Below are 57,506 nucleotides of genomic sequence, written 5' to 3' on the forward strand. Positions count from 1 at the left end.
TTCTTCAAACTCGACCCGTCGAACGTCGGAGCGACCACCGGTGCACTGATCATCGGCGGCATCGGCATCGTGCTCGTCGAGGTCGCCCACCGGTTCGGATCGGTACTACGCAACAGGCAGTACAAAACGTAAGCTGCCAGGTGTTCGGTTGCACCCCGAGAGGTAGGAGTAAGTCATGGGCTTCGCAGACAATCTGAAGGGCATCGTCGACAAGGGCAAGGACCTTGCGGCCGAGAACTCGGACAAGATCGACGATGTGGTCGAGAAGGCGGGGGACTTCATCGACAACAAGACCGGCGGCAAGTACTCCGACAAGATCGACAAGGTCCAGGAAGCAGCCAAGAAGGCAATTCCGGACAAGTAGAGCGAATCGGGCTGTCGCTGCCGTCGGTCGCGCCGTAGGGTGCGGCTGACGGCACAATCGTCGGGGTGGACGGACCGATTCTTCTTCTCGTAGTCATCTTCGCGATCGCCGTCGCCGGTTTCGCCAAGCGTCTGGACCTCCAGGTCCCGCTCGTTCTGGTCACCGTCGGGTCCATCGCGTCGTTCGTTCCCGGCGTTCCGCATGTCAGTCTCTCGCCGCAACTGATCCTCGGCGTGGTGCTTCCGCCGTTGCTGTATTCGGCCGCGCTCGATTACTCGTTCGTCACCTTCCGGCGGAACCTCGGCCAGATCCTCCGGCTCGGCCTGGTCATGGTGGTCGTGACGACGGTCGCCGTCGGCTGGTTCGCAAATCTGCTCATTCCGGAACTGACTCTCGGTGCGGCCCTGGTGCTCGGTGCTGTCGTCGCCCCACCCGACGCGGTGTCGGCCATCGCCGTCGGCCGCAAGCTCGGCCTGCCCGCGAGAATGATGGCCATCCTCACCGGCGAGAGCCTGGTGAACGACGCGGCCGCATTGACCCTGTTCACCCTGGCCGTGGCGTCGGTGACGGGTAGCCGCATCGAACTGGGTTCGCCGGTGTTGTTCTTCGCCTACGAGATCGTCGGTGGCGTGCTGGTCGGTCTGGTCCTCTCGCGCATCGTCCGGTTCGTCCGCAAGCGCATCGCCGACTCGGCCCTCGAGACCGTGCTCGGTCTCGTGCTGCCGTTCGCGGCCTATCTGGCGGCGGAGGAAATCCACGCGTCCGGCGTCCTTGCTGTTGTCACCGCCGGCTTCGTGTTGGGCCGCGTCACCGCCGACGTCTCGGTCGCCACTCGGGTCCAGGAACGCCAGGTGTGGCCGACGCTGGATCTGCTCCTCGAGGCTTTTGTGTTCGCCTACATGGGTTTACAGCTGAAGTTCGTGATCCGGGAAGTGCAGCGCGAGGGATTGCCGGTCCATCACGTTTTTGCGTACGCACTGGTGGTGTTGCTGGTGGTCATGGCCGTTCGTCCGGCCTGGATCTTCGCCAATTCCGGTCGGGACGTGTTGCTGCGCAGACTTTTTCGGCGAAAAACACCTCCCGAGACCGGTCTGACCTGGCAGCAGAACCTGGTGCTGTCCTGGGCCGGGATGCGCGGAGTGGTGACGCTTGCTGCAGCCGCCGGTGTGCCGCTGACGACGGTGGTGGGGGACGAATTCCCCGGTCGCGCAGTGATCCAGGCCGTGGCGTTCGTCGTTGCGGTCGGGACGTTGCTGTTGCAGGGCCTGACGCTGCCGCTGCTGATCCGCCGACTCGACGTCGCCGATCCACTCGAGCAGCAGCGCACCGCCAATCAGCGGCTGCTCTCGCAGGCCATCGCTCGCACTGCGGCGGAGACCTACCTCGAGCGTGCTGCGAAGGACGGTATCGCCGGAGTGGACCGTGAGCGGGTGGCCGAGGTGATCTCGCGTGTTCGCCGTTCGGTGCGGGCTCGGTTGGACGCGGAGGAGACCGAGGATCGGGAGGAGCGAATCGCTGCGGCCGGCGCGCTGTTCGATTCGTTGCGTCACAACGTGCTGGTCGCGCAACGAGCGGCCCTCATAGCGGCCCGCGACTCGGGGGAGTTGGAGGACGAAGCTCTACGGGCAGTGTTGAATGGTCTGGACGTGGAAGAGATTGCGGCCGAGGCCCGCATCCAACGACGCGCGACGTAGACGAACACAATGTAGGAGCGCAGAGACAGTGAGGTCGAGCGGGTTGGTGGCGGCCGCTGCACTGGCATTCGCTCTGTCCGCCTGCAGCACGCCGGTGGTGCCACCGGCACCGTCCGTCCAGGCCCCGACAACTGCGCCCGAGGGCTCCGAACGTGGCTCGATCGTGTCGTCCATGCAACTTGGCCAAGTCGACATCGGCGTCGCGTATCTCGGCGGAACGGCATCGAAGATCGTGTACCGCACCACCGACGGCGTCACCGGCGGCGGAACCGAGACGTCGGCAACGGTGTTCGTGCCCAAGGGTTCTGCGCCTCCCGGCGGCTGGCCGATCGTGTCGGTGGGCCACGGCACCACCGGCGTCACCGACGAGTGCGCACCCTCGCTGTATCCGAATCTGTTGGGCACCATCGGATTGGTGACGCCGTTCCTCGAGCGCGGCACCGTGGTGGTGGTGACCGATTACCAGGGCCTCGGGACACCGGGGGATCCGGCGTACCTCGACCGAGACGCAGCCGCGTACGACGTCATCGACGCGGTGCGTGCGGCCCGTAACGTGGTGCCCGACGTCGGCACCCGGTGGGGTGCAGTGGGCACTTCTCAAGGTGGACAAGCGGTCTGGGCGGCTGCCGAGCACAACGCAGACTACGGCGACGGCTTGCAGTTGGTGGGTGCCGCGGCGCTTTCGCCCACCGCCGATCTGACTCGCATTCTCGCCCCCGAGACCGAACAGACGTTGGCGCGTCAGCTGCTGTTGCCGTATCTGTTCGAGGGGCTGCACGTCGCGGATCCGAGCGCCGAGCGTTCGGACTACATCCGCGGCACGTTCGCCGACAACGTGACCGCACTGACGGCATGCAGCGATCTGCTCGGATTCTCCAAGGCGGACGCCGGAGCCGTCATCGATCCGGCCGATGCTCTCCCGGCCACCGAGCAGGCAGCGAACCGGATGACGGACTGGCTCGAATCGGTGTCGTTGCCGACGTCCCGTACCGAAGTTCCGCTGTTCGTGCTGGTCGGCGAGCGCGACGACCTGATCGATCCGCAGTGGACTCGCGCTGCCGTTGCGGTGGCCTGCGCGATGGGCGACGACGTCGAGTTCAGGTCCGAACCGCAGCAGGGCCACGCCGAGTTGGCAGCCAACGGCACCGGAGTCGACTGGCTCGTCGAACGATTTCTGAACGTACCGACGTCGAGCACGTGCGCGCGATGACGGCTGCTCTGGCGTGGCTGGCGGTGATCGTGGCGGTGATCGTCACGGTGATCGCCGTCATCAGCCTGCGTGGTCGACGCGATCTGACCACACCGGCCGAACGCGCCGTGCACTCCACCCTGCACACCGCTTCGCTGGCGGCCAAGCCGCTGCGTGACGGTCTCGACGCCCGCTCGGCATCGGTCGCGGCACCCCATCTGCGGGTGCTGACCGGGGCGGAAGCGCTCGGTATCTGCGATCCCGACGGTTCCCTGCTGGCCTGGGACGGTCCGTGGGAGGAGCTGACACCGGCCTTCGTCGAGGCGGCGAAACGAGCCGTGGACGGGCAACGCCGAGTGTTGGTTCGCCTGCCGCTCGGTTCGATCCACCCGGTGAAGGCGCTCGTGGCGCAGCCTTTGGTGGTCGACGATTCGCCGGTGGTCGGGGTGTTGGGTGCGGCCATGGTCGACGAGCCGGGGCCGGGAGTGCTCGGTGCCATCGCCGAGGTCGCACGCTACGCATGCGGGCAGATCGAGCTCGCCGAACTCGATGCGTCGAGGGCTCGGCTGGACCGCGCCGAGGTACGGGCGCTCCGGGCACAGATCAGCCCGCACTTCATCTACAACGCACTGGGAACCATCGCCTCGTTCGTCCGCACCGATCCCGATCGGGCCCGGGAACTGGTGCTCGAGTTCGCCGACTTCACCCGATACTCGTTCCGCAACGCCGGCGAATTCACCGTGCTCGCGGACGAGCTTCGCAACATCGACCGGTACCTGACGCTCGAGCGCGCTCGCTTCGGTGATTCCTTGCAGGTCTCTTTGCAGGTCGCGCCCGAGGTATTGGGCGTCGCGCTGCCGTTCCTCGCGCTGCAGCCGCTCGTCGAGAACGCCGTTCGGCACGGACTGTCCGGCAAGGCCGACGGCGGCCGCGTGACGATCATCGCCGCCGACGAGGGCACCGACGCGGTGATCAGTATCGAGGACGACGGTGTGGGAATGGACCCCGAGGTACTGCGGTCCGGCAGCCTGCACACCGAGGACGCGGCCCATGTCGGATTGGCGAACGTGGACGATCGGCTGCGGGCGGCCTTCGGAAACGACTACGGTCTCGTCGTGGACACCGCACCGGGCGCAGGCACCAAGGTGAGCATGCGCGTGCCGAAATTCAGGCCGGGTGTGCGGGCATGACGCAGGCCGGAACCACGGGCGGACGCGGACTGGTCGTGCTCGCGGTGGACGACGAGCGTCCCGCGCTGGACGAGCTCGCCTTCCTGCTACGCGAGCAGGATGCCGTCGCCGAGGTCTTCACCGCACAGGACTCGACCACCGCGCTCCGGCAGCTCAAGCAGACCTCGGGGCAGTCCGTTGTCGACGCCGTGTTCCTCGACATCAACATGCCCGGCCTCGACGGACTCGAGCTGGCCGGCATTCTGTCCGCGTTCGCTCGGCCACCCGCCGTCGTGTTCGTCACCGCCCACGACGACCGGGCGCTGGCTGCCTACGATCTGGGTGCCGTGGACTACCTGCTCAAGCCCCTGCGCGAGGATCGGCTCGCGGAGGCCGTTCGGCGGGTCCTGGTTGCCCGCCGTCGTCCGACGGAGACCGCCGACACCTCGGCCGACGAGGTCATTCCGGTCGAACTCGGCGGAACCACCACGTTGGTGCACCGCTCCACGGTCGCCTGGGTCGAGGCCGACGGCGACTACGCCAGATTGCATACCGCCACCGGTTCGCACCTGGTTCGGATACCGATCTCGGCGCTCGAAAGTCGTTGGGCAGAAGCAGGATTCCTGAGGGTGCACCGTTCCTATCTGGTCTCGCTGCGACTGGTGACGGGAATCCGCAGCGTCGGATCGGGTCTGGTGGTGTGCTTGCGCGGAAGTGGAGATCTGGCGGCCTGCGAGTTGCCGGTGAGCCGCAGGCACGCGAGGGAGCTCAAGGACAGGCTGGTCCGCGGGCCACTCCAATCGTGGTCGTCGCGATGATCGGGGTCGAGGCGTGAGTCAGCCGCATCGGCAGCGTGTCGTGCTCTCGCAACGTCGCGGCGCACGGATGGTGCGCACCCGCGTCGAAGTGCAGGAGCAAACCGAGGTGGGCGACGCGCTGGTTCGTAGTCTCGTTCGTGCGCAACTGTTGTTGTCGGTGCGGTTGGCGGTGATGACGCTGTCGATTCTGTTCGCAATTCCGTTGTCGGGCTTGCTGCTCGCGCGTTTCACCGATGTCGCGCTGCTGGGTGTCGGGTTGCCGTGGTTGGTGCTGGGGGTGGCGATCTATCCGCTGCTCTTCGGGGTCGGCTGGGCCTACGTGCGCCGAGCCGAGCGCAACGAGACGGAGTTCGTCGGTCTGGTCGAGGACTAGGGCGTCGGTGAACCAATCCATTCCCGTCGCCACGGTGATCGCGCTGCTCATCGCAGCTGCGGCCACCGTGGGCATAGGCGTCTACGGAGTTCGGTTGGCCCGCACCACGTCGGACTTTCTGGTGGCGTCGCGTTCCGTCGGGCCGCGGTGGAACGCCGCGGCCATCAGCGGTGAATATCTTTCTGCTGCATCGTTTCTCGGTGTCGCCGGTCTCATCGCCAAGTACGGTGCCGATGCACTGTGGTATCCCGTGGGTTTCACCGCGGGGTACCTGGGTCTGCTGTTGTTCGTCGCCGCGCCGCTGCGCCGGAGCGGTGCGTACACGGTGCCGGATTTCGTCGAGTTCCGGCTCGGTGCACCATGGTTACGCACCGTGGCCATGCTGGTGGTGGTGGTCATCTGCGCGCTGTATCTGGTGCCGCAGTTCCAGGGCGCGGGCCTGACACTGAACATCCTCCTGGGAGTGCCGGGCTGGGTGGGGGCACTGGCGGTCGGGCTCATCGTCATCGCCAATGTGGTCGGCGGTGGAATGCGATCGATCACGTTCGTGCAGGCGTTCCAGTACTGGCTCAAGCTCACCGCGATCGCGATCCCGGCCCTGGTGTTGGCCGTGCACTTCTTCGCCGACGACCGTAGCGTCGGTAGCCCGGCCCCACCGACCGTGTCCGAACAGACCGTTGTCGACATCACCACCGACGTTGTGGTTCAGGTCGATTCGCCGATCGTCGTATCCGTGGCAGGCACCTTGGACGAGGAGAGCGTGGACGGACGAGTGAGCCTGGCGGCGGGCGAACACCGGCTCGGATCCGGCACCCTGCTCACCCTCGACGCAGGCTCGCCCGTCCCGGTGGTGGCGGGAGCCCCGACCACCGACCGCGCATGGTCGATGCCCGGCGGGGGACTGGGCGGCGGGCATCCGCTGTATCAGGTGTACTCGCTGATCCTGGCGACGTTCCTCGGAACTCTCGGACTGCCACACGTGCTGGTGCGGTTCTACACCAACCCGGACGGCCGCGCCGCACGACTCACCTCGCTGACTGTCCTGGCGCTCCTCGGCATGTTCTACCTGTTCCCGACGGTGCTCGGCGTGTTCGCCCGCCTTTACGTACCGCAACTGCTCATCACCGGGGCATCGGACGCCGCGGTACTGCTGTTGCCCGGCTCCGTGCTGTCCGGGATTCCGGGGCAGCTGCTTGCCGCGCTCGTGGCCGCCGGTGCCATCGCGGCGTTCCTGTCCACCTCGTCCGGTCTGCTGGTCAGCATCGCCGGGGTGTTGAGTACCGATGTGCTCTCGGGCAAAGTGCGCGACTTCCGTGTCGCTGCGATACTCGCCGGCGCCGTACCGCTCGCCCTGTCGATCGGCGTTGTCTCACTGGACCTCTCACGCACCGTCGGGCTCGTGTTCGCCGTCGCGGCCTCCACCCTGTGCCCACTGCTCGTACTGGGCATCTGGTGGCGCGGACTGACCGCCGCAGGAGCGGCAACCGGACTGTTCCTGGGCGGCGGGATCTCCCTCGTGGCCGCGTCGATCTCCGTCGTCACCCCCGTCTCCGACGGCATCCTCGGCGGCTGGGCGGCAGCGATACTCGGCTACCCCGCCGCGGTGAGTGTGCCCATCGCCTTCGCCGCGATGATCGTCGTCAGCCTCGCCACCCGAAAAACGGTGCCGTCGGACATCTCCCGCATCTTCGCTCGACTGCACCTGCCCGAGGGCCTCGACATGGGTAAAGACCGAGAGCGCGAACTGTAGCGAGAGGGGCCGCTCGACTGCCATTCTCGACCGCTCGTCGCACACTCCCGCAGCCCGCCGTGTGATCGAGGCCACCTCCTGATTTTGTGACCTGACTCTCATTACTGTTCCGGATCAGCTAGAGCTCACATCTACTTCAGGAGTCCCAGGTGACCGCACCGGAAACCAATTCGCCACCGGACGCGCAAGCGTTCGTAGACATGCAGGCCAGTCCGGAGTTCCAGGAACTCCGACACCGCCTGCGTAGCTTCGTGTTCCCGATGGCCGGGTTCTTCCTGGTCTGGTACGTCGTCTACGTGTTGCTGAGCACCTACGCAGTCGACTTCATGTCGACCAAGGTGTGGGGCAACATCAACGTCGGCCTGCTCCTCGGCCTCGGGCAGTTCGTCACGACGTTCGCCATCACCGGCATCTATGTGAAGTTCGCCAACCGTGAACTCGATCCTCGCGCCGCAGCCTTGCGCGCCGAGATGGAAACTTCCCAGGGAGCGAAGCAGTGAACATTCTTGCCCAGGCCGCCGACACCACCGTGGGCGAACCACTCGTCAACATCGCCATCTTCGGCGCGTTCGTCCTCATCACGATGGCCGTCGTCATTCGCGCATCGAAGAAGAACGCGACCTCCGCGGAGTTCTTCACCGCAGGCGGCGGATTCTCCGGGCCGCAGAACGGCGTCGCCATCGCCGGCGACTACCTCTCCGCGGCAAGCTTTCTCGGTATCGCCGGTGCCATCGCCGTCTACGGCTACGACGGCTTCCTGTACTCCATCGGCTTCCTGGTGGCCTGGCTCGTCGCGCTGCTCCTCGTCGCCGAATTGCTCAGGAACACCGGAAAATTCACCATGGCGGACGTGCTGAGCTTCCGGCTCAAGCAAGGCCCGGTCCGCACCGCGGCCGCGCTGTCCACCTTGACCGTCTCGCTGTTCTACCTGCTCGCACAGATGGCAGGTGCCGGCGGACTCGTCGCACTGCTGCTCGACATCTCCGACCGCACCGGGCAGTCCATCGTCATCGCCATCGTCGGTGTGCTGATGATCGCGTACGTGCTCATCGGCGGCATGAAGGGCACCACCTGGGTGCAGATCATCAAGGCTGTTCTGCTCATCGCCGGCGCCGCGTTCATGACGGTGCTCGTGCTCGCCAAGTTCGGCCTGAACTTTTCCGAACTGCTCGGCAGCGCGCAGACCATGGTGGCCGGATCGGCCAACGAGGCCGTCGCAGCTCGAGACGTCATCGAGCCCGGTGCCCAGTACGGCGGCAGTGCCACCTCGAAGATCAACTTCCTCTCGCTCGGCATCGCACTCGTCCTCGGCACCGCGGGTCTGCCGCACGTGCTGATGCGCTTCTACACCGTGCCCACCGCCAAGGAAGCTCGTCGTAGCGTCGTGTGGGCCATCGCGCTCATCGGTGCGTTCTACCTGTTCACCCTGGTGCTCGGCTACGGTGCCGCAGCGATCGTCGGACCCGACCGCATCCTGGCCTCGGCCGGCGGTCAGAACTCCGCAGCTCCGCTGTTGGCCTTCGAGCTCGGCGGCGTCATTCTGCTCGGTGTCATCTCGGCGGTCGCCTTCGCGACCATCCTCGCCGTCGTCGCCGGATTGACGATCACCGCGTCGGCGTCGTTCGCTCACGACATCTACGCGAGCGTCATCAAGAAGGGCAAGGTCGACGACAAGAAGCAGGTCAAGGTCTCGCGCATCACGGCCGTCGTCATCGGTCTGCTGGCCATCGGCCTCGGCATCCTCGCCAACGGGCAGAACATCGCCTTCCTGGTGGCCCTCGCCTTCGCCGTCGCCGCGGCTGCGAACCTGCCGACCATCCTGTACTCGCTGTTCTGGCGTCGCTTCACCACCACCGGCGCACTGTTCAGCATGTACGGCGGCCTGATCTCCACGATCGTGCTGATCATCTTCTCCCCGGCTGTCTCCGGATCGCCGACGTCGATGGTTCCCGGCTCGGACTTCGCCTGGTTCCCGCTGTCCAACCCGGGCATCGTGTCGATCCCGCTGGCATTCATCCTCGGCATCGTCGGAACCCTGATCTCGAAGGACACCGAGAACACCGACAAGCAGGCCGAAATGGAGGTTCGCTCCCTCACTGGCATCGGTGCGGAGAAGGCCAGCGCGCACTAGTACACCTGTAGATGCGTCGAGAAGTGCCCGTGTGAGCAAGGCCTCACACGGGCACTTCTCGTTCAGCGGTTACCATCCCTGCTGTGGCCAAGCTGAAGGTTTCCCTCGACGTCCCACTGACCCCCGAGCAGACGTGGGAGCACGCGTCCGATCTGTCCGGGTACGAGCAGTGGCTCTCCATCCACGAAGCGTGGCGCGGCGAGCTGCCCGAGCAGCTGGCCGTCGGCACCACCTTGGACTCCATCGCCAGCGTGAAAGGCATGCGTAACCGGGTTTCCTGGAAGATCGAGTCTTACGATCCGCCCAAGAAGCTCGAGCTCAAGGGCAACGGCAAGGGCGGTGTGAAGATCGGTCTGAACATGTCCGTGAAATCCAAGGGCGACGGTTCCGAGATCACCATCGACATCAACCTGGGCGGTGCACCGCTGTTCGGTCCGATCGGTTCCGGCGTCGCCCGTGCACTCAAGGGCGACATCGAGAACTCGCTGAAGACGTTCGTCAAGATCTACGCCTGACGGTGTAGGAGTGGAGATGCATGCCTGGTAGGCACAGCGCGCCGTCGTCCGCGACGAGCAGCAGAGGGTTCGCCAAGTACGTCGTCGTTGCCGTCGTCCTGCTTCTTGTCGTCGGAGGCGGAGTGTTCGGGGCTCAGAAGGTCTTCGGCAGCGAGTGCGGCGACTCCTCGTCCTACTCGCTGGCCGCGGACCCCGCGATTGCGCCGGTGCTGCAGAAGATCGTCGACGGCACATCCGCCGAGGATCTCGATTGCGCTCGTATCGAGGTGACCGCGAGCGAATCGGGTCAGGTCTCGGCCGCGGTGGCCAAGGGTGTCGATGCTCCCTCGCTCTGGATTCCGGATTCGTCCTTGTGGATCGGTAAGACCGTGCGATCGACTGCCGCGCTGATCGACCTCGCGAGTCAGTCGGTGGCCAGCACCCCCGCGGTGCTCGCAGCCCGCAAAGACGAGGTGCCGTTCTTCGACACGTGGCTCACTGCCTTGAAACTCGAAGGCCTGCGTATCGGAAACCCGTTGACCAACACCATGTCCGACGCGGCGATCCTGGGCGCGGTGGCCGAGGCCGGATCGGACGAGAAAGCCCTCGACTCGGTCTCGGCGGCGCTCGTTCCCGTCGCGCAGGCTCAGGCCGCCACTCGCGGAGAGGCCGATCCGACGGTTCGTCTGGACGACGTGGTCGCCGACGGCGGAGTCGCGGTGGTCTCGGAGCAGACCTACTTGGCGTACCAGAACGAGAAGAACCTGGAGCTGGGCGCGACGGTGCCGCCCACGGGCAGCGTCTTCCTGAACTTTCCGTTGGCCGTGACCGAGCCTGGTGAGGACCGACACGAGGCCGCGAAGTCCGTGGGTACCGCTCTGGCCTCGGCCATCGAATCCGAGCAGGGCCAACAGGCGTTGTCCGAGGCCGGGTTCCGAGGAGCAGACAATGCGGTGTTGGATTCCGGTCGTGGGATCGGCGAGGTGTCGACCCTGACAATTGCTGATCAGCAGGCCGCCGAGTCGACGCTGAAGCAATATCAGGTGTTGGCGCTGCCCTCGCGGGCGTTGGTGATGGAGGACGTCTCCGGATCCATGAACTACAGCGCAGGTGCAAACACGCGCATTGCCATGACGGTGCAGGCCAGCGAGACCGGCAATCGCCTGTTCCCCGACAATGCGTCGATGGGATTGTGGGCGTTCTCTATCGGACTCGGCGGTGGCAGCCAGGATTACAAAGAGCTGGCACCGATCCGGCGGATGGACGAGAAAGTCGGCAACACCACCCAACGTGAGGTGCTGCTGCAGCAGACTCGAACTCTTCCGTCGCTGGTCGGGGGCGGTACGGGCCTCTACGACACAACGCTGGCGGCGTTCCGCACCGTGCAGGAGGGGTACGATCCCGATGCAGTCAACAGCGTCATCATTCTCACCGACGGTGCCAACGAGGATCCCGTCAGCATCTCGCTCGACGAGCTGTTGTCGACCCTGCGCGCCGAGCAGGACCCGTCCAAGCCTGTCGTCATCGTCACCATCGGTATCACCGACGACGCCGATGCCGGTGTGCTGCAGCAGATTTCGGCCGCCACCGGTGGTACCAGCTTCATCGCACGCAATCCGGCCGAAATCCCCAACGTTTTCGTCAACGCGCTGAGAAGTCGTTCCGGTCGCTGACGGGAGCGGCTATGCTGTGCGCCGCGTGCTGTCCGTCACCTCGGGAAGCGCGGAACAACCGCGGCGCAGAGGGGTGTCGGGGATTGATGTAGGGGGCGAAGTCGATGTCGGGACGTCACAGCGGCAGTAGTCGTAGGTTCAGTCCTGTCGTGACGTGGGGTGCTGCTGCGCTCGCGGTGGTGGTCGTCGCGGTGGGCGGTTGGTTCGGCGTACAGGCCGTCCGAGCGGCCGGTGCGGAGTCCTGTGATTCCCTCGACACGGTGTCGCTGGCAGTGGACACCTCCATCGCCGAGCCGGTGCAGCAGATCGTCTCCCAGGCCGGCGAGGTCGACCGCGGGTGTGTGAACTTCGATATCCGTTCCGAGCGTCCCACCGATACCGCGACGGAGATCGCGGGCACGGAGAACCGCCCGGACCTGTGGATCCCCGATTCGACGTTGTGGCTACTCAAGACCCTTCGCTCGACCGGTGCCCTGCCCGAGCTGGCCAAGACGTCCGTCGCGAACACGGTGCCGGTCCTGGTTTCGAAGTCCGACGCAGTGCCGGTCACCGACACCTGGCTCAGTGTGTTGCAGCTCCCGGGGCAACGTATCGGAGACCCCCTCACCAGCAGTGCGTCGAATGCGGCCATTCTGGGTGCGCTCGCCGAGTCCGAGGTCGCGATCTCGGACGCCAAGGCCGTGTCCGCAGCTCTGGTGCCGATGGCGCAGGACTTCGGGAGAATTGCCGACAAGCCGCACGACACTCCCGATCTCGTCGCCGAGGTGGCCACCGAGGGCGGTAGCAGCGTGGCCACCGAACAGGCTTTGCTCGCCTATGAGGCAGACAACCCGGGCGCGGAGCTCACCGAGTCGGTTCCACCGACCGGCAGTTATTTCCTCAACTACCCGTTGGCGGTAACCACTCCGGCCGGCCCGGACTACGACCGCGTCAAGAAAGCCGGAGCCGCGTTGGCCTCGGTTCTGGCCACGCAGTCGGCCACCGACACATTGGTCGCGGCCGGCTTCCGTACCGCGAGCGGCACCCCGCTGCCCGACGGCGAGGGCGTCGGATCCGTGGCCTCGCTTGAGATCAAGAACCCCCTGTCCATCGAGACGACACTGCGCGACTGGGCCGTACTCGCGCTGCCGTTGCGCACCCTTGTCGTCGAGGACGTATCGGGTTCGATGGCCGCGACGTCGGGTGACTCGACGCGTATCGCGTTGACGGTCGACGCGTCGGTCGGTGCGAACGATTTGTTCAGTGACCAGACGCAGATGGGTCTGTGGGCTTTTTCCATCGGACTCGGGGGCGGCCAACAGGATTACCGAGAACTGGTGCCACTCGGCCCGGTGAGCAACACGTTCGACGGTAAGCCGCAACGTCAGGCCATTCTCGACGCCATTCGTGGCCTGCCCAGGCTTGTCGGTGGCGGCACTGGTCTGTACGACACGACCTTGGCCGCGTTCCGGCGGGTCAAGGAGGGCTACGACCCCAACTACGTCAACAGTGTCATCATCCTGACCGACGGAGCCAACGAAGACAACGGCAGCATCACCCTCGATCAACTGCTGGCAGCGCTGCAGAAGGAGCAAGATCCGGTGCGTCCCATCGTCATCGTGACCGTCGGTGTCACCAGTGACGCAGACCCCGTTGCGCTGCAGCAGATTTCGGCCGTCACGGGTGGAACGAGTTACGTCGCCGAGGATCCGCGCGACATCCCCGATGTGTTCGTCAAGGCACTGAACTCGCGCACCGAGCGCCTCGCAGGGGAGTAGTTCAGCCCCACAGGAAGCTGATTGCAATCGCTGCGGCGCACGCGAGAGTCACCAGGGTCAGCGTCACTGCATCCGAGGCCTTGAAGCGCGAGTCGGTCGCGGTGATCATTCCGGTGCCGCCGCGAGCAGTGATCGCCGTACCCATCTCGTCGGCTCGTCGGATGGCTACCGACATGACCGTCGTGACGATGTCGACCAGCGAATTGTCCGAGGCGCTGTTGACCACGGGCTTGGGGCGCAGGCGTCGGGCCGCGTTGAGGGTGCGCATCTCTTCGATCAGCAACGGAAGCGACCGCAGGCTCAACGCCACGGCGATCGCCCACTCGTCGACCGGCAGTTTCAGCTTCTTCAGCGGGGCACCAAGTTTCGATACGGCCGGGGCTATGTCACTCATCGAGGTGGTCCAGCCGATCATCATCGAGGCACCGAGCAACACGAAGACGAAGAGCGTCGCACGCAGATACAGCACCACTGCTGCGCCACCGATCGGCAGATTGATCAAGGCACCGACGCCGAACAACGCCCAGATCCACCATGGTGGGCGCGGGAGCGCCGTGATCGGAATGTGCGCGACGATCCCCGCGATCACCAAGAGCCCGAACACGATTCCGAGCGCAGGCCACGTCGGTGCCACCACCAGAGTGACGCTGAGGAGCAGAACGACGACAAGTTTGGTGCCGGCCCACAGGCGATGGATCGGTGAGAACCGGGGGACTTGACGCAGCACGACGGTGGTCACGAGGGCACACTCCCCAGGATCGAATCGGAGACGATGTGGCCGTCGGACATCGTGATGGTGCGGCTGCAGACGGTGTCCATGCCGTCCACATCGTGTGAGATCACCACGATCGCGACGCCGCGTGCACGCAGTCCGGCGAGTACGCCGATGATGTCCTCGCGTCCGGGTGGATCGAGACCGGCCAGAGGCTCATCGAGAACGAGCACGCGCGGCCGGCGCGCAATCAGCCCGGCCAGCACGACGCGACGCATCTGCCCACCGCTGAGCGAATCGATCTCGCGGGCAGCCAAAGACCTGTCGAGACCAACTGCGTCCATCGCGGCTGCGACTGTGGCAGAACCTGTTTCGGGCCCAGCTGCGGCGGCGATGTCCTCGGAGACGGTGCGGCGCTGCAATTGCAGGCGCGAATGCTGAAATGCCAGTCCGACGTCGCCCACCCGGGAGGTCATGGCCTTGCCGTCGAGCTGCGCGGTGCCCTTCGTCGGGCCGGTGAGTCCGGCCATGATCCAGGCGAGAGTGGACTTGCCCGAACCGTTTCCCCCGAGAACGAGAACTCCTTCACCACGCTTGACGGTGATGTCGATCCCGTTCAGTGCGACCTGAGCCCAGGGAGTGCGACGGTTGTAGGTGTGCTGGACGTCGGCCACTTCGAGTAGACGCTCGCTCGAATTATCGTGCAGTACAGCAGAATTGACGGTGCTCGGTTGCATCCACGCCGAGTCGTGCTGCACCTGATACCCCTCGTGCAAGTGCACCACGCGATCGGCGGCAACGGTTTCCGCGACATGATGGGTGACGAGCACGACCGACATGCCATGTCTGCGAGGTAGTTCGGCGAGGAGTGAGACCAGATGCTCGCGTCCGGACGCGTCGATCATGGCAGTTGCCTCATCGGCGATGAGCAGGGCAGGACGGCGGGCCAACGCTGCGGCCACGGCCAGGCGCTGCATCTCGCCGCCGGACAGGGATGCGGTGTCACGGGCACCCATGCCGCCGAGACCCACCTCGACGAGCATTGCCTCGACGTCGGGCCGGGAGTCGCCGGGCGGTAGACCCCACACAACGTCGTCGGCGACGCGAGTACCGAGGATCTGGCTCTCGGGTCGCTGCATGACCATGGCGGTGCCACCGTATCGGCCGAGACCGGTTGCGCCGGGCCTGCTGACGGTGCCTTCGGATGGTTCGAGGCCGGCGATGATCCTCGTCAGGGTCGATTTGCCGGAGCCGTTGTGACCGACGATCGCGACGAACTCACCGTGTTCGATGTGTAGGTCGACTCCGGTCAATGCAGCTGTGGCGCTTCCCGGGTACCGATAACCGACCGAGGCGAGGGTGACCGGCAACGGCCCGATCTCGTCGTCGTCGGTGCTCGAGACAAGAGCTTCGGGGGTGGGGATGGTGGAGAGACGGTCGAGGATGGCGGTGAGAATCAGCCAGGCGAACAGTGTTCCGGTGACGATCCCGAACGCGATCGAACCGCCGACCCACCACCACCAGTTGTCGAGCACCGCGGTGGAGCTGCTGCGGAGCACATCGGCGGCACCCTGCAAGGCCGACGTGCGCTCGAGCAACCTGGACACGCCCTCGAGGGTGTTGCGAAGGGTGTCGAGGAACAACGTTCGTAGCGGAACGAGGATCAGGAGCAGCAATACCGTGAGGGCTCCCAGTGCGGGCCCGACGACCATCGAGGTGACCAGTACACCGAACAGGCCTTGCTTCTTGCGCTTCGCTCGCCCGACCAGGCCGCCCAACAGCGCCGCGCTGGCCACGGTGAGTGCCGTCTGAGTACCGGCAGCGACGAATCCGACGAGGGTGCCTGCTACCGCAGCGGTGAGAAGCGCGCGGGTCCGATACCGAAGTGCGACCACCGACATCGGAACGGCCGCGACGACCTGAAGGATCGCTGCCATCGGCACGAGCACACCGATCACCGTCAATGCGACTGTGAAGCTGCTCATGACCGCGGCGGTCGCCAATTCCTGAGGACCGAGGGGCCCTGACTTCGGAGTGCGAGAAGAACTGACGGTCACCGCTCCAGTGTGCCAGCTCGACTGAGGCACACTGTTCGGCGTGACTTCCGTGGTTTGGGGCGGCCGGCCTCTGTGCGGTTGCTGCTGTGGTGAGCATGAAACAGGAAAGCGCGGAAAGCCCTGGTAAAAAGGGCTTTCCGCGCTCAGGGTGAATCAGCGGCTGCGCTGGCTCGTAGCCGGACCTGCTGCACGACGGCTGTGGCCGCCGCCACCGCTACGCGGCTGTCCTCCGGAACGGGGCTGTCCGCCACCGCTGCGCGGCTGACCACCACTGCGCGGCTGACCACCCGAGCGGGCCGGGCCGCCGCGTCGTGCGTTGCTGTTGCGCGGGGCTCCGGTGCGGGCGGGTGCCTGCTCGACTCGCGGTGCAGGCTCGACGTAGCGGGCCTGCTCGCCCACGAGGTTCGCCACTGCGGGCGAATCGGCGGTGACGCGGATCGGGGTGACCTTGATGTCTGCCTTGCGCAGCAGCACTGCGGTGTCCTTGCGCTGCTCGGGCAGTACGACGGTCACGACGTCGCCCGCACTGCCGGCGCGCGCCGTGCGGCCGGAGCGGTGCAGGTACGCCTTGTGCTCGGCGGGCGGGTCGACGTGGACGACGAGCTGAACGTCGTCGACGTGGACGCCGCGGGCTGCGACGTCGGTGGCGACCAGAACGCGAGCCTGGCCGGAGGAGAAGGCTGCAAGGTTGCGGTCGCGTGCGGCCTGCGAGAGGTTGCCGTGCAGGTCGACGGACGGGATTCCGGCGTCGGTGAGCTGCTTGGCCAGCTTGCGGGCCTGGTGCTTGGTGCGCATGAACAGGATGCGTCGTCCGGTTCCCGAGGCGAGCTGATGGACGAGCTTCTTCTTGGCTTCGACGCCGTCGACCTCGAAGACACTGTGCGTCATGGCCTCGACGTGGGAGGTGGCCTCGTCGACGGAGTGCGTGATCTGGTTGTGCAGGAAGCGCTTGACCAGCTTGTCGACGCCGTTGTCCAGTGTCGCCGAGAACAGCATGCGCTGACCCTTGTCCGGGGTGGCGGCGAGGATGCGGGTGACGACAGGCAGGAAGCCCAGATCGGCCATGTGATCGGCCTCGTCGAGGACGGTGATCTGAACGCCGTCGAGCGTGAGGTGGCGCTGCTTCATCAGGTCTTCGAGGCGACCGGGGCAGGCGACGACGATGTCGACTCCACCTTTGAGCGCGGAGACCTGGCGAACCTGCGACACACCGCCGAAGATCGTGGTGACCTTCAGCGAGTACGCGGCGGCGAGGGGCTCGATTGCGACGGCGATCTGGGTGGCGAGCTCACGCGTCGGCGCGAGGATCAGGCCACGCGGGCGGCCGGGCTTGCGATTGCCGGGAAGCTGGCCTGCGAGCCGAGCGACCATCGGGATCGCGAAGGCGAGTGTCTTTCCGCTGCCGGTCTTTCCGCGTCCGAGCACGTCGCGTCCCTGCAGTGTGTCGGGGAGCGTATCGGCCTGGATGGGGAATGCTTCGGTCTTGCCCTGGCTCGCGAGTACATCCGCGATGGCCTGGGGTACACCGAGTGCAGCAAATGTTTGTGGGGTCGTCATAGTGATGAAAAGTGCCTTTCGGGCAGGGTGTTGCACCTGCGGGCCTTGGGCCGAGATGCAAGGTGGCGAGACTGCCGGTGGGCAGTTTCGATCGCCGTAAGAGAAGCCTGTGCGGGGTGCACATGGTGATTCGGGAGCATTCCACGACGTCTGACGTGCAGCTACGCGCGTCGTCACCGAGTGTAACCGAGTTGTGGCTCGGTCTCTTCCCGCGCAGGTTCGTCACGCGGCGCCGTCGTCGAAGAGACCCGTGATCATCACGTTCTCGATTCGCGAGTTGTAGAGCTCGACCACCGGCATGGGCGGGGCGCTCGAGTCATAGGTGTGCCCCGTGGGTGAGATGAGCCTGTATCGATGCCGCGCGTTGCGTTTGTCTCGCAGCGCTTCGGCCGTCCAGCCTTCCCCTTCTTTCGCGTAATTGCATGCGGCACAAAGGCCTGCGCCGTTCTCGGCGCTGGTTTTACCACCCGCGGAGTGTGGCCGGATGTGATCGTGGTGTCGGATCGGCGCGTCGCACCACGGGGTGCGGCAGGTGCGATCTCGGAGGTCGATGAGGCGTCCCAACGCGGTGGGGAAACCTCGCGACGTGGACTCCACTGCCGTCAGCGCTCCGGATTTCGGATGGGCATAGAGGCGACGTAATGCGACGTGCGTCTCATTACCTTGTGCGCCGTCGAGTGTGTCTCGAATCAGTTGCCGTGCGACATCGGACGGGATTTCGCCGTAGCCGTGTAGATATGCGGACGTGGAACCACCGGCGAGCAGTGTCGAGTCGGAGATGACGATGTCGACGGTCACCGGCGGGCCTTGGGCTGCCGACGCGCCGGTGACTCGCTCGAACACGAGGTCGGCCATGATCTGGTCGCGGGTGCGTGTGTCGCCACCTGCGTTGAATGATGGTGTCGGCATCTCGTCGCAGTGTCGCCCACATGCAGACGGACTTCTCCATCGATGTGAGGACAGTGAAGAAGCCCATCGACTCAGGTGCTGGACGGGTGCTGGTGCGCCTGGCTGCGTAGGCCTTGGCGCGTCGCTTCACCTGGGAGGCGGCGTCGAGTTCGTTGGCAAGTGCGCGAGCGCGACCCTCGATGGTGCGGTCGCCGGCACCGGCCAATGTCGCGGGGTCTGCGCAGAGTCGTTCGTCGATGGTGCGGCGATCGTCGACGGTGAGGCATGCGGTCTCGCGAGCGAGAATCATGACCCGCCATTCGTTGAGTTCGCCGGCTTTCAGTCGCGCGAGAGTGTGCGGCATTTCGTGCACCAGCGCGCGAGCGAGTCCGAGGTGAGTGCCCCCGCGGTTCGGTGATTCGCGTCGGGCAAGACTGATCTGTGACGCAATCCCACTGCGCCACTGAGCTTTCGGTTTGCCGAGCTCTTTGCGTTCGTTGCTGATGGCTGTCGCGACGGCATCGGTCACCACGGCTTGCGTTGCCACGCTGACGCACTTGACCGTCTCGAGAGCGGAGATCAAATCGATGCCTGCTGCTGCGTCGGCATCGAATTCGGATGACTGAAGACGCGCGACGAAGCGCATCACCTCGTCAGGTGTTAGCGGCAAATTTTTGAAAGCTGTGACCACGAGTTCCCCCCACTCGAATGTATGTTCGATAGTACGGGTGAATTCGATGGTTCGCAAGACCTACTTCGGACGTCAGGTGACTACTACGGCGATGGCGATGGAGCTGACAACGGCGTTGTTGAATGCGTGCAGGATCAGCGGAGCCCACAACGATCGGTACCAGAGACGTAGTGCAACAAGGCCGGTGCCCAGGAAGAGGATGTACAGCATCGCCGGCGGTGCAATGTGGCACAGTGCGAAGACGATGGTGACGAGCGCAGCACTGACCGCTGTCGGCATCTTGGACCTGAGCCAATCGAGCAGAATCCTGCGAAACACTATCTCCTCGATCAAGGGAACGACGCCCGCAATCAGCACGAGGACCGCGATGATCGAGGCCGGTCCGATTTCGACTGCGTCGCGTTCTGGTTGCCGTCCGGTGCGACGTCGAGGAGTGCGCCAATTCCGGCCGTGGCCAGCACGGCGACGAGCATCAGGAGTGGAACCTGCCACTGAAGATGGAGGAGGCTGTGCGCGGGGGATCGAAAGCCCAAGTCCGACAACGACCATCGACGTCGACGGATCAATGCGAAATAGAGGCCGGCGCATCCGATAATGCCGGCCAGAACCATGGCGAGCAAAGCTGCCTCGGCGACCCCGCCGATCATGAACCCCGCCACGGCCCCGATCAGTCCGCCGATCGCCGTTCCCCGAACCCGCTGACGACGGCCAACGCGACGTCGCCCACGGTGGGTGTAGGCAGTGGCGAGTCGGTGAAGCGCGGGAACCTCTTGTGGTTCACGTGGACGAGTGGCGCATTCTCGTCAGGGGAGTGGTCCACACCTGCACTATTTCGCCATACGCTCGCCTCCGCAAGTGCCGCATCAGGGCATCATGGGAGTCTTGCAACGCTCTGTGGTGCCCTCGGCAGGATTCGAACCTGCGACCTACCCTTTAGGAGAGGGTTGCTCTATCCCCTGAGCTACGAAGGCTGGTAACTGTCCGTCGATCGTAAACTGCTGCAGCGCAACACTTTTCGATCTTCGGAACAATCGGTTGCGGATAGGTTTGCTGCCAGAGTGCACAGCCGACCCACATCGCGCTCGCTAGTCTAGCGGCCCACCCCGCGGATCGGGAAGCAGGTTCTGAATCGACGCCACTCGACCGGTCAGTGACGCAATCAGCTTCAATGCGGTGCGGTGCTGGTGAGCGGTGTAATCGGCAATCGCTTCGACGCCGACGAAGCACTGAATATCGCGGGCGAAAGCGTCGAACGTCGTCGCCAAAATTCCCGCCGACGCGAACACGCCCACGACGATCAGCTGGTCACGGCCGCGTCGGCGCAGTTCGACCTCCAGATCGGTGGCGTAGAAGGCGCTGTAACTTCGCTTTGCGATCGGAACGAAGTCCGGCTCGGTGATCACTACCTCCTCGGCGTTTGGGCCCAACCCCCACATCGGTCCCAGCAGTCCGCGCTGCTCGAGGGCACTCGCCGCCCGCGGACCACTCGCCAGAATGGGGACCCCACTCGATCGAGCCCACGCGACCACCTTCGATGCCGCCGCACACACATTCGAGCGGACGGAGTCGTCGAGCACGTTCAGGTAGTACGGCTGCATGTCGTGGATCAGAACCGCGGCACGTTCGGGCTGTAGCTCCCACTCGGGACCTCCCACGCAGTCGCGCAGCCGCTCGACGTCGTAATCCTCTACTGCGACGCTGAATGTAGCCATCCGACAACCCTTCCCTCCCACGAACGCGCGTGCATTCGCTAGGCGCGCGCAGTCTTGCTATCCGTCCGCTGACCATTCCGCTCGCACTTGGCAAACGCGCGCGCGTTTGCGAAATCCTGAGGCCCCGCGAAATCCTGAGGCCCCGCCCGACCCCGCCCACAACCTAGTCCGCCGCAATGGCCTCCACGATGTTCAGTCGCGAGGCGTGCACCGCGGGCGGAGCCGAGCCCAGCAGCGACAGGCCCAGGGCGACGAGGCCGTACAGCAGCACCGACCAACCGGCGGTGTAGGCAACCGGGATTCCAATGCTGGCCCCGAGGATCAGGGTGCTCAGGTATTGGAGACCCGCGCCGATGAGTAGGCCGAGCACACCGCCCACGATGCCGACCGACAGGGCCTCCGCCAACACCATTCGTGCCAAGGTTCCCCGTCCACCGCCCATGGCTCGCAGTACGCCGAGTTCGCGTCGACGCTCCAGGACCGACAGCGTCAACGTGTTCAGCAACGCGACCGCGGCGACGAGCGCGACGATCCACTGCAACGCGATGGCCAGGGCACCGGACTGTCTGATGGCAGCACTGGTGCCCTCGAGTGCGGCAGCGCCGGTGTACACGAAGACCTCGGGCGGCAGGGTCGAACGCAACGAATCCTCAACGGCCGCAACGTCTCCGTCGACGCTGACCTCCAGATAGGTCGCACCGGGTCGGTCGTACCAGCTCTGCATCGAGTCCAACGAGATTGCCATCGTGCCGCCCGCGGCATTGATGTACTGGACCAGATCCAGCACTCGCACGTTCTTCACGCCCGTCGGCGTCGGCAGATCGATGTAGTCGCCCACCGATACACCCAAGGTTCTGCCGAACCCCTGGGACAGCACCACACCGTCACCGGCGAGCACCTGGGACCGCACGGTGTCGGTGAGCGATGCGAGCGTCACCGCATTGCTGCCGTCGGCGACGCCCTGGATGGATACCGTCTCGCCGTCGATCGTCGCGTATGCCCACTGCCCCTCGACGACGCGAGAGACACCGGAAGTCGAACGGACGGCGTCTGCCACTTCCGTAGGAACGATGGGGCCCGACGGTATGGCGTCGGGCGAGGACATCGACACGTACAGGTCGGTGTTCGCCAACGACGACAGCGATTCGGCCGCCGAGTCGGTCATGTTGGTCAACGAACCCGACACTCCGACACTGACTCCCACCGCAATCACGATCGTCATGACCGTTGCCCAGATCCGTCGCGGGGCACGTTCGATGGTGGCCGTGGCCAGCCGGCCGGCACCACCCCAGCGGCGAGGGACGGCCGCCGTGGCCGACACGATCGGTCCCGTCCCCCCGACGCACAGCGCAACGACGCCGAACATGAACAGCGCTCCGGCCCCGAGGGTGAGTTGGCCGTCGACGTTGACGGCGAACACGAACGATCCGGCAATGGCGACGATGCCGAACGCGGTGGCAGCGGCAACGAATCTGCGACGTGGTCCGCCTGCCGTTTCACCGCCGCCGACGGCGAGTGCCTCGATCGGCGAGATGCGATACACCTGCACCGCAGCGACGGCCGAGGCTCCGACGCAGGCCAGTACGCACGCTGCGATCGCCACGGGAATGGCAAAACCGGGCAACACGTACTCGATTCGAGCGTCGAATGCCTGCGACAGGAACGGTGGAAGGCTCTCGATGGCAATGCGGCCCATCGCGATTCCGAGTGGAACACCGACGGCACCGCCGACCAGTCCGACCAGAACGGACTCGAACAACAGGTCGCGGACAATGTCCGCGCGCCGTCCACCAACGGCTCGCAGGAGAGAAATGGTGGGTCGACGCTTCGCGATGGCCATGTTCATGACGTTGAAGACGAGGAAGGCCGCGACGACGAACGCGATGAGCGAGACCATGAGCGTGGCATTGCGCGTCAGACTCATTGCCTGGTTCGCGCGGTCGGCCCGGAAGTCGGGGCTCATCACCGACACTCGGCCGGCGAGTGCGGCGTCGAGGTCGGAACGCAGTGTGTCGCCGTTGCCCAGGACGAAGATCGAATCGAGCTGATCGGGGCGATCGGTGAGTGCCTGCGCAGCGGGAAGGAGCGCAACCGCGAACATGCCCCCACCGATGCGTTGCGTGCCGGGGCCGTCGATCACGCCGACCACCGCCGTCGGAACGTCATCGATCGTGACGGTGTCTCCCTGGTTCAGACCCGTTGCGGCACCGACCAGTACACCGGAAGGATCGGACAACAGTCCTGCCGCATTGCCGACCGCGCCCTGCAGATCCGACTGCAGTGCCGTGATGGACGAGTCGACACCGAGGACCGTCAGGTCTCCGACGTCGGATCGAACGGTGCTGCGCAGCAGGGGAACCGCGGTGTCGACACCGGGAACCGAGCGCACCACGTCGAGTTCGCTCTGGTCGAAGCCGGAGTCGGTGACACCGACGACTTCGTAGCTCGCGTTTCCTGCGATCGTCACCGCGAGACGTTCGACGGATCCGGTCAACGACCCGTAGGTGCCGAGGACGGCGATGAGCAGCCCGGCGGCGACGGCCACGACACCCGCCGAGACGAGCGAACGCACCCAGTGCATGCGGAGGTCGCGAAGGCTGATGACTCGAAATCTGCTGAGAGCGGTACCGATCACCGATCGAGACCGGCCGTCGGCGCGTCGGTCTCGACGCGACCGTCGATCATGCTGACGATGCGGTCGGTGGAGCGCGCCGCCTCCAGATCGTGGGTCGCCATCACCACTGCGCGACGTCCCTCGCTGGCGTGTGCGACGTCCGCCAGTATTTCGAGGATGTTGTGGGAGGTCTTCGAGTCGAGATTGCCGGTGGGTTCGTCGGCGATCAACAGTGCCGGATTCATCATCAAAGCTCGGGCGATTGCAATGCGTTGGATCTGACCACCGGACAGCTGCGCCGGCCGGTGCTCGGAGCGTTGCGAGAGCCCGACCATCTCGAGCAGTCGCATCGCGTCGGACTTGGCCTTCTTGATGGGAGTGCCGTCCAACAACTTGGGGACGGCGACGTTCTCCCACGCCGACATCGTCGGCAACAGGTTGAAGAACTGGAAGACGAAGCCCACCTGGTGGCGTCGGAAATCGGATTGAGCGTTGTCGTCGAGGGTGGTGACTTCGACGTCGTTGAACCTGATGGAACCCGACGTCGGGGTGTCGAGTGCGCCGAGCATGTGCAGCAGCGTCGACTTACCGGCACCGGACGGTGCGACGAGCGAGACGAACTGGCCGCCCTCGATCGTGAGATCGATGCCGTCCAACGCCCGCACCGGTTGCTCTCCGGTGGGGTACTCCTTGACCACCCCGGACAACTCCAGCATCAACTTCGCCACGGACGAATCCCCTTGCTTCTCGAATGTATCTTCGACGCTACCTGCCGTCGGATCGAGAAACCGGTCGGAACTCTCAGATCAAGCTGCGCCGCGCGAGGATTCGAGTCGGCGGGCCACCAGCGCGGCCTGCAGGTGTCGGATTCCGGACGGACGTGTGGGGTCGAAGCCGGTGAGCTGTGCGATCCGCTTGAGGCGGTAGTCGACGGTGTTGGTGTGCAGATGGAGCTGGCGAGCAGACCGCTGCCGGTTCAGATCGTGCGAGATATGGATCTCCAGGGTTTCGAGCAGCTCGGGTGACGAATCGAGCGGCTCGAGTATCTGAGTCAGGTGGCGTCGGCCGGGGCCCGGACGCGTCAGCTGGTACTCCAGCACGAGGTCGTCCATGCGGTACAGGCCGGACGGTCGATGCAGTTGATGGGCCAAGGAGAGCAGCTCGTGTACCTGATCGGCCGCGGTGGGGATGTCCCCGGTGGCGGCCTGCTCGGCCGTGACGGTGACGGGCACCTCGGCGGCGGTACCGATGCGATGCACCAGCGCCTCGACCCACTCGTCGTCGTGGACGCCGGGGATCAGGACGGTGCCACCCTCGGTGCTCAGCAAGGACAGGGGAGTGCGGCCGCAGATCGTGGCCAGTTCGGCCTGGACACGACGCAGCTTTCTGCGTGCGGCGACCGTCTTCTGGATGTTGGGGTCGTTCTCGTCCGGGTGCGGCGGCACCGAGATGGCGAGCACGAGGTAACTGTCGGCGAGTTCGATGCCGGACTGACGTGCCATCGACACCGCGTTGTGGCCGCTGAGAAGTGACGTGACCAGAGTGTGCGCTGCAGTGTGGTGTTCGCTGGCCACGGCCTGCAGTTCTTCCACATAGCTTTTGCTGGCGGCGATGGACACCTTCTCCGACAGCAGCACGAACATGCGCGCGGCTTCGATCAGCTGCGCTGCATCGCCCTCACCTGCTCGCTTCGACACGAGATTCCAGCCGATCTGGATGCCCTCGTGGTAGACGCTGAGCACGGATTCGAGCGGAACTCCTTCGCGAGCCCACTGGCTGGCCTTGGCTCGAAGCTCGGCCAGGTCGGATTCCGCCGGGGCGCGGCGTTCGTCGAGCATCTGGACCGCGATGCTGATGCATTTGACGGTGAATTCGGTGACGTCGCCGTGGAGCTGTTCGCCTGGCAACGACCCGCAGGGAGTGTTGGCTGCGAAGTGTCCTACCAGGAGCCGCGCCACCGCGCGGAAGTCGCGAAGAGGAGCCGACGCAGGCTGACCCGCGACCATGATTCCGAGGCTAGTCGAGTTGTGAACGGTCACAGATCAACCCTTCGTGTTGATTCTTCAGGTCATGCGGACTGCAAACTCATTGGCGCGTATCAACGCGATTCGATGGCTCAATGTAAACAATCGAACCTGAAACCGCGCCGTTTTCGTACTTAAAGTTTGTTTCCTGGCCTCTAACAGGATCGATCATAGGTTGTTATCTACGTGTGATCCATGGTTTCGGCAAAACTCGTTGTGATCTATCTCGAGCGACCGACGTGGCCGCCTGCGACTTGCCCTAAACAATCGGGAAGCTGTTCACGGCATACGCGGCGCACATCTACCTTGATCCCGTCGGAAGTGGGCAACGAAGGGACGAGCATGCACAGTGATATCGGTCAGTTCACTGTCCTCCGGGAGTTGCGCCCGACGATCGAGGAAAATCTCGCCCGTCACCGCGTCGAGTCGGTTCAGTGGGTACCGGCCGATTTCGTGCGTGCCGAGATGTACTGGGGATCGCGTCCCTCGCCGCTGACCGAAACTGCCAAAGCCGCGTTGGTGACCAATCTTCTGGTCGAGCAGAACATTCCGCTCTACCGCCGAGATGCAGTGGCAACCGAGATCGGTGCCTGGCCGTCCTGGCTCACCGACTGGAGTAGCGAACGACGTCGGCACTCGGTGGCCCTCACCGATTACCTGGTCGCCACCCGCAGCGTCGATCCGGTCGCCCTCGGACGAGCTCGAGCGCAATGTATGACGGTGGGGTTCGACGCCCCCATGAACGGTGCACACCTGCTTCGGTCACTGGTTCAGGTGGTCCTCGACGAGTCGGTCTCGACTATCAGTCATCGCAACACCGCGGACCAGTGCCATGATCCGGTGGCGGATCGTCTCCTCGGACGCATCGTCGCCGATCAGGAACTGCACGTCCGATTCTTCACGAACTTGGTCTCGGCAGCGCTCACCGTGGCACCGGGCCTGACGGTCACCGCTATCACCGAGGTCGTCATGAACTTCCAGCTACCGGGTACCAACCTCCCCGGTTTCGCTCGCAGTGCAATGCTCATCGCGCGCGACGGAATCTACGACCTTGCACGCCATCTCGACGAGGTACTGCGGCCCATGTTGGCCCAGTGGCGCATCTTCGAGCGGACAGATCTCGGTGCCGGGGCCCGCAGTCGCGATCACCTGGCGGACTATCTTGACCATCTCGATGCCCAGGCCGCCACCATCGAACGCAGCTCTGTACGAACGCAGGAGTACGCAAACGCATTGCGCGCCAGCTGAGACCACTTACCTCGACGGGGTGGATCGACTAACCTGAACTCCTACTCTTCTTCACGCTCCACACCTCGTGTTCGGGGCAACGACCGGAGGCCCCCATCGTGACAGGCTCTCGACCGATCATCGTCGGCATCGACGGATCCGCCGCGGCGGACAAGGCAGTGATCTGGGCGGCCTTGTGCGCGCACCGACGCGATCGGCGGTTGCACATCGTCACCGCCGTCGACATGCCGGGCGTTGTCGATCTGAGCGAATTCGCCGGAGAAGCAACGGAATTCGTTGCCACGGCCAAGTCCAGGTTGGTGGCGGCAGAGACCCTGGCCGCGCTGGTCGTCGACGATCCCGCGTTCGAGGTGACGTCGAGCGCCATCGAGGGCGGCGTCATGGACGTTCTCATCGGCGTCTCGGCGCAGGCCGAGATTCTGGTGATCGGTGCCAGCGAAACCGGCGCTGTCACATTGTCTTTGGCAGCTCACAGCGTCTCACCGGTGGCCGTGGTGCGGGGCCGTGACATCGACGGTCGTCCGGTCGCCGAGGGCCCGGTCGTCGTCGGAATCGATGGATCGGACGTCAATCAGGCTGCCGTCGAGTCGGCGTTCGTCGAAGCGTCGGCGCGCGATGCCGTATTGATCGCAGTACATGTGTGGTCCGATGTGGACCTGACGCAATCGTTCGGCCGCGCGCCCAAGGATTGGCACGCCATTGCCGACGGCGAAGAGGCACTGCTGGCCGAGAGCCTCGCCGGCTGGCAGGAGCGGTTCCCCGAGGTCGAGGTGCAGCGCATCGTGGCGCAGGACCGACCGGTACGGGTTCTCAGTGGCCTGTCCGAAACCGCGGCATTGATAGTGGTGGGCAACCGGGGACGCGGCGGATTCGGAGGAATGCTGCTGGGGTCCACGAGTTTTGCACTGGTTAACACTGCGGACTGCCCAGTGCTGGTAGTGCGAAAAGCACTCACATAGCGACGGTCAGCAAAAAGCTCACGTCTTCGAGGGCCTCGACGCTGTGGCGAGCGTCGGGGATGACGAGCAGATCGCCGGTCGAGCCCTTCCAGGATCGCTCGCCGCTGATCAGCTCGAGCTTTCCGCTCAGGACCAGCACCGTCGACTCGCCGGACAGGTCGTGTTCGGCCATCTTGTTACCGGCGGCCAACGCCACGACAGTCTGCCTCAGGTGGCGTCGGTGACCGCCGTACACCGTCTGCGAACTGCGGCCACTCGACGCACCGACGGCGAGCTTGAGTTGTTGGCGGGCAAGTGCGGTGAGTGACTTCTTGTCCATGATCGTCAGTATGACGTACGGTCTGCGGTCGCGACGGGGGAATCCTGAACGCGCTCAGGAAGGTTGGGTAGCCTGTCCGTACTCGACGAAGCGAAACCGAGTCTCGTCCGCTCTGCTGCTCTGCCACTCGCCGGCCTTCGCGATCCACCCGTCCGGAATCTCAGGGGCGACGGTATCGCCGGAGATGTCGAGATCGACCTCGGTGACTTCGAGGTGCGTCGCGATACTCAGTGCACTGCGATAGATTTCACCGCCGCCGATGACCCACACCGGGCTTCCGCTCGTCAGGGCCACAGCGTCGGCAACACTCGGTGCGCATTCGGCACCGTCGGCGGTCCACGACGCGTTACGGGTGACCACGATGTTGCGACGGCCCGGCAGCGGGCGGAACTTCGCCGGCAACGAATCCCAGGTCTTGCGGCCCATGATCACCGGGTGCTCGGCCGTCGTTGCTTTGAAGTGCGCCATGTCCTCGGGAATGCGCCAGGGGATGCCACCCCCGTCGCCGATGACCCCGGCCCGGCTCTGAGCCCAGATCAGACCGACGAATTGCGGGGCAGTCACACTGCGACCGGAGCCTTGATTGCCGGATGGTGCTGATAGTCCACTATCTCGATGTCCTCGAAGGTGTAGTCGAATATCGAATCTCGTTGTGCCAGTTTCAGAGTGGGGTACGGATACGGCTCGCGGGAGAGCTGCTCGGTAACCTGTTCGCGGTGGTTGTCGTAGATGTGGCAGTCACCGCCGGTCCACACGAATTCGCCTACTTCCAGGCCCGTCTGGGCCGCCACCATGTGTGTGAGCAGTGCGTAGCTGGCGATGTTGAACGGCACACCGAGGAACATGTCTGCGCTGCGTTGGTACAGCTGGCAGGACAGTCTGCCGTCGGCCACGTAGAACTGGAAGAACGCGTGGCAGGGCGGAAGCGCCATCCGCGGGATCTCGCCGACGTTCCAGGCCGAGACGATCATGCGCCGCGAATCCGGATCGGTCTTCAAGGTCTCGATGACCTGGCTGATCTGGTCGATGTGCTCACCCGACGGGGTGGGCCACGACCGCCACTGCACTCCGTAGACGGGGCCGAGCTCGCCGTCCGGAGCTGCCCATTCGTCCCAGATGCTCACGCCGTGCTCCTGCAGCCAGGTGGCGTTGGAGTCGCCGCGCAGGAACCACAGCAATTCGTACACGATCGATTTCAGATGGACCTTCTTGGTGGTGATCAACGGGAAGCCCGCTGCCAGATCGAAGCGCATCTGATGCCCGAACACGCTGGTGGTGCCGGTTCCGGTGCGGTCGGACTTGGCCGTCCCGGCGTCGATGATGCGGTGCAGCAGATCTTCGTACGGAGTCGGAACCATCACGACGGTCATCGTAGCTGCATACTGGTTTCATGCCGGAATTGCCCGAGGTCGAAGCCCTTGCCGGCTTCCTGCGCGAACATGCCGTCGGTGCGGTCATCGGCCGCATCGACATCGCCGCGCTGAGTGTTCTCAAGACATTCGATCCGCCGATCACCGAACTGCAGGGCCGGGACGTCACCGATGCCGCGCGTTTCGGTAAACACCTGGCACTGCGGGCCGGCGACCTGTGGTTGATCACGCATCTCTCGCGCGGCGGTTGGCTGCGGTGGGTGGACAATCCCAGCGCCGCGCCGCCCAAGCCCGGCAAAGGTCCGTTGGCGCTGCGGATCCACTTCTTCACTCCCGAGGGAGCGACGCCCGCCATCGACCTGACCGAAGCCGGTACCAAGAAGCGATTGGCGGTCTGGGTGGTCCGTGACCCTGCGCAGGTGGCGAGCGTCGCTCGCCTCGGACCCGATGCGCTGACGGTCACCGAGCTCGAGTTCGCCGAGATTCTCGCCGGCACCACCGCGCGACTGAAGACCTCGTTGGTGGACCAGTCTCTGTTGGCCGGCATCGGCAACGCGTACTCGGACGAGATATTGCACGTAGCGAAGCTCTCGCCGTTCGCGTCGTCGAGCAAGCTCGATCCCGAATCCGTCGCGACGCTTTACGCGTCGATGCGCTCGGTGCTGTCCGACGCGGTGGCCCGCTCGGCCGGGCAGGATGCGGCGCGGCTGAAGGGGGAGAAGCGATCTGGCATGCGGGTGCACGCCAGAACTGGGCTGCCGTGCCCGGTGTGCGGAGATCCGGTACGCGAAGTCGCGTACGTCGATCGATCGTTTCAGTACTGCGCCACCTGCCAGACGGCCGGCAAAATTCTTGCCGACCGTCGAATGTCACGTCTGCTCAAGTGACGGGTTCGAGTTTCTGGCTGGCGTAGCCGCGGTAGCCTTCCCACGCCTTGCGGCGGTCGCTCCGTGGATCCTTCTGCACCCGAGTACGGGTGTCGAAGATCAGTGTCTTTCGGTCGCCTTCGTCGTACGCCGGCCACGACTCCAACGGCTTTCCGTTGGTGGCGAACGCAATCCAGTGCGATTGCACCTGCTCGGTGACCTCGGAGAACGCCTTGCGTCCGCCGGCCAGGGTGAGCGCCTTACCGAACAATGTCTCACTGATGCCGAACACGGCGAACAACTCGAAGCCGTGGGTGGCGTCCAATCCGAGCAGCTTCATCGATCGCGGCGCGAAGTCGAATCGGTAGAAGTACGTCGGTGCGTGACGCGAATGTCCTTCGGCCACTTCCAGTGACGGCTTCCAGAAGGTGAAGTCGCCGCCGAAGTCGATGGCGGCACGCTCGTTCGGGTAGCCCCGGTAGCCCGAAGTGACCACCGCTTCGGCGTCGGGATCGGTGAGTGAGAACAGCTTGGTGATGCGCTCCGGATTGGTGGGCAACGCGTCGAGAAACTTCGGAAACAGCGTTCCCTCACGGGCATTGGTACCGATGATCAGCGGCACGCGGTGCGCGGTCCCGTTCGCATACGCCTCGACCGGGCTGATCGGTAGGAAGTCGCCGTCGATCACCGGGCCGAACGGGAGCAGGCCCGGAGTGCGGTGCAACGTGGTGAGACCCAGCTTGGTTCCCGCGCGTCCGAGCCGTAGTACCTCGGCGTTCTCGAGGGTCTCGGCAGCGTTCTCGACGGTGCCGCCGAGGTAGCCGACGTATTCACGCGCCCATTGATCGGCGCGCTCCTTGGTGGCGGTCATGCCGGGAGCGGAACTCTCGGAAATGGCCTGAGCGAAAAGGCCTTTGGCCGAGGGAGCCGTCATCAGGGTGGTGACGGCGTTGCCGCCGGCAGACTCACCGAAAACGGTGACGTTGCTCGGATCGCCGCCGAACTCGGCGATATTGCGCTGCACCCATTCCAGAGCGGCTACCTGATCTCGCAAGCCCAGGTTGGAGTCGAACGGCCGCTCCGGAGTGGAGAACTGGGACATGTCGAGGTAGCCGAGAGCGCCGAGTCGGTAGTTGACCGAGACGTATATGATGCCGTCGCCGTCCTTCAGTGAGCGGCGCACCAGTGAGCCGCCGCCGTACAAGGGAGTGGCCGACGTGCCGAGGGTGTACGCGCCGCCATGGATGAACACCATGACCGGACGCGGGTTCGCGCTCGGTGCGCTGGGGGCGAGCACATTGAGCGTCAGGCAGTCCTCGCTGGACGGCTGGTACTTGCCGATCGCGAGCATCGTGCCTCGCTTGTGCTGAACGGAGGCATTGCCCCACTCGGTGGCGTCGCGCACGCCGTCCCACGGTTCGGTGGGTTGCGGCGCCCGGAAACGCAGTGGGCCGACGGGTGGGGCGGCGTAGGGAATGCCTCGCCAGGTGGTGAGGTCACCGACGGGCTTTCCCTCGATGATGCCGTCGGAGGTGGTCACGCGTGTCGTCACAGCCATGTCGCGAGTGTACTGATCGGTCCTTACCCGTGGGTAAGAACCGGCGGGGTTCGGTACCGGGCAGACTCGAGTGCATGCCTTTCGAGTACCGAGCCGAGATCGTGCAGCTGCTGCGGGCCCCCTCGCACGCGTATTTCGGAAGATCCAAGGACGGCCCGGCCGAGGTACCGACCGACCTGCCGCCCAGTGTCGAGATCGTGGCCCACAAGGGCATCCGGGGTGATCGCTTCTTCGGAGTCAAAGCACACACGGAGGCCGCGGTGAGCTTCCTGGCCGTCGAGGCATGGGAAGCGGTGGGGGACGTGCTCGGTGTGGAGGTGCCCGATCCCTCGGTGGCCCGAAGAAATTTAGTTGTGCGTGGTCTCGAACTCGACCCGCTCCGCGGTCTCGAGTTCGAACTCGATTCCGGCGACGGCTGGATCACGTTCCGCGGCGGGCGGCCGGCCCACCCGTGCGCGTGGATGGACCGCATGGTGGCCGACGGCGCACGTAAGGCGCTGATCGGTCGCGGCGGACTGCGCGTGGAACCACTGTCCGACGGCATTCTGCGGGTCGGGGAGTTGATGGTGCGTTCCCCTGTCGAGCTGGACGCGGCACGAGCGTCGCTGTCGGTCAGGCGCGCGCAGCCGATCTGACCTGGCTCTTCTCGGACCCGCGTGGATTCTTGCTGTGTGGATTCTTGCTCACCAAGCAAATCTATGCCCATAATGTGGGTAGCGGTGTGACGGATCACACCACACCGATCCTCATGGCGTCGGTCACTCGTCCAGCAGGAAGAATTGCCGATGTCCGACATGTGGATCGTGATCAACACCGTCGTCGCCGTGCTGGCGGTGGTGGTCTTCATCGTTCGTTTTCACTTCAACCCGGTGATCTCGCTCGTACTCGGGGCCGCGTACCTGGGTCTGGCGACGAAGCTCGGCGTATCGACCACCGTCGACACCATCACCGGCGGATTCGGCGAGATCATGGCCGAGGTGGGGCTGCTCATCGCGTTCGGTGTGCTCATGGGGTCGGTGCTGCAGGAGATGAGCGCCATCCAGCGTCTCGTCGGCACCCTGCTGAAAACGTTCGGGCCCAAGCGGCTCCCGTACGCGCTGTCGCTGACCATCGCAACCGTGTTGCAGTCCATCTTCCTCGACGTGCTGCTCGTGATCTCGGCGCCGCTCGCTCGTAACCTCGCCCCCAAGATCGGTAAGTACGGCACAGCGAGAATGGCTACGGCACTGGCCATCTCGCTCGAATGCGGAATCGTGTTCATGGTCCCCGGTGTCGCGACGCTCGCGCTGGCCGGACTGCTCGGCGTGCCGCTGGGCAAGATGATGATCTACGGACTGATCCTGATCGTTCCCGTCGTCGTGCTGTCGGTGGCCATCATGTCGTTCGTGTTCCGGCACGGCTGGTGGAACGAGGAGAAGGACGAGCAGCAGATCGTCGTAGTCCCGGAGCCTGTGATTCCCGAGCCCGTCGATTCCGACGACCAGCCCCTCGAAGCCGGCGGTGGCGTGGCGCAGAAGGTGCGCACCGAGAAGCAGACCTCGCTGCTGGTGTTGCTCTCGCCGCTGCTGCTCGCGCTCGTCCTCATCGCCGTCGGCGCGGTACTCGAAGTGGCCGAAATATCGGTACCTGTGGTCGAATTCATCGCGAGTCCGGTGATCGCGCTGCTCATCGGCTTGGTCGGGACGTGCCTCATCGGCCGCTTCCACGTCGGTCAGGCCCGGGTGGAGAAGGCTCTCGCCCGAGGCTTCGCCGAGAGCGGGCAGATCCTGATCCTCACCGGTGTCGGCGGGTCGCTCGCGGCCGTCATCAACGAAGCCGGTCTCGGCGACATCCTCGGCCAGTACTTCACGGCCAGCACCGCGGCGCCGCTGTTGATGGTGTGGGTCATCGCTGCCGCGCTGCACATCGCCGTCGGATCGGTGACGATCTCCGCCATCACCTCCGCCGGCATCCTCGCCCCGGTCGCTCCGCTGATCGGTCTCGACCCGGTGTTCATCGCACTCGCCGCCGGTGCCGGATCCCTGTTCGCCGTGCACGTCACCAGCAACACCTTCTGGCTGCTGCAGTCCTTGATGGGTCAGTCGACCAGGGGCACACTCAAGACGTGTTCGGTGGGTGTCTCGCTGGCGTCGGTCATCGCCATCGCGTTGATCGTGCCGATGAGCTGGATTCTGTGAGCCCTGATTCTGTGAGCCCTGATTCTGTGAGCCCTGATTCTGGGAGTATCGAAAGGAACACGATGGCATTGCCGCTCAGCGGAGTTCGAGTACTCGAACTCGGCAACTACATAGCCGCCCCTACTGCGGCGCGGATGCTCGCCGACTTCGGTGCCGAGGTGATCAAGGTCGAACGGCCCGGAACCGGAGACGAACTGCGTAACTGGCGGTTGTACTCCGGCAGCACGTCGATGCTCTACCGCACGATCAACCGGAACAAGAAGTCCATCGTGCTGGACCTGCGTACCGAACAGGGTCGCAAGGACGTCGTCGATCTGGCCGCGAAGTGCGACATCGTGCTCGAGAACTTCCGGCCCGGCACCCTGGAGAAATGGGGCATCTCGCCGGAGGTGCTCAGCGCAGCGAACCCCGAGTTGATCATCACGCGTATCTCGGCCTTCGGGCAGACCGGCCCGATGTCGCAGCGACCTGGATTCGCCGCTGTCGCAGAGGCATACGGCGGCTTCCGCAACCTCGTCGGTGATCCGGACCGCCCGCCGGTGCGAGTCGGTGTCTCGATCGGGGATTCGATCGCCGGTCTGTACGCGGCATTCGGTTGCGTCATGGCGCTGTTCCAGCGTCAGACGCAGCGCGCAGCAGAGAAATCGGACCCGTTGTCGCTCGAGCAACGTTCCATCGATGTCGCACTGAACGAGTCGATTCTGTCGATGATGGAATCGCTGATCCCGGATTACCTCGCCTATGGCGTCGAACGTGAACGAACGGGCGGCCGGATGGAGGGCATCGCCCCGTCGAACGCCTACCCGTGCAACGACGGCCACTCGATCATCATCGCCGGCAACGGCGACGCGATCTTTCAGCGCTACATGGAGACCATCGACCGTCCCGAGCTGGGAGCCGATCCGGACCTGGCGTCCAACGCGGGCCGATGGCGGCGGCGCGACGAGTTGGATGCCGCTATCTCGGCCTGGACCGGATTGCACTCGCGCGAAGATGCTTTGAAGATCCTCGACGCTGCTGGGGTGCCGTCGGGACCGATCTACACCGCGGCCGATATCGTCGCCGACGAGCAGTATGCCGCCCGCAACATGATTCAGCACTTCCAGGTGGACACCGGAAACGACGAACTTGCCGACGTCGGGTTCGTCGGGGTGGTTCCGGTGATCGGCGACGCAGCCCTGCCGATTCGTTCGGTCGGACCGGATCTGGGCGAACACACCCGAGAAGTACTGTCGACACTGCTCGGACGTACCGACGAAGAGATGGGCCTGTAGATGTACCGATTCGACCCTTCCGCCGAGTTGCGTGACGTCACGATGCGCGACGGTCTGCAGCTCACCGGCAAGATGCTCTCCACCGAACGTAAGCTCGAGATCATCAGGGCCCTCATCGAACTCGGCGTACCGTCGCTCGAGATCGGCTCGATGGCGCGGGGCGACAAGGTTCCGCCGATGGCCAACACCCTCGAGGTCATCGGTGAACTGACGGCCGAGGAACTCGCGCACTGCTGGGTGTGGGTCGCCACTCCACGTCACGTCGAGAAGGCCGCCGCCGCGGGGGCTCGACACTTTCAGTACTGCTTCTCCGCGTCGGACTCGCACAATCAGGCCAACATCGGGCGTACCACCGAGGTGTCGCTCGCGGCCATGCCCGATGCCGTCGACATCACGCGATCGGTGGGCGGTGCGATCGAGCTGTGCATCGCGACGTCCTTCACCTGCCCGTTCGAGGGGCAGGTACCGCCCGATCGGGTCATCGAGATAGCCAACGACGAACGTGCAACCGGTGCAACCGATATCGTCATCTGCGACACCCTCGGGCAGGCCGTCCCGGTGCAGGTGTCGTCACTGATCTCGCGGGTGCGCGCCGAGACTCCGGATCGCAGAGTGGTGTTCCACGGGCACGACACCTGGGGCCTGGGCGTTACGAACACTCTTGCCGCGATCTCCGCCGGAGCAACGATGGTCGACGGTTCGCTCGGCGGACTGGGTGGCTGTCCCTTCGCCCCCGGGGCCAGCGGCAATACCTCGTCGGAGGACATTCTGTTCGCCACGCGGCCGGACTGGTTCGAGCCGAAAACCCTGGCAGCCATGGTCTCTCTGTCCGAGGAGCTGCTCACCGAGCTGGGCGAGCCCATGCGATCGAAAACCGTTCAGGGCGCACGATCCGAAGCTCGAGCGTTCGAGTGGGTCGTATGAGCCGCATCCTCGTCACCACCGAGATCCCGGCCCCGGGCATGGATATCCTGCGCGCCGCCGGGGAAGTGGACCTGCGGGAGCTCGATCACGAGCAGTTGGTCGAGGCATGCGCCTCGGGGGACTACTCCGTCGTGGTCTCCCAGCTACGCGACCGGTTCGATGCGGAGCTGCTGGCCTCGGCATCACTCGTCGGGATATCCAACTATGCCGTCGGATACGACAACATCGACGTCGCGGCGGCCACCGAACGCGGCATCACGGTCGCCAATACCCCTGGGGTGTTGACCGATTCGACCGCGGACATCGCGATGCTGCTGATCCTGTCCACGGCTCGCCGCGCCGTCGAGGCCGATGCGTTCGTCCGCTCCGGCTCGTTCACCGGATGGGAGCCGGAACTGCTTCTCGGCAGCGACGTCTCGGGTCGAGTGCTGGGGCTGGCCGGCTTCGGTCGTATCGCCCGCGCCACCGCTCGCCGGGCGTTGGGCTTCGGCATGACGGTCAAGTTCTGTCCCCGTCCGCCCGGCGATCGCGAGGTCTCCGAGGACGAGCTCGGTGGGTTCGCAGGCCGCGTCGAGCATGCGTCGTGGGACGAGATCGTCACGACAAGCGACTTTCTGTCCCTGCATGTTCCGCTCTCGGACTCCACCCACCATCTGGTGGACTCAGCCGCACTCGCGGCGATGAAATCGTCGGCGATTCTGATCAACACCGCGCGGGGGCCGGTGGTCGACGAGGCGGCACTGGTGGTCGCACTGCGTGAGAAGTCGATCGCCGCAGCAGGTTTGGACGTCTACGAGCGTGAACCGGCCCTCGAACCCGGCCTGGCAGACCTGCCCAATACGGTGTTGCTCCCACACGTGGGGAGCGCGACGGTGTCGGTGCGTTCGGAGATGGCACGGCTGTGTGCCACTAACGCCGCGGCCATGTTCGGGGGTTCGCTGCCTCCGCACCCGGTGAATCCCGACGCCTGGGGTCACGTGGGGTAGCGTCCGCCGAGGGTTCTCGTGATCTGCTCGGCATGCGAGATCAGCAGGTCCACCCAGGCCTCGCACTGCGATTGCGGCATCCGCAATGTCGGGCCGCTGATCGTGACGGCACCGACGATGTCTGCCGCCGAGTCGAACACCGGAGCGGACAGGCCCGATGCTCCGGTTTCGCGCTCACCGGTGGTGATCGCGTAGCCGTCGGACCTGGTCTGTGCCAACAGGGCTCGCATCGTCTCGGCTTCGGTCACCGTCTGCTCGGTCATCGATTCGAGCTCACGGGAGAGGACACGCTCGGCCAGTTCCGAATCCCACGCCAGCAGGACGCGACTGGCCGATCCCGCGCTGAGCGGGATGACCTTGCCCACGTACATGTCTCGTCGCAGCGCATGCCGTGTCTCGGCGATCGCGACGCAGACACGGTAATTCTGTTCGGGCCGAAAGAAACACGCCGTTTCGGTCGTCAGATCGCGCATGTCCTTGAGTATCGGGTTGACGACGGAGAGCACGTCCAGGTCCTTGGTCGCCGTCGCGGCCCAGTAGGCCATGCGCACCCCGATGCGAATGCGATCGCCGTTTCGGTCCAGGAAGCCTTGCTGCACCAGATTGGTGACCAGTCGCTGGACGGTCGAGGTCGGTAGTCCGGTGGTCTGTTGAATCTCTCCGAGAGTCAACGAGGGACGGTCGAACGAGAAGGCGTCGAGTATCTCGGTGATCTTGCCCAGCACCAGAAGCGGCTGCTGCTTCGACGTGCTCTCGGTGCTCACCCGACCAATCTACTCGGCCCGGCGGCTCACCAAGTGGTTGATCGGCTTGGTCAGCAGCAGGATCATCAGCGACCACAGTCCGAGCGAGGTGAAGGTGACACCGAAGGCGATGAGGATCAACACCGAACTGATCGCGCCGTTGCGGACGCGCTCGAGGTCTCTCGAATCCTCGGCCACGATGGACGGGTGCCGGGAGACGATGATGTCCGCGACGAACATGGAGATGACCGATACCGCGATGGTGGCGACATAGAGCGTCGACGAACTCGAGTCATAGCCGTTCTTCTCGGCGATCAGCTTCGTCGGGAACGGCAGGAAGACGATCGAGAGCAGCCACACGAAGTTCACCCACATCAAAGCCCGCGTATAGCCGATCAGATTCCTGAAGACTCGATGGTGACTGAGCCATTGGGTGTAGATCACCAGAAAGCTCAGCACGAAAGCATAGAACTCGACTCCGTGTTCACGAAAGACGTCCACAAAAGTGTCGCTCTGGCCCGGATCCGCCAGCTCGACGAGTGGCAGCACCAGCAGCGTCGCGGCAATGGCGACCACAGCGTCACTGAAATTGACCAGTCTCTCGAAACCGCGTTGGTATTCCATATTGCCCTTTCCACTCCTCATGTCAGCCCATTCTGTATCGCATGTCAGCACGGTGCCCTCTCTGCGAGTAGCGTCCGGACGATGTCCGATCGACGAACACTCACCACCGGTCGAGTCGTGTTTCTCGTTGTCGCCGCTGCGGCGCCGATGGCGGCCATGATCGGCAACGTACCGTTGGCTCTGATACGGGGCAACGGTGCCGGCCTTCCCGCTGCCTATGCAATCAGTGCTGTTGTACTGCTGTGCTTCTCGGTGGGTTTCGCGGCGATCAGCCAGCAGGTGTACAGCACCGGTGCGTTCTACACCTACATCGGTCTAGCGCTGGGAAAGCCACCCGGTGTAGCTGCCGCATATGTCGCAGTTGTCGCGTATACCTCGCTGGCGTGTGGCCTTTCGGGAGCATTCGGATATTTCACGCATCTGGTATTTGCCGATTCCGGTATCGACATTCCGTGGTACGTGTTCACGGCCATCGCTGTCGTAATTGTCGCATTCCTCGGCTTCCGAAATGCCGACCTTTCGGCCAAGGTGTTGGGAACACTGATGGTGCTCGAGTTCGCTTTTCTGACTGTGTTCAATGTCCTGGTGGTGGGTGACAAGGGAACAGCGGCGGTGCCACTGGAGTCGTTCACCCCGACGCAGGTGTTCTCCGGATCGCTGGGGATAGCGATGATGTTCGCCTTTTCGAGTTTCATCGGCTTCGAGTCTGCTGCACTGTACGGCGAGGAAACCAAGGATCCCAGGCGCAGCATCCCGCGCGCGACGTTCATCGCGGTCACGCTCATCGCGGTGTTCTACGTGTTGACGAGTTGGATCATCGTGGGGGCCGCGGGCGGTGTCGACGCACCGATACTGGCCGAGAGCGAACTGGGCAATCTTCTGTTCACGCTGGCGCAGCAGTACGGCGGAACCGTGCTGTACGACGGTACCGCGGTGCTGCTGTGCACCAGCGTGCTCGCGTCCTATCTCGCCGTGCACAACGCGGCCAGCCGATATCTGTTCGCCCTCGGGCGAGAGCGCGTACTTCCGGTGCGGCTGGGCCGAATTCACCCGCGTCATTCGAGCCCGCACATCGGAAGCATCACCGCCTCGGTCGTGGCTGCACTCTCACTCACCGTATTTGCGGTGACCGGTGCCGACCCATACCTGATCTACGCGGCCGGTGCCATCGGGCTGGGAACGTTGGGAGTCATTGCTCTGCAAGCCGCTGCGGCGCTGTCGGTGGTGGTGTTCTTCATCGGCCATCCGGATCGCTCACTGTGGCGCACCGGAATTGCGCCCGGAATCGGTTTCGCCGGGTTCATGACCGGATTGGTACTCGCCGGAACGCATTACAGCATCCTGACCGGTTCCGATTCCGCGATCGTCAACGCGATCCCCGTGGTCCTGATTCTCGCCGCGATCCTCGGGGTCCTGGTGGCACTACGCATCAGACGCGCCGACCCGAAGACCTACGAGGGCATCGCCGCCGCCTACATGCGTCAGTGATCGGCTGTCCGACGGGCCTCGAGTAGCCTCAGCCAGATCTCGCTGACCGTCGGATACGACGGCACCGCATGCCACAGGTCGTCGAGCGAGACCTTGCCTACCACCGCGACGGTGGCGGCGTGAACGAGCTCGGCGACGCCCGGTCCGACGAACGTCGCGCCCACTATCGTGTCGCTTGCGCGGTCGATCACGAGCTGCGCACGGCCCGAGTAATCGTCCTGCTGCAGAGACGAACCCGCGACCGCGATGTCCTGCGCCACGATCTCGACGTCGATGCCGTTCTTTCGGGCTTGTGCCTCGGTCGATCCGACGGACGCCACCTCGAGCGGCGTGAACACGACCTGGGGTACCTGGCCGTGGTCCGCCGTTGCTCGGAATCGCTTCTGGTCCAGCGGCTTTCCTTCGGCTTTGGCGGCAATGACGTCACCGGCCACCCGGCCCTGGTACTTCCCCATGTGCGTCAGCGGCGCGCGGCCGTTGACGTCACCCACCGCGTACAGCCAGTCGCGGCCTGCAACCTCGAGGTGATCGTTCACCTCGACGTATCCGCCGTCGGTGAGTCCGACGGCGGACAGTCCCAGATCCTTGCTCGCCGGGGTTCGGCCTGCCGCGACCAGAACCTCGTCCACTGTGATTTCGCTGCCGTGGAGGGCGTCACCGCCGACCGTGAGAGTGACCGGCCCGCCATGGATTCGACCGATACCGGTGTCGGCGGGGTTCTCGCGTGACACCGACCCGAGGGAGGCGTCGAGCATGATCGTTGCGCCGCGCTGTTTCAGAGCCTCGGCGACCAGTTCACCGGCGAACGGTTCGGAACCGGCCAGCAGCGACGATCCGCGGACGATCATCGTCACCTTCGCTCCGAGAGAGAGCAACCAGGTGGCCGCCTCCGTAGCGACGACGCCACCGCCGATGATCGCGATGTGCCCGGGCGTCTCGTGAATGTTGGTGGCATCGCGGGAGATCCACGGAAGGGCGTCGCGCAGGCCGGGGGTGTTCGGTACCGATGCGGTGGTTCCGGTGGCGAGGACAACAGCGTGACGAGCGGTGAGCGTGCGGCCGTCGACCTCGACGGTCTTGTCCCCGGTGAGTCGCCCATGGCCGCGGATCACCGAGATTCCGGCCGATTCGGCCCACGTCACCTGCGAGGAGTCGTCCAAGCTGTGGGTGTAGGACTCGCGCCGGGCCAGCACCGCGTCGGCGTCGAGGGGCTGATCGCCCACCAGCTCTTTGACTCCCGGCATGTTTCGCGCGGTGTCGAGTACTTCGCTCGGACGCAGCAGAGCCTTGCTGGGCATACAGGCCCAGTAGGAGCATTCACCGCCGAGCAGTTCGTGTTCGACGATCACGGCGGTGCGATCGCTGCCCTGTATTGCGTACTGTGCGGCATTCTCGCCCACCGGGCCACCGCCGATGACGATCACGTCGAATTCCGAGCTGTCCGATGCCATAGCTCCACAGTGACATAGGCTCGCCGTTTATGGCGACCACTCGGAACAAGATTCTGATCACCGGAGCGAGCTCGGGCCTCGGCGAGGAAATGGCCCGACGGTTCGCCGCCATGGGCCGCGATCTGGCGCTGTGCGCGAGGCGAGTGGAGCGACTCGACGAGCTTCGCGTCGAATTGATGCATCAGAACCCGAACATCACCGTCTCGGTCCGTGCCCTCGACGTCACCGATCACGATGCAGTCGGCGAGGTGTTCGGCACGTTGCGAGACGAATTGGGCGGCCTCGACCGAGTGATCGTCAACGCCGGACTCGGCAAGGGCGCGAAGATCGGAACGGGTCGGGCCGAGGCCAACCTGCAGACCGCGCGCACCAACTTCGTCGGAGCCCTGTCGCAGGCCGAGGCCGCACTGTCGATTTTCCGTCAACAGAAGCACGGGCATCTGGTGTTCGTCTCGTCCATCAGTGCCGACCGGGGACTGCCGGGAGCCAAAGCGGCCTACTCGGCGAGCAAAGCGGCAGTGGCCTCGCTGGGCGAGTCGCTGGCAACCGAACTGGCTCGAACCGACATCGCCGTCACCACGCTGCTCCCAGGTTTCATCGCCACCGACATGTCCGCGAACGCGGGCGACAGTGCCGCTCTCACAGCCACTCTGGACCAGGGGGTCACCGCGATGGTCGATGCGATCGAGAGCGAAACCCGCCGCGCCGCGCTGCCCGGCCTCAAATGGCGGGGCATCGACGCGGCGCTGCGGTTTCTGCCGAACGTGCTGACGGATCGAATGGTGTAGCTGCAGGAGTGGAGCCTGCGGAACGACCAGAGTTATGCAGGAGTGGAGCCTGCGGAACGACCAGAGTTACTGCAGATACCCCTCGACCTGGTTGACGCTGTTGGCGGTTGCGGCATCGGGGTCCTTGCCCGCGTCGATGCGCGCGCGGCGCTGGCGCAGTAGGTCCCAGCACTGATCGAGGGCGTGCTCGAGGGAGGCCAGTTCGGCCTTCTCCGTATCGGGGTCGATGTCGCCGGCCTGGGACTCGGTGCGGAGCTTGTGCTCGGTGGCGATGAGCTGCTGGATCTTGGTGTGGATATCGTGCTCGTTCATGGCGACCACGGTAGACCTACCAGGGTTTACCGGCCAGGTTTCGCGTCGCGAGAGCTCGTTGTAGCGCTGAGGTGAGCTCGGCCGACGATCCGACGAGGGCGTCGTCGGTGCACACGAGGGAGAGCGTGTAGTTGCCGTTCATTCGAGAGATGTAGGTCGACATTCTGATGGTGGACACTGCGTCCGCCGGTTTCGGGTGTATTGCCCGGGTGGCCAGCCCACCCGAGCGGTGCGGACCGAGGGTGGTGACGGCGCTCGGGATATCGCCGATGTTGGAGCACAACACTTCTCCGCGTCCCGGTGTCGACGTCAGCTTCGCGGCTATTCGGTGGGGGAGCAGCTGAACGATCTCCGATGGATAGCCGGCCGGCGCTCCGACGGGCTTGCCGAACGCCGCCTTGCACGCTGCTCGGATGGCCGCGGGCGAGTCGTCTCCGCGGACCGCGACGGTGGCCATGCCGATCGAGTTGGCATCACCGGATCCGGTGCGGAAGGGAATGTCGACGGCGACGGCGGGTGATCCGAGTTCGCGCATCGTGGCGGCGACGACGGAGACGAACAAGGAATTGGCCGAACCCCCGCCGTGTTCCGCTGCCGAATCCCACTCTGCGGCATCGATATCGACGATCACCGCGTGCATCTGCCGCGCCCGGTGCGGGGCGACGCCGCCGGTATCGGCGGTGGTGAATGCGCGTAGTTCGGCTCGGGCCCTCTTGCTGACCCACAACCTGGCCGTCGCTGCAATGGATCGAAGAAGGACGGTCAGGATCATCGTGATCGCTTCCCTCGCATCCGATCCCGGATTCTCGAGGGGTGCGGGTGTTCTCCCGCCGGGGAATGCTCGAGCGGCGGCGTCGATGAGACCCCGCGCGTCGGCCAGTGCATGGGAGCAGACCAACGACACCACGGTGCCGCCGTGTGTCAGGGGAGCGGCCGTCAATCGCCAACCGGGGCCGTACTGCGGGTCGAGTGGAACGTCGGCCTGCGAATCGGCCCAACCGATGACGTCGTCGACGGCCTCGTTGCCGTACTCGAGCGGCAGCGAGTCCGATGAGATGTTCCAGCGGAGTCGGGCACCGGGTATGCGGGGCTTGCCGACTCTGCGGCCGAGTTGTCCGATGGCCAATTCTTGGTGGACCCGGACGAGATCGTGCCTCGTCACCGTGTCATTTGTGCGCCAGATGCCCTGCAGTGCAATGGGAATTCCATATCCGCGATGGGTGCGGAGGAAGATCTCGTCGATCACCGACAGTCGCGTCGAGATCACGGGCTCGGGGTGCCGTGGCGTCCCGCGCCCGAGACGAACTTGCTTGCACCGGAGAGCGCGTCGGCGGTGATCGAGATGGCACCGTGTCGAAACTCGTTCTTGAGTGCTGATTCCTCGTCCAGGCCGTCCTGCTCGAGCACGGACAATCGATCCTCGCGCAGGCAGGTCTGGGGCAGCAGAGCGAGTTGAGCGGCCAAGGCCTCCGCTTCCGAGCGGGCCCGCCCCACCGGAACGACTCGGGTGATCAGTCCGATGTTCAGAGCTTCCTGGGCATCGACGGCGCGACCGGTGAGAATCATGTCCATCGCTCGACCGGTACCGATGATGCGCGGCAATCGCACTGTGCCACCGTCGATCAACGGAACACCCCACCGGCGACAGAACACGCCGAAGGTGGCGTCGTCCTCGGCTATACGCAGGTCGCACCACAGTGCCAGCTCGAGTCCGCCCGCGACGGCATAGCCGGAGACCGCCGCGATGACAGGCTTGGACAACCGCATTCGCGTCGGACCCATCGGGCCGTCACCGTGTTCGGTCGCGTGGTTCGAGCGGGATGTGCCGAGCGCCTCGAGGTCGGCTCCCGAGCAGAACGTGCCGCCCTCGCCCCACAGCACCGCCACCGATGCGGCCTCGTCGGCGTCGAACTCCTCGAATGCCTGAGTCAGCTCCTGGGCGGTGGGGCCGTCGACGGCGTTCCGCACCTCCGGGCGCGACAGAATGATCGTGGTGACGGGGCCTGATCGTTCGATCCGTACCGGCATGTGTGAACCCTACTCGAGTACCCTTGCGTGAAGCAATGAATCAGTGCTTCAATCCTTGCATGCCCTATCGCCGAACCCCCGCGGTGCAAGCCAGGCTCGACGCCGGCCGGGAGAAGCTGTTCGCTGCGGCCATCGAGGTGCTCTCGACGCACGGCTATGCGGGGCTGTCGATCGCGTCGGTCGCCGCAGCCGCGGGAGTATCCGCAGGCAGCGTCTACACCCACTTCGAGGGCAAGGCAGACCTGGTGGTCGCCATCTTCCGCGAGGTCTGCGGCCGCGAGGTCGCCGCTGTGGTTGCCGTTGCCGGGCAGGGAAACACCGCCGAACGGGTGACGGCAGTGGTGGAGACCTTCGCCGGACGAGCCCTGAAGAACCGAACGATGGCCTACGCGCTGCTCGCCGAACCGGTGGACCCCGCCGTCGACGCCGAACGGTTGGTCTTTCGGCGGAAATTCACCGAGGCATTCGCCGACGCGATCGCGGCAGGCATCGCCGCCGGAGAGATCCCGGAGCAGGACGCGGCGATCTCGGCGGCAGGTTTGGTCGGTGCCGTCGGCGAAGTGCTGGTAGGGCCGTTGTCTTCACATGAATCCAAGGATCCGGTCCCGGGTCTGGTCGCATTGTCGTTGCGCGCGTTGGGAGTTCGATATGGACACGCATGAGGTATTCAATCAGGCAGTCGACCTGAGTCCGTACGACACATCCGCGGATGCGTCGTTGCTCGACGGCCTGGAGCGGGCCGGCGGCGGCTGGGCAGTCGACGAGGTACGGCAACTGGGAGCCCTCGCCGGAGGAGTACAGGCTCAGGACTGGGGTCGGCTCGCGAACGAGAACCCGCCGGTGCTGAAGACTCACGATCGCTACGGTCATCGCATCGACGAAGTCGAATTCCATCCGCACTGGCACGATTTGATGACCGTCGCCGTCGAGCACGGACTGCACGCCAGCCCCTGGACCGACGATCGCGTGGGTGCACACGTTGCCCGAGCCGCGAAGTTCTACGTCTGGGGGCAGACCGAGGCCGGTCATATGTGCCCCATCTCGATGACCTATGCCGTCGTTCCGGCATTGCGGCACAACCCCTCTCTGGCAGCGCAATACGAGCCGTTGTTGGCTTCGCGGGAATACGACTTCGGTCTGCGGGTCCCGTCCGAGAAACGTGGACTGATCGCCGGTATGTCGATGACCGAGAAGCAGGGAGGATCGGACGTTCGCGCCAACACCACCACGGCTACTCCGTCGTCGGACGGGACGTATTCGATCACCGGCCACAAGTGGTTCACGTCCGCGCCGATGTCGGACATGTTCCTCACCCTGGCGCAGGCACCGGGCGGGCTCTCGTGCTTCATGCTGCCGCGGGTGCTGCCCGACGGCACCCGAAACCGAATGATGCTGCAGCGATTGAAGGACAAGCTGGGCAACAAATCGAATGCATCCGGCGAGCTCGAATATCACGGGGCCACCGGCTGGCTCGTCGGCGAAGAGGGTCGCGGAGTGCGCACCATCATCGAGATGGTCAATATGACGAGGCTGGACTGCGTCATAGGATCGGCGGCGGGGATTCGCAACGCCACCGTCCGCGCGGTGCATCATGCCCGGCATCGAGCAGCGTTCGGCACTCAGCTGATCGATCAGCCCCTGATGCGAAACGTGCTGGCAGACTTGACCATCGAATCCGAGGCCGCGACGGCCGCCATGATTCGCCTGGCACAGGCCACCGACGGATCGGCCCGCGGCGACGAGCAGGAGAGTGCGCTACGCCGAATCGCGTTGGCCATCACCAAGTACTGGGTGTGCAAGCGGGCACCGGCCCATGCTGCCGAAGCGCTCGAATGTCTGGGTGGCAACGGCTATGTGGAGGAATCGGGTATGCCTCGGTTGTTCCGCGAATCGCCGCTGATGTCGATCTGGGAAGGGTCGGGCAACGTCGCCGCACTCGATTCCCTGCGTGCGTTGGCGCGGCAGCCGGACAGTGTCGAGGCCTTCTTCGGTGAGATCGGCCAGGCGTCGGGCGTGGATTCTCGACTGGACGACGCCATCGCGCGGGTCGGCAAAGAACTCTCCGACACCTCCGACATGGAGTACCGGGCCAGGCGCGTCGTCGAGCTGATGGCTCTGACGTTCCAGGGTGCGCAGCTGGTGATGCACGGGAATCCCGCTGTGGCCGATGCCTTCTGCGCCACTCGACTCGACCGCGACTGGGGCATTGCTTTCGGCACGCTGCCGACGGGAGTCGATTCGGCGGCGGTGTTGGCGCGGGTGTGATGTTGCGGATCGGCTCCTCACATTCGGATGTGTGACGCCGATCGGAGTCGGTTATCCGAAACTGGGGAGCTGATCCGCTGCCAAGCGCTGGTCTCCGAACCAACCGGCCGGCGCGGGCAGGGCTGCTGCGCGGGCGAAGGCTTGCTCGAAGCGGCGCAGTAGAGCTCGTGGATCGTCCAAGTCTCGCCAGTTCCAACGCACAACAACCCACCCCAGGTCTCGGAGTCTGTCCTCGCGGTACTTCTCGTCGAGGAGCACCCGCTTCGAGTCGTACTTGGATTCGCCGTCGAACTCGCCGATCACCTTGAACTCCCAGAACAGAAAGTCGACGCGTCCGACGAATCGGCCCGCACCGTCGTACACCCACTGATTGAGCAGCGGCGTGGGCAGCGGCAGCGTCTCGAAGAGCATGCGACTCCGAGATTCACCGACACTTTCGCTCCGTCCGCTCATCAGCGACACCGCTCGCCGAGCGGCGGAGATACCGGTGCGGAAGCGGGCCGACTCCACTGCCGTCGACAGGGCGTCGGAATCGGTGTGGCCGGACCGCAGTGCGCTATCGCCCACGCACACGGCTCGTTCCACGGTGGTGGTTCGCGCGATGTCGACGATGGTCCTCGCTGCCGTGGTGACGGGAAAACCGTTGATCGTCGTACGCTCGGTGGGTTCCAGCGTGGTGCCGTGGAGGATACGTAGCTGTCGACGCTTGCTGGCGTAGTCGAGACCATGCGTCATGTGCACCTTGTCCAGCGGAAGTTGCCAGATGTCGAAGCCCCAGGCAATCGCTGCCGAAACATGACTGAGCACTTCGCCCATCGGTGCGGACAGCAGGTAGGACCGTGCGAGCAGCGAGTGACGTTCTGTCGGACTGGCCGACTGCATCACCTTGCTCGGCACGTAGAAGCCGGGGCGCAGGACCGATAGCTCACCGGTGCGGCGGAGTCGCCGAAGATCGTCGTCGGTCAGGCCGAAGGTGAGCGCATCGGCTCGCGTGAACAGATCCGTCTGGGGTAGGTCCATGACTGCTTGGACGCGCCGACCGTCGAATCGGATCCGTTTGCCACTAAAAAGCTCCCCAGTTTTGGATTTCAGACGCCGATCGGAGGCAGATTTCCAAAACTGGGGAGCTGATCCGCAGCCTAAGCGACACCCTAAACCGAACGACCCCGCTCAGATCGGTACCAGCGCACCAGGGCGTCGGTCGATGAATCCGACTGCACTGCAGGAGCTTCCGAATCAGTGAGCACCGGTGTCAGCTCCAGGGCCTGAGTCTTGCCCAGTTCGACGCCCCACTGATCGTAGGAGTCGACGCCCCAGATGACACCCTCGACGAATACCTGATGCTCGTACAGGCCTATCAGCTGGCCGACCACTGAGGGTGTGAGCTTCGACGCGAGGATCGAGGTGGACGGACGATTGCCGGGCATCACCTTGTGCGGCACCACATCTGCCGGTGTGTCCTCGGCGGCGATCTCCTCGGCAGTCTTGCCGAAGGCCAGCACCTTGGTCTGGGCGAAGAAGTTGCTCATCAGCAGGTCGTGCATCGAGCCGGTGCCGTCGCGGGTGGGGAGATCGTCGGTGGGCTCGGCAAATCCGATGAAGTCTGAGGGCACCAAACGTGTTCCCTGGTGCAGCAATTGATAGAAGGCATGCTGGCCGTTGGTACCCGGCTCACCCCAGAAGATTTCACCGGTGGGGGTGGTGACAGGGGAGCCGTCGGCCTTGACCGACTTGCCGTTGGATTCCATCGTCAACTGCTGCAGGTACGCGGCGAAGCGGGAGAGGTCATTCGAATACGGCAGCACGGCACGGGTTTCCGCGCCGAAGAACGAGCTGTACCACAGGCCGATGAGGCCCAGCAGTACCGGCGCGTTGTCGGCAAGCGGGGTGGTGCGGAAATGCTCGTCGATGCGGTGGAAGCCGTCGAGGAATTCGGCGAACGCCTCTTTGCCGACGACGGCCATGACCGACAGGCCGATTGCCGAATCGACGGAGTAGCGTCCGCCGACCCAGTCCCAGAAGCCGAACATGTTGGCGGTGTCGATACCGAAATCCGCGACGCGCTCGGCGTTGGTGGAGACGGCGACGAAGTGTTTGGCAACGGCGTCCTCACCGAGTGCGTCGACGAGCCAGCGACGGGCAGCCGTCGCGTTGGTGAGCGTCTCGAGAGTGGAGAACGTCTTGGACGCGATGATGAACAGCGTCGACGCCGGGTCGAGTCCGTCGAGCTTGCCGACGAGATCGGCGGGGTCGACGTTGGAGACGAACCTCGCGGAAATCCCCGCGTCGGCGTAGTGACGGAGCGCGTTGTAGACCATGACCGGGCCCAGGTCGGATCCACCGATGCCGATGTTGACGACGGTGGAGATCTTCTCGCCGGTGGCACCGACCCATTCGCCCGAACGTACTCGATCGGTGAATTCGCCCATCGCAGTGAGGACTTCGTGTACATCGGCGACGACGTCCTGGCCGTCGACGGTCAGCGACGCGTCGGCCGGTAGTCGCAACGCAGTGTGCAGAACGGCGCGGTCCTCGGAGGTGTTGATGTGCTCGCCCGCGAACATCGCGTCCCGCTTGCCTTCGACGTCGGCGGTGCGGGCGAGTTCGACGAGCAACTCGACGGTCTCGCGAGTGATCCGGTGCTTGCTGTAATCGATATGGAGATCGGCGGCGTCGAGGGTGAACGTGCGCGCACGGTCGGCGTCCTCTGCGAACAATGTCCGAAGATGAGTATCGGCGATCGTGGAGTGGTGATCGGTCAGCTTCTGCCAGGCATCCGTGCCGGTGATATCGACGCTCATACGAACCAACAGTAATCCCGTGCCGAGTCGCGCGCGCGTCGTTTGTCGTTTGCATCAGGCGCTGCGGAGGCATCATGGACGGTATGGACCAACGTGCATTGATCGAATCGATACCGGCAAAACTGTGGATCGGCGGCAAGGCCGTCGACGCCGAGGGAGGCAAGACGTTCGCGGTGAACGATCCCGCGACCGGCAAGCCCCTCACCGAGGTGGCGGACGCATCGCCCGCCGACGCGATGAAGGCGCTCGACGCCGCCGCTGCAGCGCAGAAGGGCTGGGCGGCAACGCCTGCGCGCGAGCGCAGTGAAATTTTGCGAGCGGCATTCGAGAAGGTCACCGAACGCGCCGACGACATCGCACTGCTGATGACCCTCGAAATGGGCAAGGCGTTGGCCGAGTCCAAAGCGGAGGTGAAGTACGGAGCCGAGTTTTTCCGTTGGTTCGCCGAGGAAGCAGTGCGCATCGGCGGCCGCTACACCCCGGCGCCCGCAGGCAACGGTCGAATCCTCGTCACCAAGGCTCCGGTGGGCCCGGTATTGGCGATCACGCCGTGGAATTTCCCGTTGGCGATGGGTACCAGGAAGATCGGGCCCGCTCTGGCCGCCGGCTGCACCATCGTCGTGAAGCCGGCCCGCGAGACGCCACTGACGATGCTGCTGCTCGCGCAGATCTTCGACGAGGTCGGCCTGCCGGAAGGTGTGCTCTCGGTACTGACGACGTCGAAGTCCGGTGACGTCACCGGACCGCTGCTGGAAGACCCGCGGTTGCGGAAGCTCACGTTCACCGGCTCGACGGGAGTCGGGAAGTCGCTCGTCGAGAAATCGGCGACGAGATTGCTACGGACGTCGATGGAACTCGGTGGTAACGCCCCGTTCGTGGTGTTCGACGACGCGAACGTAGACGACGCGGTGGACGGTGCAATGTTGGCCAAGATGCGCAACGGCGGGGAGGCCTGCACCGCGGCGAACCGGCTGCACGTACACAACAGCGTTCGCGAGGAGTTCACCACCAAGTTGGTGGCGAAGATGTCCGAGATGAAGCTCGGACCCGGCGTCGACCCCGATACCAAGCTGGGCCCGCTGATCAACGCAGACCAGCTCGACACCGTCCAAGAGCTCGTCGACGATGCAGTGGAGAAGGGAGCGACGGTGGCGCTCGGCGGCAGCGCACCCGGCGGCGACGGGTACTTCTACCCGGCGACCGTGCTCACCGACGTGCCGGCGGAGGCCAGGATCCTGAAGGAGGAGGTGTTCGGGCCGGTCGCTCCGATCGTCGGTTTCGACACCGAGCAGGAAGGTATCGACGCGGCCAACGCCACCGAGTACGGCTTGGCGTCGTACATCTACACGGAGAACCTGGACCGCGCGCTACGGGTGGCCGACGCCATCGACAGCGGAATGGTGGGCGTCAACCGCGGAGTGATCTCGGACGCGGCAGCGCCCTTCGGTGGAGTGAAGGAATCGGGATTCGGCCGTGAAGGCGGATCCGAGGGCATCGAGGAGTACCTCGAGACCAAGTACATCGCATTGAAGTAGAGCTAGCGGTTGGGCGTGCACACTGCGCGCCCAACCGGAGGGTCGATCAGTGTCCGAGGCGACCGCGACCGAGGCGGAGCAGGAGCATGGCCAGCGTGTGGCCTTCCTGACCGAGGCTGCTGAAACGCTCGAGTACCTTCATTTCGCGGCTGTGCACGAGGCGCGGACCGCCGGAGGCCATCCGGGTGCGGCCGATGATCTGCGAGACCTCGGAGCGGCGCTTGATGGCCGTCAGGATCTCGGCGTCGAGGCGGTCGATTTCCTGGCGCAAATCGTTGATCTCAGCCTCGCTGGAAGGCACTGCAATCTCTGAGTCGATCTTCGTCGTCATGGCCATCGTCTCTCCTCGGGTCACATCTTGGATCGCTGCGTCGTCCGTCACCGTTACGCCTTTCGTATTCGGAACTGCATCGCTCGGCGGCTCGGTTCCCGGCTCCACTTTCTGCCCGGACCTTCGAGCCCCGCCTGAAAACAGGGGCGTTGCGTCTATCGACAGGCTCCCGTACGAGTGTCATAGGAGCGGCCGACCCGACGCAGGCAATGACGTACGGTTTTTTCGATCACCGATCCAGTGTGCCACGGGCCGACCGTCCTGAAAAGTCGTCCGTCGAGGCCGGGACCACGCGATGTGGGTTTGTCGGTACGCGCCGGTAACCTGACCTGACGATGAACACATTCCTTCAAGGCCTCGCGTCCCGTAAGAACGCTGCGTCCGACGCGTTGCTGGAAGGACTCAATCCTCAGCAGCGTGAGGCCGTGATGCACACCGGATCGCCGCTGCTCATCGTGGCTGGAGCCGGCTCGGGCAAGACAGCGGTGCTGACGCGTCGTATCGCGTATCTGCTCGCCGAGCGAGGGGTGTCGCCAGGTCAGATTCTGGCCATCACGTTCACCAACAAGGCCGCCGCCGAGATGCGCGAGCGAGTCGCGGGTCTGGTGGGACCGCGGGCGAACGCAATGTGGGTATCGACGTTCCACTCGAGTTGTGTGCGCATCCTCCGGGCGCAGGCCGCGCTGCTGCCCGGACTGAACTCGAACTTCTCGATCTACGACGCAGACGACTCGCGCCGATTGCTGACGATGATCTCCAAAGATCTGCAGATCGACACCAAGAAGTTTTCGGCACGGCTGCTGTCGACTGCGATCTCGAACTTGAAGAACGAGCTGATCGGCCCGGACAAGGCAACAGAGGACGCCGACGGCGACCCCGCCGAACTGCCACGGCTCGTCGCGAAGGTCTATCGCATCTATCAGCAGCGTCTACGCGCGGCCAACGCCATGGACTTCGACGACCTCATCGGCGAAACAGTGGGCATTCTGCAAGCCTTCCCGCAGGTGGCCCAGTACTACCGCCGCAGGTTCCGCCACGTGCTGGTCGACGAGTATCAGGACACCAACCACGCTCAGTACATGCTGGTGCGAGAGCTGGTGGGTACTCCCGATGCCGACGGAGCACTCGAGGGCACCGTCGCTCCGGGTGAGCTGTGCGTGGTGGGCGACGCGGATCAGTCCATCTACGCGTTCCGCGGCGCGACCATCCGCAACATCGAGGAGTTCGAGCGGGATTACCCCGACGCTCGCACCATCTTGCTCGAGCAGAACTACCGGTCGACGCAGAACATCCTCTCGGCCGCCAATGCCGTGATCTCTCGCAACATCGGGCGACGCGAGAAGAAGTTGTGGACCGACACCGGCGAGGGCGAGTTGATCGTCGGTTATGTGGCAGACAACGAGCACGACGAGGCGTCGTTCGTGGCCTCGGAGATCGACCGACTCGTCGACGGCGGAGATGTGCGCTTCGACGAGGTGGCGGTGTTCTATCGCACTAACAACTCCTCGCGTGCGCTCGAAGAGATCTTCATTCGGCTCGGTCTGCCGTACAAGGTCGTCGGCGGCGTCCGGTTCTACGAGCGCAAGGAAGTCCGGGACCTGGTTGCGTATCTGCGGGTGCTGTCCAACGAGGACGACACCGTCAGCATGCGGCGCATCCTGAACACCCCGCGCCGCGGGATCGGTGATCGTGCCGAGGCGTGTGTCGCCGTCCACGCAGAGCAACGTGACATCAGCTTCTCCCGCGCTCTGCACGACGCAGCCGCGGGCAAGGTGGCGTTGCTCAACTCGCGGCAGCAGAAGCTGATCGCGCAGTTCATGGAATTGCTCGACGAACTGCGTGCCGTACTCACCGCGACCGACGGCGACGGAAACGACATCGCAGATATCGGCGATGTCGTCGAAGCCGTTCTCGACCGCACGGGCTACCGCGCCGAACTCGAAGCCAGCAGTGATCCGCAGGACGGTGCCCGCCTGGACAACCTCAACGAACTCGTCAGCGTGGCACGAGAGTTCACGTCCGAGGCGCGAAACCAAGCCGCTGTGGCAGAGGAAGCGCTCGAGACAGGCGACGACCGAAGCGAGGACGACGGCGGCGTCGACGGTTTGGCGGAACCGGGTTCGCTGGCGGCGTTTCTCGAACGGGTCTCCCTGGTGGCCGATACCGATCAGATTCCGGACTCCGGCACCGGCGTGGTCACATTGATGACGCTGCACACCGCGAAGGGCCTGGAGTTTCCGGTCGTCTTCGTGACCGGTTGGGAGGACGGCCAATTCCCGCACATGCGAGCGCTGGGTGATCCGAACGAGCTGTCCGAGGAACGACGCCTGGCCTACGTGGGCATCACCCGCGCTCGGCAGCGGCTCTACCTCACGCGCGCGATCATGCGGTCGGCGTGGGGCCAACCCATTGCGAACCCGGAATCGCGCTTCCTGCAAGAAGTTCCGCAACACCTGATCGACTGGCGTCGTGAGGATCCCGGCCACGGTGGTGGCCGCGCGATCGGCGGCGGCAGATCCGGCAGCTACGGCTCGAACAGTTACGGCTCGGGTGGTGGTTACGGATCGAACAGTTACGGCGGCTCCTCGTCACGCGGCCAGAGCTCGTCGCCCAGCTTCGGTGCCGCCAAGGGGCGCAACTCGAATCTCGTTCTCGCTGTGGGCGATCGAGTCAGTCACGACAAGTACGGACTGGGCACGGTGCTGGAATCGACCGGTGCCGGAGTCAAGGCAATGGTCCTGATCGACTTCGGTTCGGCCGGCCGCGTCAAGATGATGCTCATCGGCGGCGTCCCGATGACCAAGCTGTAAGAGGTTCAGAACGAGAAAGCCGGGCCCTGCGAAAGCGGGGTCCGGCTTGTTGTGCAGCAGTAAAAGAGAATTCAGTCCATTTCGGGTCCGAGGGAAATTCCTCGGGACGCGAGCCAGGGAAGCGGATCGATCTTGAGCTCGCCGGGGAGGTGGACCTCGAAGTGCAGGTGCGGGCCGGTGGAGAAGCCGCGGTTGCCCATCGTGGCGATCTGGTCGCCCGCCATGACGTCTTGGCCGACGGTGACGAGCGTGGTGTCGACGTGGCCGTAGACGGTGATAGTGCCGTCTGCGTGCTGCACGCGTACCCACATACCGAAACCTGCAGCCGGACCGGAGTCGATGACCTTGCCGTCGGCGACGGCGTAGATCGGAGTTCCGATGGCGTTGGCAACGTCGACACCAGCGTGCAGAACGCCCCAGCGCGTACCGAAGTTGGAGGTGTAGGTGCCCTGGGCAGGCAGAGCGAACAGGGGGCGGCGTGCCGCTGCTTCGCGTGCCGCACGCTCGTCGCTGAAGCGCTGCCCCTTGGCGAGCAGGTCGTTGAACTGGCTCAGATCGGCCGGAGCCGCGACGCTGAGGATCTGCGGTGCCTGCGACGGTGCCGAGCTCGACGAGTCTGCGGCGAGTTCGGTGGTCTGCGGGGCGGTGGTGGCTGCGACTGCTGCGGCGGCGGGTGCTTCACCGGCGGCGAGTGCGTACTCGGACGTGGCGACCGCGGTGGGCGAGTCGTCGTTGATGACGGCTTGGCCTGCAGCTACGACGGCACCGGCGGCGACGGCGAGAACAGCAGCGCGACCTTTGAGGGCGGTGGGAGGAAGCGGGATTCGGTGCGCTCCGCCGCGACGGGCCACGGGGGTGGTGTCTGCGGTGGTCGCAAATGTCGTGACGACGGTCGGCGCTTCGTCGGGTGCGACGTAGGCGGTGTCGACGAACTCGGCCTCGGCGTACTGATACGCGGGGTAGGAGTACGCGTCGTATGCGCTGTTGTCGTCGGCAGGCTCGTAGCTGTAGACCGTGGTCGCTTCTTCAGCGGTGGGTCGAGAGAATCGGCTGGAAGTGAAGGACGCACGGTGTTGCTGCAAGACCTACAACCTCCGTTATCCGTGACCTGGCTGTTACTGAAAGACCTCGCAGACGGTAACGAAATGATTGCGGGGCGCGCAAGTTAACAGCCCAAACTGGGGACATATGTGAGATGGCTCACAGCGCGACCAGTGTTTATGTCGTGACGGGCCACATCCGTAATCGGACACCCGGAGTGCATGAAGCGAGAGTAACGGTGTGCGCGCCTGTCGAGCCGTTACCGTGATCCGAATGCCGACTCCCACCTTCGACGACTCGTCCGCTCGCGGTGCCGAGCGTGCGGAACCGCAACGAATCGAGCCGCTGGATGCGCCGAGCGAGCGAGCGGACGATCCGTCTCCCACCTCCCGCGTCGCAGTCGCACTCGTCTTCGCTCTGGTCGCGGCGACTGCTGGAGTGGCGGCCCAGGTGATGGGCGTCGTGCAGAGCGTCGACGGTTCGCCGGTAGGCGGCGGGGCTGCGTCGGCCGCTGTTCTCGGGGTCGTCCTTCCCGTTCTGGTGGCCGTCGCAGCATTGGTCGGTGCGGCCACGAGGCGGATCGAGTTCGCGGCGGCACTACTGGCCGGGTACGGCGCGGTGGCCCTCGGCATTGCGCTTCTGGACGTCGCGCTGCTGTCCGATCCGATCGACGCCAATCGCCTCGAGCTCTTCCGTCCCCTGAGCGCCGCCATGCTCGACGCCACCGCGGGGGCCCAGGTTCTGCTCGTCGGTCACGCAGCGTCTGTTCTGGCGGGCGTTGCGGGGTGGTCCGCAGTGCATCGCGCCGGGCTCGGTGACGGGTACGGCCACTCGGTGTATTCCGAGCATGTGGGGCGCGCAGCGGCGGGTCGGGTCGGTCCGCTGCTCGGTTCGCTGCTCGGGGTGTTCGGTGTGCTCGCAGCCGTCGCGGCGTTCTCGTCGCTGTATCGCTCGGCCGACCCGGTGGTGATCGTGACCGCCGTCGTCGAATCGCCGGTGTTCGTCGCGGTGGGATCCGGGGTCGTCGGCGTCGCGGCACTCGTGGTGGTCGCGTCGGCTCTGGCCTCACTGTCGCCGCTGGTGGCGTCGGGTGCGACAGTCGGAGCCGGACTCGGTGTACTGGGGTTCGCGGGCGTTGGTCTGCTCGCCGGACTGAGCACCGGAGCGCGAGTGAGTGCCGGGCTCGGGGCCTATCTTGGGACGGCAGCCGGAATCGGACTGCTGATCTGTGGTGCGGCGCTCGCACCCGTCGCTGCCGCCCGAGACCGGCGTGCGCTGCAGCGAGCGCAGGCACGCGCGGATGGTGCGCGAGGTGCCCGCGGTGTCGCCGCTCCAGGATCGGCCAAGTGGCATGCGGCAGCAGGCGGTGCAGGCGTTCTCGCCGGCGTGCTGTTCGTCGTCGGATCGTTGTTGCCGATTCTCGAGACCGACTCGGGCACCGCCGTGCCGCAGATCCTGGCCACCCGGGTGGTGTTGGTCGCCGGTTTCGTGATGATTCTGGGGTCGGTGCCGCTGTTGTTCTCCGAGTTCGCCGCTGCTGCACGCCCGTTCGTGGCCTTGTTCTGGCTGGGCGCAGTATCGGCGGCGGCGTCGGTGTTGCAATCGGTGGTGCTCGCCGAGGACGTGGACGGTGTGGGCACCGGAATCGGCGCTCTCGCGATCATCGCGGGCGTCGTCGCCGCGGCGGTCACCGGACTGCTGGCGCTGTTCGCCGGATCGGCGGAACGCGACGACGTCGATACATCCGCGGACGTGTCGACGGACGGCGTGATGCTGGGCGTCGGGTTGGTCGGTGCCGTACTGCTCGCAATCGGCCTGGCACTGCCGCTGTATCGGGGCAGCGACGTCACCGCGGCAACCGTCACCGAATTTCCGTGGGGTTGGGATACCTGGGGGCAGATGGTGCTCGCCGTTGGCATCGTCGTTGCCGGCATCGTCGCC

Annotated in this window: 52 protein-coding genes, 1 tRNA gene and 1 pseudogene (2 of these 54 running past the window's edge); 28 read left to right on the plus strand and 26 right to left on the minus strand. The window is 64.9% G+C overall.

The window, feature by feature from the left end; all coding sequences use genetic code 11:
• The 13 genes from AC5WEY_RS16740 to AC5WEY_RS16800 form a co-directional block, all read left to right on the plus strand.
• Window positions 1-132, plus strand: partial view of an HAD-IC family P-type ATPase gene (locus tag AC5WEY_RS16740; RefSeq protein ID WP_495646741.1) — the 3' end only. It extends 2,265 nt beyond the left edge of the window; the window shows 132 of its 2,397 coding nt (coding positions 2,266-2,397); its start codon lies off the left edge, out of view; the stop codon is at window positions 130-132.
• Window positions 133-175: 43 nt separating this feature from the next.
• Window positions 176-364: an antitoxin gene (locus tag AC5WEY_RS16745; RefSeq protein WP_032377365.1), complete on the plus strand. Its 189-nt coding sequence runs from the start codon at window positions 176-178 to the stop codon at window positions 362-364.
• A gap of 65 nt (window positions 365-429) precedes the next feature.
• Window positions 430-2,058: a Na+/H+ antiporter gene (locus AC5WEY_RS16750; RefSeq protein ID WP_495646742.1), complete on the plus strand. Its 1,629-nt coding sequence runs from the start codon at window positions 430-432 to the stop codon at window positions 2,056-2,058.
• 28 nt (window positions 2,059-2,086) lie between these two features.
• Window positions 2,087-3,268 carry a lipase family protein gene (locus AC5WEY_RS16755; RefSeq protein ID WP_495646743.1) on the plus strand — a complete coding sequence of 394 codons (1,182 nt, stop codon included), beginning with the start codon at window positions 2,087-2,089 and terminating at the stop codon, window positions 3,266-3,268.
• On the plus strand, window positions 3,265-4,437 hold the full coding sequence (locus AC5WEY_RS16760; protein ID WP_495646744.1) for a sensor histidine kinase: 1,173 nt from the start codon (window positions 3,265-3,267) through the stop codon (window positions 4,435-4,437). Before AC5WEY_RS16755 ends, AC5WEY_RS16760 begins: the two co-directional genes overlap by 4 nt.
• The gene (locus tag AC5WEY_RS16765; RefSeq protein ID WP_495646745.1) at window positions 4,434-5,234 is read left to right on the plus strand and encodes a LytR/AlgR family response regulator transcription factor; all 801 of its coding nucleotides are present in this window, start codon (window positions 4,434-4,436) and stop codon (window positions 5,232-5,234) included. The genes AC5WEY_RS16760 and AC5WEY_RS16765 overlap by 4 nt, the downstream gene beginning before the upstream one ends.
• Before the next feature lie 67 nt (window positions 5,235-5,301).
• Window positions 5,302-5,607 carry a hypothetical protein gene (locus AC5WEY_RS16770; protein WP_495646912.1) on the plus strand — a complete coding sequence of 102 codons (306 nt, stop codon included), beginning with the start codon at window positions 5,302-5,304 and terminating at the stop codon, window positions 5,605-5,607.
• A gap of 7 nt (window positions 5,608-5,614) precedes the next feature.
• Window positions 5,615-7,357 carry a sodium/solute symporter gene (locus tag AC5WEY_RS16775; protein ID WP_495646746.1) on the plus strand — a complete coding sequence of 581 codons (1,743 nt, stop codon included), beginning with the start codon at window positions 5,615-5,617 and terminating at the stop codon, window positions 7,355-7,357.
• A gap of 200 nt (window positions 7,358-7,557) precedes the next feature.
• Window positions 7,558-7,857: a DUF485 domain-containing protein gene (locus tag AC5WEY_RS16780; protein ID WP_495646913.1), complete on the plus strand. Its 300-nt coding sequence runs from the start codon at window positions 7,558-7,560 to the stop codon at window positions 7,855-7,857.
• Window positions 7,854-9,488, plus strand: a complete 1,635-nt coding sequence (locus AC5WEY_RS16785) for a monocarboxylic acid transporter (protein ID WP_495646747.1) — start codon at window positions 7,854-7,856, stop codon at window positions 9,486-9,488. The genes AC5WEY_RS16780 and AC5WEY_RS16785 overlap by 4 nt, the downstream gene beginning before the upstream one ends.
• Window positions 9,489-9,571: 83 nt before the next feature.
• Window positions 9,572-10,003 carry a type II toxin-antitoxin system Rv0910 family toxin gene (locus tag AC5WEY_RS16790; protein WP_032377358.1) on the plus strand — a complete coding sequence of 144 codons (432 nt, stop codon included), beginning with the start codon at window positions 9,572-9,574 and terminating at the stop codon, window positions 10,001-10,003.
• A 20-nt stretch (window positions 10,004-10,023) separates the two neighbouring features.
• Window positions 10,024-11,655 (plus strand): substrate-binding domain-containing protein, encoded by a 1,632-nt coding sequence (locus tag AC5WEY_RS16795; RefSeq protein ID WP_495646748.1) that lies wholly within the window; start codon window positions 10,024-10,026, stop codon window positions 11,653-11,655.
• Between the two features lie 149 nt (window positions 11,656-11,804).
• Window positions 11,805-13,412: a VWA domain-containing protein gene (locus tag AC5WEY_RS16800; RefSeq protein WP_495646749.1), complete on the plus strand. Its 1,608-nt coding sequence runs from the start codon at window positions 11,805-11,807 to the stop codon at window positions 13,410-13,412.
• Between the two features lies 1 nt (window position 13,413).
• Here AC5WEY_RS16800 and AC5WEY_RS16805 read toward each other — a convergent pair whose 3' ends face one another.
• The 12 genes and pseudogenes from AC5WEY_RS16805 to AC5WEY_RS16860 form a co-directional block, all read right to left on the minus strand.
• The gene (locus AC5WEY_RS16805; protein ID WP_495646750.1) at window positions 13,414-14,151 is read right to left on the minus strand and encodes an energy-coupling factor transporter transmembrane component T family protein; all 738 of its coding nucleotides are present in this window, start codon (window positions 14,149-14,151) and stop codon (window positions 13,414-13,416) included.
• Entirely contained in the window at window positions 14,148-16,181 is a 2,034-nt protein-coding gene (locus AC5WEY_RS16810) for an ABC transporter ATP-binding protein (protein ID WP_495646751.1), read from the minus strand. The genes AC5WEY_RS16805 and AC5WEY_RS16810 overlap by 4 nt, the downstream gene beginning before the upstream one ends.
• Before the next feature lie 153 nt (window positions 16,182-16,334).
• Window positions 16,335-17,738 (minus strand): DEAD/DEAH box helicase, encoded by a 1,404-nt coding sequence (locus AC5WEY_RS16815; protein ID WP_057479224.1) that lies wholly within the window; start codon window positions 17,736-17,738, stop codon window positions 16,335-16,337.
• Between the two features lie 222 nt (window positions 17,739-17,960).
• Window positions 17,961-19,272 (minus strand): annotated as a pseudogene (locus AC5WEY_RS16820) (HNH endonuclease).
• Between the two features lie 117 nt (window positions 19,273-19,389).
• Window positions 19,390-19,635, minus strand: a complete 246-nt coding sequence (locus tag AC5WEY_RS16825) for a CPBP family intramembrane glutamic endopeptidase (RefSeq protein ID WP_495646752.1) — start codon at window positions 19,633-19,635, stop codon at window positions 19,390-19,392.
• Between the two features lie 32 nt (window positions 19,636-19,667).
• Window positions 19,668-19,964 carry a hypothetical protein gene (locus AC5WEY_RS16830; protein ID WP_495646753.1) on the minus strand — a complete coding sequence of 99 codons (297 nt, stop codon included), beginning with the start codon at window positions 19,962-19,964 and terminating at the stop codon, window positions 19,668-19,670.
• A gap of 20 nt (window positions 19,965-19,984) precedes the next feature.
• A complete protein-coding gene (locus AC5WEY_RS16835) occupies window positions 19,985-20,137 on the minus strand; it encodes a hypothetical protein (protein ID WP_495646754.1) in 153 nt (50 codons plus the stop codon).
• Between the two features lie 75 nt (window positions 20,138-20,212).
• Window positions 20,213-20,288 (minus strand) — tRNA-Arg (locus tag AC5WEY_RS16840).
• Between the two features lie 114 nt (window positions 20,289-20,402).
• Entirely contained in the window at window positions 20,403-21,029 is a 627-nt protein-coding gene (locus tag AC5WEY_RS16845; RefSeq protein ID WP_495646755.1) for an isochorismatase family protein, read from the minus strand.
• A 163-nt stretch (window positions 21,030-21,192) separates the two neighbouring features.
• Entirely contained in the window at window positions 21,193-23,610 is a 2,418-nt protein-coding gene (locus AC5WEY_RS16850; protein WP_495646756.1) for an ABC transporter permease, read from the minus strand.
• Between the two features lie 50 nt (window positions 23,611-23,660).
• Complete coding sequence (locus AC5WEY_RS16855; protein ID WP_495646914.1) at window positions 23,661-24,362, minus strand: ABC transporter ATP-binding protein; 702 nt, start codon at window positions 24,360-24,362, stop codon at window positions 23,661-23,663.
• 87 nt (window positions 24,363-24,449) lie between these two features.
• Window positions 24,450-25,649, minus strand: a complete 1,200-nt coding sequence (locus tag AC5WEY_RS16860) for a PucR family transcriptional regulator (RefSeq protein ID WP_495646757.1) — start codon at window positions 25,647-25,649, stop codon at window positions 24,450-24,452.
• 360 nt (window positions 25,650-26,009) lie between these two features.
• Here AC5WEY_RS16860 and AC5WEY_RS16865 point away from each other — a divergent pair, with 360 nt between their 5' ends.
• Together AC5WEY_RS16865 and AC5WEY_RS16870 are read left to right on the plus strand one after the other, a co-directional pair.
• Window positions 26,010-26,915, plus strand: coding sequence for an acyl-ACP desaturase (locus tag AC5WEY_RS16865; protein WP_495646758.1), 906 nt, complete (start codon window positions 26,010-26,012; stop codon window positions 26,913-26,915).
• Window positions 26,916-27,013: 98 nt separating this feature from the next.
• On the plus strand, window positions 27,014-27,874 hold the full coding sequence (locus AC5WEY_RS16870; protein ID WP_495646759.1) for a universal stress protein: 861 nt from the start codon (window positions 27,014-27,016) through the stop codon (window positions 27,872-27,874).
• On the opposite strand, the gene AC5WEY_RS16875 is transcribed toward AC5WEY_RS16870, so the two are convergent.
• The 3 genes from AC5WEY_RS16875 to AC5WEY_RS16885 are packed head-to-tail and all read right to left on the minus strand — an operon-like array spanning window position 27,867 to window position 29,554.
• Window positions 27,867-28,193 carry a cupin domain-containing protein gene (locus AC5WEY_RS16875; RefSeq protein WP_495646760.1) on the minus strand — a complete coding sequence of 109 codons (327 nt, stop codon included), beginning with the start codon at window positions 28,191-28,193 and terminating at the stop codon, window positions 27,867-27,869. The two genes, AC5WEY_RS16870 and AC5WEY_RS16875, sit on opposite strands and share 8 nt — an antisense overlap.
• A gap of 54 nt (window positions 28,194-28,247) precedes the next feature.
• On the minus strand, window positions 28,248-28,757 hold the full coding sequence (locus AC5WEY_RS16880) for a dihydrofolate reductase (protein WP_495646761.1): 510 nt from the start codon (window positions 28,755-28,757) through the stop codon (window positions 28,248-28,250).
• Window positions 28,754-29,554 (minus strand): thymidylate synthase, encoded by an 801-nt coding sequence (locus AC5WEY_RS16885; protein WP_495646915.1) that lies wholly within the window; start codon window positions 29,552-29,554, stop codon window positions 28,754-28,756. The genes AC5WEY_RS16880 and AC5WEY_RS16885 overlap by 4 nt, the downstream gene beginning before the upstream one ends.
• Window positions 29,555-29,583: 29 nt before the next feature.
• Between AC5WEY_RS16885 and AC5WEY_RS16890 the strand changes: the two genes are divergently transcribed.
• On the plus strand, window positions 29,584-30,450 hold the full coding sequence (locus tag AC5WEY_RS16890) for an Fpg/Nei family DNA glycosylase (RefSeq protein WP_495646762.1): 867 nt from the start codon (window positions 29,584-29,586) through the stop codon (window positions 30,448-30,450).
• Here the strand turns inward: AC5WEY_RS16890 and AC5WEY_RS16895 are convergent.
• Window positions 30,443-31,987, minus strand: coding sequence for a carboxylesterase/lipase family protein (locus tag AC5WEY_RS16895; protein WP_495646763.1), 1,545 nt, complete (start codon window positions 31,985-31,987; stop codon window positions 30,443-30,445). The two genes, AC5WEY_RS16890 and AC5WEY_RS16895, sit on opposite strands and share 8 nt — an antisense overlap.
• A 74-nt stretch (window positions 31,988-32,061) precedes the next feature.
• Between AC5WEY_RS16895 and AC5WEY_RS16900 the strand changes: the two genes are divergently transcribed.
• The 5 genes from AC5WEY_RS16900 to AC5WEY_RS16920 all read left to right on the plus strand — a co-directional run bounded on the left by AC5WEY_RS16900 (window position 32,062) and on the right by AC5WEY_RS16920 (window position 37,348).
• Window positions 32,062-32,622, plus strand: coding sequence for a molybdenum cofactor biosysynthesis protein (locus tag AC5WEY_RS16900; protein WP_495646764.1), 561 nt, complete (start codon window positions 32,062-32,064; stop codon window positions 32,620-32,622).
• 150 nt (window positions 32,623-32,772) lie between these two features.
• Window positions 32,773-34,164, plus strand: coding sequence for a GntP family permease (locus AC5WEY_RS16905; RefSeq protein WP_495646765.1), 1,392 nt, complete (start codon window positions 32,773-32,775; stop codon window positions 34,162-34,164).
• A 62-nt stretch (window positions 34,165-34,226) separates the two neighbouring features.
• Window positions 34,227-35,438, plus strand: coding sequence for a CaiB/BaiF CoA transferase family protein (locus AC5WEY_RS16910; protein ID WP_495646766.1), 1,212 nt, complete (start codon window positions 34,227-34,229; stop codon window positions 35,436-35,438).
• Window positions 35,439-36,362, plus strand: coding sequence for a hydroxymethylglutaryl-CoA lyase-like TIM-barrel protein (locus tag AC5WEY_RS16915; RefSeq protein ID WP_495646767.1), 924 nt, complete (start codon window positions 35,439-35,441; stop codon window positions 36,360-36,362).
• A complete protein-coding gene (locus AC5WEY_RS16920; protein ID WP_495646768.1) occupies window positions 36,359-37,348 on the plus strand; it encodes a 2-hydroxyacid dehydrogenase in 990 nt (329 codons plus the stop codon). Before AC5WEY_RS16915 ends, AC5WEY_RS16920 begins: the two co-directional genes overlap by 4 nt.
• On the opposite strand, the gene AC5WEY_RS16925 is transcribed toward AC5WEY_RS16920, so the two are convergent.
• Both AC5WEY_RS16925 and AC5WEY_RS16930 read right to left on the minus strand, forming a co-directional pair.
• The gene (locus tag AC5WEY_RS16925; RefSeq protein WP_495646769.1) at window positions 37,336-38,112 is read right to left on the minus strand and encodes an IclR family transcriptional regulator; all 777 of its coding nucleotides are present in this window, start codon (window positions 38,110-38,112) and stop codon (window positions 37,336-37,338) included. The genes AC5WEY_RS16920 and AC5WEY_RS16925 overlap by 13 nt on opposite strands.
• Before the next feature lie 9 nt (window positions 38,113-38,121).
• Window positions 38,122-38,736 (minus strand): TMEM175 family protein, encoded by a 615-nt coding sequence (locus tag AC5WEY_RS16930; protein ID WP_495646770.1) that lies wholly within the window; start codon window positions 38,734-38,736, stop codon window positions 38,122-38,124.
• A 60-nt stretch (window positions 38,737-38,796) separates the two neighbouring features.
• On the opposite strand from AC5WEY_RS16930, the gene AC5WEY_RS16935 reads away from it, so the two are divergent.
• Window positions 38,797-40,203, plus strand: a complete 1,407-nt coding sequence (locus AC5WEY_RS16935) for an APC family permease (protein WP_495646771.1) — start codon at window positions 38,797-38,799, stop codon at window positions 40,201-40,203.
• On the opposite strand, the gene AC5WEY_RS16940 is transcribed toward AC5WEY_RS16935, so the two are convergent.
• Window positions 40,197-41,654, minus strand: coding sequence for a dihydrolipoyl dehydrogenase family protein (locus tag AC5WEY_RS16940; protein WP_495646772.1), 1,458 nt, complete (start codon window positions 41,652-41,654; stop codon window positions 40,197-40,199). The two genes, AC5WEY_RS16935 and AC5WEY_RS16940, sit on opposite strands and share 7 nt — an antisense overlap.
• 29 nt (window positions 41,655-41,683) lie before the next feature.
• On the opposite strand from AC5WEY_RS16940, the gene AC5WEY_RS16945 reads away from it, so the two are divergent.
• Complete coding sequence (locus tag AC5WEY_RS16945; protein ID WP_495646773.1) at window positions 41,684-42,442, plus strand: SDR family oxidoreductase; 759 nt, start codon at window positions 41,684-41,686, stop codon at window positions 42,440-42,442.
• Between the two features lie 66 nt (window positions 42,443-42,508).
• On the opposite strand, the gene AC5WEY_RS16950 is transcribed toward AC5WEY_RS16945, so the two are convergent.
• From AC5WEY_RS16950 to AC5WEY_RS16960, 3 genes are read right to left on the minus strand one after another with little or no spacing between them, the layout of a single operon-like run.
• Entirely contained in the window at window positions 42,509-42,754 is a 246-nt protein-coding gene (locus tag AC5WEY_RS16950; protein WP_495646774.1) for a DUF2630 family protein, read from the minus strand.
• Window positions 42,755-42,770: 16 nt separating this feature from the next.
• Window positions 42,771-44,021 carry a hypothetical protein gene (locus tag AC5WEY_RS16955; RefSeq protein WP_495646775.1) on the minus strand — a complete coding sequence of 417 codons (1,251 nt, stop codon included), beginning with the start codon at window positions 44,019-44,021 and terminating at the stop codon, window positions 42,771-42,773.
• Window positions 44,018-44,782 (minus strand): crotonase/enoyl-CoA hydratase family protein, encoded by a 765-nt coding sequence (locus AC5WEY_RS16960; protein WP_057479204.1) that lies wholly within the window; start codon window positions 44,780-44,782, stop codon window positions 44,018-44,020. The genes AC5WEY_RS16955 and AC5WEY_RS16960 overlap by 4 nt, the downstream gene beginning before the upstream one ends.
• A gap of 59 nt (window positions 44,783-44,841) precedes the next feature.
• On the opposite strand from AC5WEY_RS16960, the gene AC5WEY_RS16965 reads away from it, so the two are divergent.
• A complete protein-coding gene (locus tag AC5WEY_RS16965; protein WP_495646776.1) occupies window positions 44,842-45,444 on the plus strand; it encodes a TetR/AcrR family transcriptional regulator in 603 nt (200 codons plus the stop codon).
• Entirely contained in the window at window positions 45,431-47,047 is a 1,617-nt protein-coding gene (locus tag AC5WEY_RS16970) for an acyl-CoA dehydrogenase family protein (protein WP_495646777.1), read from the plus strand. The genes AC5WEY_RS16965 and AC5WEY_RS16970 overlap by 14 nt, the downstream gene beginning before the upstream one ends.
• Before the next feature lie 51 nt (window positions 47,048-47,098).
• On the opposite strand, the gene AC5WEY_RS16975 is transcribed toward AC5WEY_RS16970, so the two are convergent.
• On the minus strand, window positions 47,099-48,067 hold the full coding sequence (locus AC5WEY_RS16975; RefSeq protein WP_495646778.1) for a type IV toxin-antitoxin system AbiEi family antitoxin domain-containing protein: 969 nt from the start codon (window positions 48,065-48,067) through the stop codon (window positions 47,099-47,101).
• A 131-nt stretch (window positions 48,068-48,198) separates the two neighbouring features.
• Window positions 48,199-49,848, minus strand: a complete 1,650-nt coding sequence (pgi, locus tag AC5WEY_RS16980) for a glucose-6-phosphate isomerase (RefSeq protein WP_495646779.1) — start codon at window positions 49,846-49,848, stop codon at window positions 48,199-48,201.
• Between the two features lie 83 nt (window positions 49,849-49,931).
• On the opposite strand from pgi, the gene AC5WEY_RS16985 reads away from it, so the two are divergent.
• Window positions 49,932-51,383: an NAD-dependent succinate-semialdehyde dehydrogenase gene (locus tag AC5WEY_RS16985; RefSeq protein WP_495646916.1), complete on the plus strand. Its 1,452-nt coding sequence runs from the start codon at window positions 49,932-49,934 to the stop codon at window positions 51,381-51,383.
• A gap of 46 nt (window positions 51,384-51,429) precedes the next feature.
• On the opposite strand, the gene AC5WEY_RS16990 is transcribed toward AC5WEY_RS16985, so the two are convergent.
• Window positions 51,430-51,720 (minus strand): chorismate mutase, encoded by a 291-nt coding sequence (locus tag AC5WEY_RS16990; RefSeq protein WP_032378292.1) that lies wholly within the window; start codon window positions 51,718-51,720, stop codon window positions 51,430-51,432.
• Between the two features lie 329 nt (window positions 51,721-52,049).
• Here AC5WEY_RS16990 and pcrA point away from each other — a divergent pair, with 329 nt between their 5' ends.
• A complete protein-coding gene (pcrA, locus tag AC5WEY_RS16995) occupies window positions 52,050-54,524 on the plus strand; it encodes a DNA helicase PcrA (protein ID WP_495646780.1) in 2,475 nt (824 codons plus the stop codon).
• A 71-nt stretch (window positions 54,525-54,595) separates the two neighbouring features.
• Here pcrA and AC5WEY_RS17000 read toward each other — a convergent pair whose 3' ends face one another.
• The gene (locus AC5WEY_RS17000) at window positions 54,596-55,606 is read right to left on the minus strand and encodes a M23 family metallopeptidase (protein WP_495646781.1); all 1,011 of its coding nucleotides are present in this window, start codon (window positions 55,604-55,606) and stop codon (window positions 54,596-54,598) included.
• Between the two features lie 232 nt (window positions 55,607-55,838).
• On the opposite strand from AC5WEY_RS17000, the gene AC5WEY_RS17005 reads away from it, so the two are divergent.
• Window positions 55,839-57,506: the 5' portion of a hypothetical protein gene (locus AC5WEY_RS17005; protein ID WP_495646782.1), read on the plus strand. It continues 198 nt past the right edge of the window; 1,668 of the gene's 1,866 nt are visible here — the first part of the coding sequence; the start codon lies at window positions 55,839-55,841; the stop codon falls past the right edge of the window.

The sequence above is a fragment of the Rhodococcoides sp. S146-33 genome, assembly GCF_059489205.1.

What these genes read in the sequence shown, in the direction of transcription:
- AC5WEY_RS16745 (WP_032377365.1), top strand. Translation starts at nt 176, where the DNA reads ATGGGCTTCGCAGACAATCTGAAGGGCATCGTCGACAAGGGCAAGGAC.
- AC5WEY_RS16760 (WP_495646744.1), top strand. Translation starts at nt 3,265, where the DNA reads ATGACGGCTGCTCTGGCGTGGCTGGCGGTGATCGTGGCGGTGATCGTC.
- AC5WEY_RS16765 (WP_495646745.1), top strand. Translation starts at nt 4,434, where the DNA reads ATGACGCAGGCCGGAACCACGGGCGGACGCGGACTGGTCGTGCTCGCG.
- AC5WEY_RS16770 (WP_495646912.1), top strand. Translation starts at nt 5,302, where the DNA reads ATGGTGCGCACCCGCGTCGAAGTGCAGGAGCAAACCGAGGTGGGCGAC.
- AC5WEY_RS16780 (WP_495646913.1), top strand. Translation starts at nt 7,558, where the DNA reads ATGCAGGCCAGTCCGGAGTTCCAGGAACTCCGACACCGCCTGCGTAGC.
- AC5WEY_RS16795 (WP_495646748.1), top strand. Translation starts at nt 10,024, where the DNA reads ATGCCTGGTAGGCACAGCGCGCCGTCGTCCGCGACGAGCAGCAGAGGG.
- AC5WEY_RS16815 (WP_057479224.1), bottom strand. Translation starts at nt 17,738, where the DNA reads ATGACGACCCCACAAACATTTGCTGCACTCGGTGTACCCCAGGCCATC.
- AC5WEY_RS16830 (WP_495646753.1), bottom strand. Translation starts at nt 19,964, where the DNA reads ATGATCGGCGGGGTCGCCGAGGCAGCTTTGCTCGCCATGGTTCTGGCC.
- AC5WEY_RS16845 (WP_495646755.1), bottom strand. Translation starts at nt 21,029, where the DNA reads ATGGCTACATTCAGCGTCGCAGTAGAGGATTACGACGTCGAGCGGCTG.
- AC5WEY_RS16850 (WP_495646756.1), bottom strand. Translation starts at nt 23,610, where the DNA reads ATGCACTGGGTGCGTTCGCTCGTCTCGGCGGGTGTCGTGGCCGTCGCC.
- AC5WEY_RS16860 (WP_495646757.1), bottom strand. Translation starts at nt 25,649, where the DNA reads ATGGTCGCGGGTCAGCCTGCGTCGGCTCCTCTTCGCGACTTCCGCGCG.
- AC5WEY_RS16865 (WP_495646758.1), top strand. Translation starts at nt 26,010, where the DNA reads ATGCACAGTGATATCGGTCAGTTCACTGTCCTCCGGGAGTTGCGCCCG.
- AC5WEY_RS16875 (WP_495646760.1), bottom strand. Translation starts at nt 28,193, where the DNA reads ATGGACAAGAAGTCACTCACCGCACTTGCCCGCCAACAACTCAAGCTC.
- AC5WEY_RS16890 (WP_495646762.1), top strand. Translation starts at nt 29,584, where the DNA reads ATGCCGGAATTGCCCGAGGTCGAAGCCCTTGCCGGCTTCCTGCGCGAA.
- AC5WEY_RS16895 (WP_495646763.1), bottom strand. Translation starts at nt 31,987, where the DNA reads ATGGCTGTGACGACACGCGTGACCACCTCCGACGGCATCATCGAGGGA.
- AC5WEY_RS16900 (WP_495646764.1), top strand. Translation starts at nt 32,062, where the DNA reads ATGCCTTTCGAGTACCGAGCCGAGATCGTGCAGCTGCTGCGGGCCCCC.
- AC5WEY_RS16905 (WP_495646765.1), top strand. Translation starts at nt 32,773, where the DNA reads ATGTCCGACATGTGGATCGTGATCAACACCGTCGTCGCCGTGCTGGCG.
- AC5WEY_RS16910 (WP_495646766.1), top strand. Translation starts at nt 34,227, where the DNA reads ATGGCATTGCCGCTCAGCGGAGTTCGAGTACTCGAACTCGGCAACTAC.
- AC5WEY_RS16915 (WP_495646767.1), top strand. Translation starts at nt 35,439, where the DNA reads ATGTACCGATTCGACCCTTCCGCCGAGTTGCGTGACGTCACGATGCGC.
- AC5WEY_RS16920 (WP_495646768.1), top strand. Translation starts at nt 36,359, where the DNA reads ATGAGCCGCATCCTCGTCACCACCGAGATCCCGGCCCCGGGCATGGAT.
- AC5WEY_RS16930 (WP_495646770.1), bottom strand. Translation starts at nt 38,736, where the DNA reads ATGAGGAGTGGAAAGGGCAATATGGAATACCAACGCGGTTTCGAGAGA.
- AC5WEY_RS16935 (WP_495646771.1), top strand. Translation starts at nt 38,797, where the DNA reads ATGTCCGATCGACGAACACTCACCACCGGTCGAGTCGTGTTTCTCGTT.
- AC5WEY_RS16940 (WP_495646772.1), bottom strand. Translation starts at nt 41,654, where the DNA reads ATGGCATCGGACAGCTCGGAATTCGACGTGATCGTCATCGGCGGTGGC.
- AC5WEY_RS16945 (WP_495646773.1), top strand. Translation starts at nt 41,684, where the DNA reads ATGGCGACCACTCGGAACAAGATTCTGATCACCGGAGCGAGCTCGGGC.
- AC5WEY_RS16950 (WP_495646774.1), bottom strand. Translation starts at nt 42,754, where the DNA reads ATGAACGAGCACGATATCCACACCAAGATCCAGCAGCTCATCGCCACC.
- AC5WEY_RS16960 (WP_057479204.1), bottom strand. Translation starts at nt 44,782, where the DNA reads ATGCCGGTACGGATCGAACGATCAGGCCCCGTCACCACGATCATTCTG.
- AC5WEY_RS16965 (WP_495646776.1), top strand. Translation starts at nt 44,842, where the DNA reads ATGCCCTATCGCCGAACCCCCGCGGTGCAAGCCAGGCTCGACGCCGGC.
- AC5WEY_RS16970 (WP_495646777.1), top strand. Translation starts at nt 45,431, where the DNA reads ATGGACACGCATGAGGTATTCAATCAGGCAGTCGACCTGAGTCCGTAC.
- AC5WEY_RS16975 (WP_495646778.1), bottom strand. Translation starts at nt 48,067, where the DNA reads ATGGACCTACCCCAGACGGATCTGTTCACGCGAGCCGATGCGCTCACC.
- pgi (WP_495646779.1), bottom strand. Translation starts at nt 49,848, where the DNA reads ATGAGCGTCGATATCACCGGCACGGATGCCTGGCAGAAGCTGACCGAT.
- AC5WEY_RS16985 (WP_495646916.1), top strand. Translation starts at nt 49,932, where the DNA reads ATGGACCAACGTGCATTGATCGAATCGATACCGGCAAAACTGTGGATC.
- AC5WEY_RS16990 (WP_032378292.1), bottom strand. Translation starts at nt 51,720, where the DNA reads ATGGCCATGACGACGAAGATCGACTCAGAGATTGCAGTGCCTTCCAGC.
- pcrA (WP_495646780.1), top strand. Translation starts at nt 52,050, where the DNA reads ATGAACACATTCCTTCAAGGCCTCGCGTCCCGTAAGAACGCTGCGTCC.